This window comes from Salinisphaera shabanensis E1L3A (genome assembly GCF_000215955.2).
Classification (GTDB): Bacteria; Pseudomonadota; Gammaproteobacteria; order Nevskiales; family Salinisphaeraceae; genus Salinisphaera; species Salinisphaera shabanensis.
Window position 1 is genome coordinate 1 of sequence record NZ_AFNV02000026.1, and the last position, 55,895, is coordinate 55,895.

Consider the following 55,895-nt stretch of genomic DNA (forward strand, 5'->3'; position numbering starts at 1 on the left):
CCTGTGGATCGGCGGCCGCGTCCACGCGCAGCGCGCCCGGCAGATCCGCGTCCGATCCCCAGCACAGCGTGGCCCGCGGGTGCGGAAGCTGATCATGAACGCGCTGCAGCGCCTCGTAATCGGCCGTGCGGATACGCCCGACGACCAGCAGGATGCTCGCGTGGCGCGGGCTGGCCACCCAGTCGATATCCGCAGACAGCGCAAGATCCTCGATGCGCTCGCGCCCGCCCTCGCCTTCGGCGACGAACAGCGGCACGGGGGCCGCGGCCGCCAGCTTGCGCAGCGCGTTTACTGCCACCGGAATATGCCCTCGCGCCAGCCGTAAAGGATGCCGATCGACAGGATCGCCAGGAACATACCCATTTCAACGAGCGCCTTGACGCCCTCGGCCACATACACCACCGCCCACGGGTACATGAACATCATTTCCATCTCGAAGGCGATGAACAGCAGGGTCATGGAGTAGAAGCGCACGTGGTAGCGCTGCCAGGCGTGGGTGCCCGGTTGCTGACCTCCGAGCACCGGCGTCTTTTGCGGCTCGGAGACTGGCGGCAGGCCGGATGGCCGGGTGAGCCACTGCAGCCCCAGCGCAGTGCCGACCAACAGCACGAAGATCAACGTCAACGCCAGCAACTCCGCCATACAGCAGCACCCGGTCGCAAGAACAAAAACAGCGGCTCACGAAACCCCTTCGCGCCGCCTCAGCCGGATCAAGAATGTCCAGAACGACTTTGTGTCGTCAAATATCTGTATGCCGAAGAATATGATGACGGCCCCGCGCCGCATCGACCAAAGAGCCTTTCGTGCCGCCAATATCCATTTGTTTTCAATGGATTGCGTACAGAGACACTTCGTGCATCCGGGTTTTTCCCATTGAAAGCAGGAAGTTACCCTGGACTACGGTTCAAGGTTTCGACTTTGCGCTATTCTGGAAAGTGAAGCAGTCAGCCTCGCCGTCAAGGCGAAGACGACTGGGCGGAATCCGCAACCCTGACCGACAGCATCGAAGGCGGCAGACAAAGCCCGGAGTCATTGCATGCTTGTATGCGGGCCTGCGCTTTCAAGGGCCTATCGTTGTCCGGCGCGGCCAGATTCGTGATCAGCTCCAGCCGCCCGGAGTACACCTGGATCGGGTCACCGAGGCCGACATCGATCTGCTCGCCCGCCGGGTAATCGAAATTTGCGGGCACGCGAACGTCGTTGGCCGTGAACTCGACTTCCGTGGGAATAAGAAAATCGAGAGAAGCCGGGTTGGCATTGATATGCCACGGCTTTTCTATCGCCAGTTCGACTCGGACGTTGTTGCCTTGTCGTGACGCACTAAGCTCGACATGATCCGAACTCGACGTTTGCCTCGCCTGGGCCGAATCACCGATCCCGGCTTGCCGGTTCAGTTCTTCGGATTGCGAGTACAGGGCAACGATGTCGGCGTTCGAGTCGCTGCCGGTTGAAGCCGACCCGTTGCTCGCGGCCTGGACGTTGCGTGCATCGTCCGGCGCCGGCCACTGCCAGAACACAAAGACGCCGCCCACGACCGCGGCGGTTGCCACGGGCACAAGCCAGCGCACCAGGATGTCTTTATTCATTGCCACGAGTTGACTCCACGCTGGTTTCAATCGCTGTTGCCAGCGTACTGACGGTAAACAGATCGGGTAAGCGCTGGTGAATCGCCCCGTCGGGCTTTAACACCACGGCAAACGGCAGGCCGGCACCGCCGAACGAGCGCAGGTAGGCGTCAAGCGCGGCGTCGGGCCGGGTCAGATCGGCTCGCAGAACAACCATGCCTGTCGCGGCGACCGCGCGCGCAATCGCTTTATTGGCATAAACGGTCTGTTCCAGAACCTTGCAGTTGATGCACCAATCGGCGGTAAATTCGATCAGCACCGGACGATTGGCGGCACGTGCCGAGGCCAGCGCCTGTTCGGTCAGCGGCTGCCAGGGCAGCTCATGCGCCGCGGCGCCGCTACGGTTGAGGCCGATCGCGACCGTGCTCACCGCAACCAGCGCCAGCACCACCGCCGGAACCAGCCGCGCCCCGAACCCGGGGCCAACAGCAAATGCTCGCAGCAGCCAGAACGTCAGCGTGCCGAGCCAGGCGGCCCATAATAGCGTGCCGAAGCGTTCTCCCAGCACGGTGGTCGCAAAGAAGGTCGCGCCGGCCAGCAGAACCAGGCCCATGACCTGTTGCACGCGTTGCAGCCAGGGACCGCTGCGCGGTATGCGCGAGAGCAGCCCCGGCCGGGCCAGCAGAATCAGGTACGGCAAGGCTAGCCCCACGCCTACCGCAATGAACAACATGAAGATGGTGCTCGGCGTCTGGGTGAGGGCAAATGCCATGACGCCACCGAGAAAAGGCCCGGTACAGGGGGTCGACAGGACCGCCGCCAGCAGGCCCGCCAGATACGGCTCGGCGTAGCCGCTCGCCTGGATCCGATAGACCCATTGCGGCGGTTGAACACCGCGTCCGGCAAGACTGTAAACGCCCAGGCCGGCCAGCAAAAGCGCCAATGCAGCCCTAAACCAGGCTGCCTGGAACAAGCTGCCCCAGGTCCAGTTCAATGCGGCCGTGGCCAGCGCCAGCGCACCAAAAAAGGTGAGCGTGCCGGCGAGCAGCGCAATACCCGCGATCAGCCGTTGCCGCGGGCCATTGCCTACGGCCCGCCCGATGGTGCGCAACTTGATCGGCAGCGCGGGCAATACGCAGGGGGTGAGGTTGAGCAAAGCCCCGGCGGCCATCGCCAGCGCGAGGTTCGTCCAGATCGTCATGAGGTCGAGTCGCCTCCGCGGTTAACGCCACCGGCTGCGGCCAGCACCGCGTAGCGGGTCAATGTGCTGATTGTCATCGTGCGATATCCCAATGAGCAGGCTTGTTGTTGGGCCCAAGCGGGCGCATGGATACACCGAATGGTCATGAGCCCCCACCGCCAATTAATCTTGTAGGTGTCGATAGCCTCCACGCTAAAACCGGCCTGTTCGAGCAGCCGCCTGCATTCACGCGCTCGATAGATCCTGGCGTGCGCGCGACCGAGCAGGCGCTGATATTGCTCGAACAGCCGGCACGCCCAGTAATCGCCGCACCAGTCCGTGATGACGAGCCGCCCGCCGGGCTGCAAAACGCGCCGTATTTCGCCTAACGCATCGACGGGTCGGTCGATAAAATGAAACATGTTGCAGGACACCACGATATCGAACCGCGAATCGGCAAACGGCAACTGCTCGGCCCAGCCCTGGCGAAGCTCGACTGCCGGCGAGAGTTTGTGGCGCGCTGCCTCCAGCATTTTGGCCACGGGATCCATCCCGGCCAGGTGGCAGGCCGGATGCGCCGCCGCAAGACGATGCAGCAAGGCGCCGGTGCCGCAGCCGATATCGAGCAACCGATCCTCGGCCCGTAGGGGCAGCCGCGCGATAGTCTCGCGCGTGGTCGCTTCGATATAGAACGCCCACTTGCGGTCATACGCGTCTGCGAGTCGCTTGTATTCCTTGACGATCCGGTTGCGTGTCTTCATTGCGCATCCGCGATCGTGTTCTGTTTGCGTGCAAGACCACGCGCGGTCATGCCCGCACCCGGTAATAGCGCATCATGCCGTTGTCCTCGTGCTCCATGTTGTGACAGTGGTAGATATAAAGGCCTTCGAAATCCTTGAAAGTCAGCGCAATACGCACGCGTTCGCCGGGCAGCACCAGCACCGTGTCCAGCAGCCCGGCATCGACGAGTCCCGAGTCCAGGTCCGGCCAGCCGCGCCGATCAGTCATACGCCGGCGTTCGACCACCGCGAACTGCAGGCCGTGCACGTGCATCGGATGCGGCATCATGGTGTCATTGACGAACTCCCAGATTTCGGTGTCGCCCAACGCCACGATTTCGTCGTCGGCCACCTTCGCGCCTTCGAATTGGCGCTCGTTGATGGAAAAGCCGCGCATCATCCGCATACCGAACTCGAAACGGCGTATGGGCGTCGTGCGCGTTACCGACGGTGGCGAAAGCTCCGGGTCCAGGTTCTGCGGCAACGATCGCCCATCGCGCGCACGATCGGTCACGCGCAGGCCCAGCAGATCGAATCTTGCACCGGCGGGCAGCGCCGACCGGCCCATCATGGCGCCCATACCACCCATACCGCCCATCATCCCGGCACGGTATGAGTCGCTGACAAGGCTTAGTCGCTGGCCGATTTGCGCGTCGGACAGATCCACCCAGACATCGATGCGCTGGGCCGGCGCCAGGGTCACGTAGCGCAGCCGCTGCGGTTTGGCGAGCAGCCCGCCGTCCGTGCCGAGCACCGTGACGGGCCGGCCGTCGCTCCAGGCCAGCTTGTAAATACGGGCGTTGGAGCCGTTGAGAATCCGCAGGCGATAAGGACGCGTGGCGACGTCGCGGGTTTGCGGCGGGCGGCCGTTGACCAGCACGCGATCACCCAGAAACCCCTGCATGCGGGCCATCATCGCCCCCATGCCGTCCATATAGCGCAGCGCGTTATCGTCGGCGAAACTGCGATCCTGCAGGATCAGGATCAGTTGCTGGTCGCCGTCGGGCAGCTCGAGCCCGCGTTCGATATCGTCCTCGATCAGCAGCGGCCCCGCCAGCCCGGCATAGCTTTGAAAACCGACGCGACCGCCGTCCGGGCCGTGGGGATGCGGGTGATACCAGTACAGCCCCGCGCGATCGCGCACGTCGAAGGTAACGCTCATGTTCTCGCCCGGCTTGATCGGCAGGCGCGGCTGGCCGTCGACGTCGGGCGGCACGTGCAAGCCGTGCCAGTGGACCGTCGTGTCCTCGGGCAGCCGGTTTTCCAGTCTTGCACGCACGCGCTGGCCGCGGCACAGGCGAATCAGTGGCCCGGGGTAGCTCGCGTTTATCGGTGCCAGCGTATTCGCGGGCCCGTCGACCAAAGCGCCGTCATACCGCCAGACCTCGCTCGGCGCACCGGGCAGTAATGGCACGGTGTCGGGCCGGGCACGCAGTCGAAAGTCCACGTCGACCGCCCTGGTACCCGGGCCGCGGGCCGATGCTGCATCGCTGCCGCTGCCCGCGGTTACCTCGTTTTTGCAGGCGCTGAGCAGCATCGACGGCGACAACGCAGCTACGCCCGCCGCACCGCCGATCCCGCCCAGCAGCCTTCGGCGCGTTGGATCAACGCGCTTCACAGCGAACTCCCGGGCCAGCGATCCCACGCCGGTGAGCGGCGCTCATCGCGTCTCACCCCGCAGATACTTGAGCAATGACAGAACGCCGAGCACCAGCAGGACCAGGATCAGCAATGCAAACAGCATGCAGGCGATCATCATCGGGCCGCCCATCATGCCGCCCTGCATCATCCAGCCATCCATCATGCCGGCGTTACCCATATTGCCGGGCCCCTGCTGCGCATGGGCCGTGGCGGGCAATCCCGCAAGCAGCAGCCATGCGATGGTTTCGAGATATCTCATGATTCAGCTCGTCTTTAATCGAAAGAAACAAACAGGCGAAAGCGCAATAAAACGCGATGCACGCACGTCAGTACGTGGCATAGATTTCGCCGGCCAGCGTCCGGATAGCAAAGGGTTCTTTTTGCTGACCTGGCATACCGGGAGAGCCTGTCGGCATACCCGGCAGCGAGATACCGCGTATGTCCGGCCGTTCGCGCAGCAACTGGGCGATAACCGGCTCGGGTATATGTCCGACCACAACGTAGTCACCGATCAGGCTGGTATGACAGGACGACAACTGGCGTCGCACCGCGTGTTGTCGGTTCACGCTCGCCAAGGCTGCGTTTTCCACGATCTTGACGTCGTAGCCTTTTTCATTGAGATGCTCGGCATATTGCTCGCAGCACATGCAGCCGGGGTTGTGGTACAGCGTGGCTTGTAAAGGCGTGGCCGCGACCGGACCGGCCGACACAAAAAACAGGAACAAGGACACGAGCGACAGGCGCACTGCGTCCGTAAGGTGTAGATATTTCATCCGAGGAGACTCCACGTGATCTTTAAAGAGATTCCGGCAAGCCTTGGGGGCACACGACAAATGGGGTCGCGAGACAGCCCAGGTCACCAGCCTGTGGGCTGGCCTGAACATCGTCAGTCCGGATTCAAGACGCGCTCACGCGTCGATCAGATCAAACGCGGATTACACGTGGAGGGAAGGGATCGGGCCCCGTCAGGCGCCGACCTGGATGATCCGCCACGTAGAACACGGGCGTCATACCATGCACAGGCGCCAGATCGAGCGTACCGTCAGTAATATTGGCGGCCATGCCGCAAAAGACGACGGCGCAAGCCGAAGCCTGGGCGGGAGAATGCGGCTGTCCGGAATCCAGTTCGCACAACACGCAATCGCTGACGGCACTTTCGGCCGGCATGGTCGATGCCATGACGGCTGGACTGGCCAACAGGCCACCGAGCACCCAAACCGCGATCAGCATGTGGACGAGACACCGCTTCATAAATGCACTATAGGACGCCTATCTTCCACGGACAATACTGAAGTGGGGTCCAGGGTTGTAGTTTTTTTACAAGCCGAAAACGACAGAATCGAGCTCAAAACCGATCAGCCGCAGGGGTGCCTGATGCTCCACCCTGTCATCCTGCGTGCGATGGCAATCAGCACGTTCTCGCCGTTAACGCCGATGCGGATCGCTATCGATCGGTTTGCAAGCAAGTCGAGGGATCGTCGGTTACACGCGCCTTGAAGCGGTGCCGTCCCCCAGCATCCTCGAGCCACCGCAGAACGGTGTGCGCGGGTGAGAAAATTGTCGGGCATTCTCACCTTCGCCTGGTTGGCTGCATTGATGACAAGCGACATACACTGACCCTACTGGTTAGCGAGCCACGGCCGTATTCGGTGGCACGTAAAAGGCACATCACGGACTGACACACAGACGGCGAAGCCTTGAAGGCTTATCGTCGCCGGCCTATGTGACCCAACACAGCGCGGCCTCTGGCCATGAACACTGCGTCCGCATCGAGACGAGATCTATCCTGATCTATGAAAAGTCGATCGATACACCTGACACATGTGTACCGATTCATCGATGCGCCGGCAGGCCCGAAACCCACTGGCATCGATTGCCGATTGTCCATGGATTCCCGCTAGAATGCCGCAAGTGGCCGAATGCAACCGAGTCCGTGTGAAACCCCGGGCTGGTAACAGTCCGGTCAAAGATCGCGGCTCTGCACACAACGAACTCGCTGAAACCTCGACCTTCGGTGTTTAACACCGCCTGGGCCGATCGCCGTCATGCAAACCGATGCTTCGAAACGCGGCGTTGATCGACACAACTACGTGTTCCGCGTCGACGCGCCGATCACAGCAAGACCGGTAATCTCCTGTGGTGAAATATTCAGTCAAGGATTCGACGGGTCGACGGGTCGACGGTTTTCGAAGCTCCGGTCTACTGTGATGAATCCTTGGCCGCATCAGCCCGCCTCAAATGTTCGGGGTCAAAGCATGCGCGAATCGCCGACGAGACGAAGCTCGTTCACCGCAACGCCGCCCTGACTGTCGGAAATACGCACGCCGGGGGCAACCAGCTCGAAGGTTTCATCAAGGTCAGCGCGTTCGTAGAAACCAGACAGACCGTTCCACTCGACATAGGTCTGCACACCGTTGGCATCTTCGCTCGTGCCTTGCGCGACGGGCGAGCGCAGCTCGACCCGGAAGTTTTCGTCGTCTGTAACCCACGTTTCGATCCTCAGCGGGGGTTCGCTGAAAATGCTCGACAGGTCCGGGTCAGCATCACGCGACAGCGTGCTGACGATGTGCGTCTGCCCGAGGCCAGGCACCCACGGATGGGTGATTTCGTTGTTGAACGTCGCGCGCTCGTCACCCAGGCCACCGACCGAGACCTTGGCGTGTGAGCTCATCCAGCCCCGGTCATAGGATTCGATCGCGAAATCGAAGTCACCGCGCTTGTTCATGTTGTCGATGCCGGCCCGGAATTGGTTTTCGACTTCGGAGCCGGTCAAATACGGCACGAGCGCGGCGATGGCCACGACCAGTACCAAAACGATCGCAAGGACCTTTTTCATGTGAGTTTCCCCCTCGTAATGATGATGGCCAACGCCGGCACACGGCTATCCCGCAAAAAACGGCTACGCGCTTGGTCGACCGGGTAAAGCGTTGCCCGCCGATATGCGGACAACAGTTCGACGGGCCGCGCCCTGAGGCGACTCGTCTACGCCGCCGCTTAGTGCAGCGTGCGAATTTCGCGGGCGTGCTTGAGCTTTTCCATGACCGAATGCGGCGGATCACCGGCCTGTCGACGCTGGCGGTACCAGGCCATGAGGATGTAGCCGAACACGTCGTCGGTGATGGTGCCGCGCTCGAGGTCGTTGACGTCCTCGAGTGCTTCGATGGTGCCTTCGACGATATCGAGCTGGCCGGTCTGGCTGTCGAAGTGTCGAACCGGCAGTGGCCAGTCGCCCGGCACGTCGATGGATTGAACGGTAGCGGTATGGGTTGCGGTCATTGGAATATGCGTTGGCTGCTCGCCGGCGAGAACCGGCGGTCTGTTCTTATTCGACCCGTTCGGGGCCGGCGTGTATTGAGCTCTGCCGCATTGGCCGGTTTCAGCATGGCACGGCCGCCAGGGATCGCAAAGGCGGCTTCAGACAAGCGGTTGTCGCTGCCCTACCCCGCAGCTTGCGCCCCGATGATTTCGCCCTGCCGGGCGTTTGACGGCTAAGCGATCGAAAGGTAGCCCACCCGCGAAAGCGCGCAATCTTGTGCTGTATCCCATCTTGAATAGCGTGCCGGGCGAGGTTGTGCGTGCCGGCGACATACTCCGCGGCTGCGATGACTCATGCCATGTCCCGCGTCGGTCATTCGGCCAACGACACAGCCTCGTCCCAGTGTTTACCTCTGGCGGGACAACTGGCCTTCTTGGCGACCTGTTGAACAAGCGGGCCGGCCAGTTGGTAGGCGCGACCGCCGTCGTCGGGCTTGGTCGCGTCCAGCATCTGCCGGTTTTTTAAGGGTGTTGCACATGGGTGTCTGAATCCAGAGCGAGCTTTTCGCCGACGAAGGCGACGCAGCATGAACGTCCGCGATTTCTTTGGTCAGCCCGGCCTGGACACCGGGGCTGACATTGCCGTGTTCGTCGGTTTCAGTCGTTGTTGCCTGCTAGACAAGCTCGCCGAACTCCTCGGCGAATTTGACCAGGTCGTTGCTGGCCATGCTCATGACGCCACCACGCATTGGGAGGGCATCATCGAGGAGGCCGGCATGCGCAGCCGGTCTGCGACCGCCTTGATGACCATGCTGTCGATCCCAACTGCGTGTGCGGCCGGCGCGCCGATCTATCGCCGTTCATCGACATACCCGTTTGCTACAAGCCCTACCGCACCAGCTATTAACGTCGCCATTTCCCCAGCTGGCTACTATTGCTCGCAGCTCGAAGGTAGATTTGCCAACCTGCGGCGGTGGCTTAAGTCGGCAGCGAGTTATAGCTTCGTGCTCTACGATGTTCACGACAGAGCACTGATCGATACCACGCTCGAACGGCTGGACGCCTATTGATCTCTGCCGTCACGTTCGTGCTCGCGGTGTTCTGTGTCGCTGGATACACCGTACCGGTTCAATCTCCAGAGCATTAAGACAGCGACCATAATGAACGGGAAAAGTACAAGAATCGCCACAGGCGCCTCCGCTAGTCCTCGCGGTTCCTTACCCAGCGCTGAGTTTTAGCACCGCAAAGCATTTTCAGGAGAGCCACGCCACGCTTAATTTAGCGTAGTTCGGTTTCGAATTGGCGCTGTGCAGCAAATCCATTTTCCGTACCAGTTAAATGGCTCTGGCAACTGATTAACTCCACGCCAGGCCCGGCTATAGCGTACGTAACCGAGTCAGTCTGATCCGTAGGGATCGCTCCGGAGGATACGAGTGAATCATTCTCAACCCCTGCTTGCGACGAACGCCTCTACATCGGAAAGTCTCCAGCGCGTGCATCCAGGTCCGAGTCGGACCGGCTGCGGCAGCCGCCCCTCCCGGGCCCAACGCCATATCGTATTTCGCGATACTAGAAAGCGATCTGCAAGGTCCCGGTCTCGCTCGTACCGCAGTGTCATGTCGATTTTTCCCGCCATGCTTTTCAGTGCGCTGTTTGAATTCACAAGAACAAGCTACGGCATTACATGATCTATTTTGTCGAGTTAAATACACGCAATGAACACGAGTGCTATCGCTATCGTTGAGAAGATATCTAAAGCGACGAAAACGTTTAGACCTATTACGTAACGCTGCAAGCACAGACCGCCTCATGTTGGACAGTAAGCAAGCGAAGGAATCGGCGAGTCACCAAATGCTCGCTCTTTCAGACTGTAGACTGCAGCGGCTCGTAGTCTCCCACGAGAGCCGAGTGCGACCCTATAGTTGGCTATTGAGATCCCCCTGGCATGAGGCGACCAAGTAGCTATTCGCCAAGCGGGATCGGGTTGCAGCAAAACCTAGCCCACTGCTCCATCATTATGGAGCGTTGCTCCAACAGCTCATCACGAGCATAAGCTGCTCGCGTGGAATCGCTATTGACATGTGCAAGCGCTAGCTCGCTCACCTCATCTGAGGCGTCGGTGCAATTGCGGGCCCAGTCTTTAAAGCTAGATCGAAAACCGTGCGGCACGGCGTCGACATCCATTTTTCTGGTTAACGACGATAGACTCATATCTGATAAAGACCCGCCGCGCGAGGCCGTGAATACCGTGTCCTCGTTTTCAAATCTGGGTAAGGTACGCAACAACGCGACTACCTCTTTCGATAGTGGCACTCGGTGCGCCTTACCGTTTTTTGTTCGCTGTCCTGGCACTACCCACAATGCAGCGTCCAAGTCGATTTCATTCCAAGTGGCGAATCGCACTTCCCCAGATCGAGCGGCCGTCAATATCGCAAACTCAAGCGCCCTCGCCGACATCCCTGTACGTTTTCGGAGCCGTCTCATGAATCCAGGTATTTCTTGCCACGGTAGTGCGCGGTGATGCTTTACCGTCGAAATTTTTGTCGGCTTCGGCAACACCTCCGCTAGATTTCCTTTCCATGCTGCTGGATTCGCGGTCTCGCGATATTTGCGGGCAATCGCCCAATCAAAGACCGCCTCCATCCGTTGTCTAACGCGATTCGCGGTGTGCGTCTTGTCCCTCCATATCGGCTCGATAACCGATAAGACGTGCGACATCTCGACGTCCGCCACTTCCATGTCGCCAACGACTGGAACTGCATATAGCTCTAGGGAGGAAAGCCAATTTGCACGAGAACGCGCGTTGCGAAACTCTGGAGCAATCGCCTCGTGCTTGCGACGAGCAGCCTCGGCAAAGCTCAATCGTTTAGCCTGACTCGCGCGCAACGCCACCTTCGCCGCTTTCCGCTCCTCGATGGGGTCAAATCCCTGGTCAATCTTGCCGCGTGTAACGCGTGCTTTTTCGCGCGCCTGAGCCAGAGTGACGTCAGGGAAACCGCCGAGCCCGATATCTCGTCTTCGACTACCGACGGTGGCACGGAGAATCCATGATCTAGCACCGGATTTCGAAACCTGGAGTAGCAATCCGGCCACGCCGCCCACGGCATGCATGCCAGGCTTATCTAATCGCTTCACCTGAATCGCGCTTAGTTCGATTCCCTTTTTTGGCATCCCAACGACCTACCCAACAATAGCGATGGTATTGGAAGATACGTGGCGTTACTGGACGAATCAAGTAACTATTTATTTTAAAAGGAATATACAGCTCATTGGTAAGCCTTGATACTGGATAAAACATGTTCCCGACACTTCTCCCCGGCACCATCCAATCGCCCTCGCCTGTTTCGCACACTGCGGGTTCGCACGATCGAACGGCCACTTGCCGGCGGCGCGTGCCGGGCGACCGTTTATCGGACACGTCACAGCGCCGGTCGGCGCCGATAGGACGACACCAAAGGCACAGCCGATACTTGCGGGCATGGGCATCCCGTATTCCAGCACCAGACACTCGAACCGCGGTTTTACGCTGCTCGAACTCATCGTCGCGATGGCCGTCGCCGCGATCCTGCTCGCTATCGCCATTCCGTCGTACCGTTCGGTGATCCAGCGCAACTCGATGGCCGCCACGGTGAACGACCTCGTGGGCGATCTCAACTTCGCCCGCAGCCAGGCGGTGACCCGCGGCCGGCAAGTCTATGTGTGCCGCAGCAACGGCAACAACAGTTGCGATGGCGATGGCGACTGGAGCGACGGCTGGATCATCTACGCGCCAGACCCTGGTTCGGAGAGCCCCAATGACGACAATGTGCTACGCGTACACGGCGCGATGACCAATCAAATATCGATTGTCGGCAATAACAACATCACCTCGCGGGTGTTCTTCGACCCCAACGGCTTTGCAATGGGCAGCATTGGCACCTTTACGGCGACTGCCCACGATAGCGCCCAGCAGACCCTCGTGGTGATTGCCAGCACCGGGCGTATCCGCACCGAGACGGTACAAGGGAGCAGCGGCACATGAGACAGAGGAACAAATCACATCGCGCGGCAGATCAGACCGGGTTCACGCTACTCGAGGCGCTGGTGACACTTGTCATCGTTTCGATCGGGCTGCTCGGGATCCTGGGTCTGCAAACGGTCAGTATCGCCAACACCCAGTCGTCTTCAGCACGCAGTATCGCGACCGTGGCTGCCGACAACCTCGCGGATCGCATGCGCGTGAACTTCATCGGCGCGCGCGATGGTGAATACGACGACATCGACCACCCTGCGTCGGGTGGCGGCAGCGGACCGCAGCCGTGCACCGTGGCTTCAACCTGTAATCCGGCTCGGCTCGCCCAGCGCGACGCGTGGGAATGGGACGCCGCGCTCGATCCGGCGCTGCCCAACGGCGAAGGCCATGTCAGTTGCGAAGAACGCGTTGATGGGGACTGTATAACGTATCGCATCTCCATTCTCTGGTCGGAACGCGATCCAGATCGTGCTGCCGGCGTGTCCGATCCTGACATGAGTCAGTGCGATAACAACGACCCAATGGTCAGCGGCTGTTTTCAGACGGTGGTCAGACCATGAACCGCTTACGTTCCGGCATGCCGCGTCAAAGCCAAGGCTTCAGCCTCGTCGAACTGATGGTCGCACTCGTTGTCGGCCTGCTTCTGCTCGCTGGCGTATTGCAGATTCTTCTTGGCAACCGCGAAAGCTTCAACGCGCAGCGTGCGATCGCCGACGTTCAGGAGCAAGGACGCCTGGCCACGTTCTTCATCGAAAATGTCGTCGCCCATGCAGGGCATCGCGTAAACCTTGCCGCAGATGATGAATTTCTGTTCCCGGCACGCACGACGGGCGACGGCTTCAGCTTAGCTTCGGAAAGCGTCGTTGCCGGCACTAACGACCCAAACGGCAACGACGGTCTGCATATTCGATTTGAATCGGACGGCAACTTCACCGCTTGCGACGGCTCGCCTGTCGGCTCGCCCACCGCACCGGCGCTCGGCGAATTTTCATTCACCGTGTCTGCAAACGGTGCCCTGGAGTGCAACGGAACCGATTTGACCGATATCGATAGCGTTGCTCGCTTGCGCGTTCGTTACGGGCTCGATACGACAGGTGAAGACAACGTCGTCGATGCGTATACGGATTCGATCGCTAACGCGGATCTTCAACGGGATGTGAAGAGTCTTAGAATTCAACTGCTGCTACGTAGCCAGGATAACGTCCTACCGGTCGGCAGCGCACGCACGTTCCAGTTTGCAGACGGTAATAATTTCACCACCGAGGCCGATGATCGACGTGCCTACCAGCTCATCGATCAAACCGTGGCCCTGAGGAACCTTCTGCCATGAATAGCCGGTCGCCCATGCCGCCGCGCCGATCCCAGAACGGCTTCGTACTCGTGACCAGCCTGATCTTTCTCGTGGTGATTACGTTGCTTGCAGTATCCGCAATCAACTCATCAACGCTGCAGGAACGTATGGCCTCCAACCAACGCGAAAAATCTCGCGCTCGACAAGCTGCAGATGCAGCGTTGCGGCGAGGCGAACTGGTCCTCCAGGACGCCGTCTTCGATACGCTGCAAAAACCCGGCTCGACGGTGATCGTAGATACACCGGCAGATACCGATAACGCTGGGGGCACGCTATCCGTACGGATCTGGCGACGCGGTGAAATGATTGAAGAAACCGACCAGCAGGATAATCCGGAAGCTTTTCTCGATGACACCACCTGGGCTTCCGGAAAGCCCTTGAACTACACACTCGACGATTTGCTCGCCCCGGTCGACTATTTCGTCGAGGACTATGACTGCATCGCGCGGGACCTCAACCCCGATAGTGAAGCCGTTTGCGACGGTTCAATGCTTTATCGAGTCACCGCACGTGCGCGTGGCCAGAACCCGGCCGCTGTTGCCGTCACTCAAAGCATTTACGAAAAGAACTACTAAAACAAGCCAACGGATAACACCCATGAAAATTCTCGGTTATCCCCTCCATAGCGCGATGCTGATCGCCGCCATTTCGTCGTGGCCCGGTACTTCTGCGCAGGCTGCGTCTTATCTGGAACTGTCGCAGGAACCGTTGTTTGCAGGGACGAATGCACCGCCGAACGTGCTAGTTGCGGTTGACGACTCGGGTTCAATGGACCTAGAAACATTATTCCCGACCGACGACGGTTTTCTGTTCTGGAACGACAACGCAAACGGCACCGCCGATAGTAGTGGCACGTTTTACAACAGCGGCGAAACCTACGGGTATGTATTCCCGTTCGACCAGGTGCAATCCGGTCAAAGCCTGACAGTGCCCCCCATCCCAGGCATGGCCTATGTGCGTTCTCACGAATACAACAAATCGTATTTCAATCCCGCGACAACATATGAGCCATGGCTTGGATACGACGACTCAAAGAGCGCAGAAGCGCTTAATGATCCAGAGGAAAATGCGGGGATAACCAACCTCACTCAGACTCAAGCGGGAACGTTCGATTTCCGACGTGGAATGACCATCCCGGGTTCGGATGGCTCATCTAATATTACTTATACCTGCGTAAACGAATCTCTATCATTCTTGACGTATACACCGTCAGCGCAAGAAATCCGTAATGGCGCGTGTAGTCAGACGTTCTTCGGAATAAGGTATCGCCTAGTTGCGAGCCCTGGCCCCTCGAAGCCGGACGAAGTCGTAAATTCTCCAGCACGGCGACAGTTAACTTATTTTCCCGCAACGTTCTTTCTTAAGCCCGGGACAAGCCTTCCGCCCGAGTATGGGTACAAGACAACTAAAATCATTCAAGGGAAAGGCCCGCGGGCAGAAACGCTGAATGGTTATGAAATCAAGTCTGACAACTTCGACTCAACAGCGAAATACGAGAAGGCAATTCAGAATTTCGCCAATTGGTTCACCTACTACCGCAAACGTCATCTAGCCACGCGCGGTGGGATCGTTGCGGCATTCGAGGATATCGATGATGTCCGAGTTGGCGCTTGCACGATCAACAATCGTCGCGACCTGCGTACGGGTAGCTCGAACCTGACAATGTTAGAGTTAAATGATTCGCCGACACAGGCCAATCAGGCTTCGCCGCGCGAGCAGTTTTATAGCAGCGTCTTCAATATCGATTACACATCGAATCGCGGCACACCAAACCGTGAGGCGTTGAAGTATCTCGGAAGCCAACTCGAAGGTAATCGCTCGATTATCACGGCCCCTTGTCAACGCAACTTCGCCATTCTTTTCACTGACGGGTTTTCCAACCCGAGCACAGGACACAACGTCGGGAATGTGGACGGCAATTACGGCGCACCGTTCGCTGACAGCAGAGAGGACACCATCGCGGATATCGCGATGCGGTACTACAAAGAACTCGATGTTCCGGTCACGAGTCTCCTGAAAGTGCCGGAAGCTTGTAAAGAAGAGAACCCGCCCTTGGAACTCGATTGCGAGACCGATCTGCACATGACCACGTTCGGCGTCACGCTGAATCAGAGTGGCACCTTGTTCAACACAGAGAATCAGGGCAATCCCTACGCAAACCCAGGAAACTGGCCCCGATGGAAATGGCCGGACGTGAACTCCGGTGGTCGTAGCAAAAAGCAGATCGACGACCTATGGCATGCAACGATCAATACTCGCGGCGATTTGCTTAACGCAACGACGCCCAAGGACATTGCCAGCAAGTTCACCACAGCCCTGCAGCGCATTCTGGGTGAGCAAGGCTCTGCAACCAGTCTTTCACTGAATAGCCCGAACCTGACCGGCGACTCGGTCGGCTATCAGGCTGGGTTTACGTCCGGTGCCTGGACGGGTGAGCTGAAAGCGCTTCCGCAATTGAGCAACGGCGCCTTCGATGATCCTTTGTGGGAGGCATCCAGTGCGCTTTCCGACCCGGCCAGCGATAACTATCGGGCACCCAAGGATCGCGTCATTCTCACCAGTAAGCGTTCCAACTGCGGTAACGGCAATAATAATTTGACGCCCGCCCCTTTTCGTTTCGATTCGTTGAAAAACGGCTGCAAGCCGTTGAGCCAGGACGAAGTCGATTATCTGAGGGGCGACCGCACGAACGAACGGGCTAATAACGGCGACCTTCGCAATCGTTACAGCAATATACTTGGCGACATCGTGAATTCGAGCCCGCTGTACGTAGGCCCACCGAACCGCGTCCGCTACCCATACGACTGGAACGATCTGTTGCGCAACGGTAACGAGCGTACGATCGAGGATATCGCGGGACCTTATACCGATTTCCAGAATGGCGGCTTTGCCGAAGCCGCGAAAAACCGTATACCCATGGTTTACGTGGGCGCTAACGACGGCATGCTCCATGGCTTTGACGCCCGTACCGGCGAAGAGCGACTCGCCTACGTACCCGGTAGCCTGACGGACGAATTGGGCCAGCTCACCCGGCCTGACTACCTCCATCGCTATTTCGTGGACGGCACCCCAGCTTCAGGCGATGTGGTTATCAATACCGGCTCGGGTCGCCAATGGCGGACCGTACTCGTCGGCGCGCTCGGTGCGGGCGGTCGCAGCGTCTATGCGCTCGACGTCACGGATCCCGCTGCATTTTCGGAAAATAATCCAGGGCAGACTGTGCTATGGGAATTCCAAGACGACGAGCTTGGTAATGTTGTCGGGCAGCCCTCGATCGTTCGTCTGCACAACGGCCGCTGGGCTGCGGTCTTTGGTAATGGCTACAACAGCGAGCGCGGAAGCGCGCAACTTTTCATCGTAGACATCGAAACCGGCGATCTGCTTCGCAAAATCGACACCTTCGCTCGACCGGGCTCGGCACCAGATATCTGCGAGCTAGCGAGCACTGTCGACCCAAGCTGCAACAATGGCAGTGCAGCGAAGGTCACGGTGTGTCACCGCGGCAATACTAAAGAAATCTCGGTATCAGCATTGAACGGCCACCTTGGTCACGGCGACTTACGGGGTGAATGTGGTGCAACCGATGAAGAGAAAGTTAATGGTTTAAGCGAAGTCTTCCCCGTAGATCTCGACGGCGATTTCATTACAGACTACATCTACGCTGGCGACCTGTATGGAAACGTATGGAAGTTCGACTTAACGAGTAGTTCATCAGAGAGCTGGAAGGTTGGCTTGGACGGCAAAGCGCTTTTCAAGGCCGTCGATGACGATGGGAACCGTCAGCCGATCACGTCTCAACCGCAGGTTGGGGTTCATCCTTACGGCAGCCGCTATGGTGTCATGGTTTATTTTGGCACGGGCAAGTATCTGGAAAGCAACGATCGCGATGCCGATACGGATGCCAGGAACACTTTTTATGGTATCTGGGACTTGGATGTGTTCACGTTTAATGACGCGAATAACGGTCGGCCACTATTTTCGACCAGTCTAAAAAGCGAGATCCCGCGTTCACGCCTGCTTCGGCAAACGATCACTGAAACCATCGGTAGTAACGGCCAGACGTACCGGCTGGTCAGTGACAACCCGATCTTGTACCAAACCCAAAACGATAGTCGGAGCGATACAAGTCATCGTGGATGGTATATAAACCTGTCGCCCAATACGGGCGAAATGTCGGTCACCAATAGCCGCATAGAATCCAATACAATCGCTTTCAGTACGACAATTCCGAATACGGAAACATGTGCGGCGAGCGGCACAGGTTACTTCATGCTGCTCGATCGCCGGAACGGCGGTCGTACTGACTACCCGGCTTTTGACCTCAACGGCGACGGTCAACTGAACGTACCTAACGACACTGTTTCACGAACCGAAAATGGCAAAGACGTTAATGTGGGCGCCTCCGGCGTTCTCATCAAGCAAGGGATTCCTGGCGCCGCGTCGCATCAGCAGGACAAAGCAAACGGCAAGGCGTTCTACATCGTGCCGACATCCGATGGTTCGATCCGAACCGTAGCGACTCCACCCGATCCGGATCGTCGTCGCAGCTGGCGAGAGATCAGAAGATGACCATGAAAAAAATAGCCGGCTTCACGCTCATCGAATTGATGATCACGGTAGCGATCGTCGGCATTCTCGCCGCGATCGCCTACCCCTCTTATCTCAATCAAATGCGCCAGTCACGGCGTGCGGATGCGCAAAGTGCCCTGCTGCAAGCTGCCAATCGACAGGAGCGTTTTTATACGACGCAGTACACCTACGCGAACAATCTTGGCGACCTCGGCATGCCCGCCGAAACAGAAAACGAAGCCTATACGCTCGCTGTGGACAGCGGCGACGGAGACGGTTTTGCGATATCCGCGAATGCACAAGGTGACCAGACTAATGACGACTGCGCGACCTTGACGATCAACGAGCGTGGCGAAAAAACGGCAAATGGCACAGGGGCCGACACGGCGACCAGCCAACAGTGCTGGTAAGACTTTCCTGCCGCGCATTGACCCGAATCGAAGCTTGACCAAGAGGCTGGCCAGGGGCGTGTCGTTACGCCAGCATTGGGACTAATCGGGAATGATCTTGCCGGAGAGTGAGAAACTTGGCTCGCGAGAGGCCAACGGCGTGCTCCCTCAGGCAAAGCCCATCCCTGTCCATACCAAGCCGATTGGGCTCGCTAGGGCCCTGACAGCGGCATTCGGGTCCAACTCATAGGCATCCAGTAGACAAACACGGGTCAATAGCAGCGTCCTGTGCTCCGGTCGCGACGGCCGAGCCCTTCAGGCCGTAAGCCCTAAAGAAAACCCGGCGCGATATCCTGGCTAAAAGCGTCAGCGACAACAACGTTGACAATGCAGTTCGGACAGACGAGCCAAACGTCGACTCTCGCCACCACTCATCAGCGATCCGAGCGGCGCCTTCAGTAACGCCGCGGGCGCAACATATCGACGCCCATGAGAATCGCGCCCAGCACGATCGCGCTGTCGGCCACGTTGAATGCAGGGTAATGCCAGCCCTGGATATGGAAATCCACGAAATCGACAACGAATCCACGCGCAGCGCGATCGATCGCATTACCTAGTGCGCCGCCCAGGATAAGAGCCAGCGACGCGGCAACCAGCCGCTCCCCGTGCGGGTGCCGTCGCATCCAAACCAGAATACCAACCGCAACTGCCACAGCCAGCGCAACGAAGAACCAAGGCGTTGCCCCGGCGAAAATACTGAACGCCGCACCGGTGTTGTGCATTAGCGTCAAATTGAGCCAGCTGAACAGCGGGATGCGATCGAACAGATCGAGATTGTTCACGACCAGCTGCTTGGTGATCTGGTCGGCCGCGATCACGAGCGCCGATAGCCAAAGCCAGTGGACGTTCTGCAGCTGAAAGCCGCGCTCGTCCGGCGCACTGGTCTTGTCCGTGGATAGCGTCATGTGGATTCGGGCTCTTGCAGATGCGAGCGCACGCTAGCGACATCGCGATGCATCTGGGCGGTCAACGCGTCGAGCGAGTCGTAACGCTCTTCCGCACGAATGAACGCTTCGAAGGATACGTCAATCCGTTGGCCGTATAAATCGCCTTCGAAATCGAGCACGAACACCTCGAGCAATGGCTCTCGCCCATTAACAGTCGGCCGTACGCCAAAACTCGCAGCACCGGCGCGTCGTACGCCGTCAGCCATATAGACCCATACGGCATACACGCCATACCGCGGTGCCGGTTTCCGTGCCAGACGAATATTGGCCGTCGGAAAACCCAGTGTGCGGCCCAGACGCTTGCCGGCGACAACACGCCCACTCACCCAGTAAGCATGACCCAGCAAACGCTTGGCATGCGCGACCTCGCCGGCCGCAAGCGCATCGCGCACGCGGGTTGAACTCACGCGTGCGCCATCGACCTGGACATCGGGCAACGGCGCGATTTCGATATCCCGGTCGTGCGCAAACGCGCGCAGTGTCTCGATGTCGCCCGCGCGCTTCTGGCCGAAGCGAAAATCCTCGCCCACCAGTACGTAATACGCATTCAGGCGCGCGGCGATCAGCTCATCGAGAAACGCATGGGGCGACAAGCTTGCGAAGGCCGCATCGAAACGCGCCCAGGCGAATATATCGACGCCCAAAGACTGGGCCATACGCATCTTCTCGCGTGGCGACGACAGCCGTGCCGGCGCGTTTTCGGGCGAAAAGAACTCGCGCGGCATGGGTTCGAAGCTCATGAGCACGCTGGGGACACCCAACGCCCGTGCGCGCTCGCGCACCTGCTCGACGATCGCTTGGTGGCCCAGGTGCAAGCCATCGAAGTTGCCGATGGTAAGCGTGCAGCCGCTCTCAAGCGCGCGCATGCGGCGAACACAGCGAATGACACGCATGTTCAGGCCGACTCGCGGATGATGAACTGGCGCGGTCGTACGCCTAATAATGCGAGCACGAGGAAATACACGCCGATCCCTGCACCAATCCAGATTAACAGCCATTCCACACGCGCCAATACGCCTCGTGCAACCCATACCGGCAAATCTGCCGCACCGATCCACAGCACACCGCCCATGGCGATACAGCCGGCCGTGACTTGCAGCATCAGACGGCGCCAGGCCGCACTCGGGCGGTACACGTCGGCTTTGCGTAGATAGCGGTAAAGCAATCCGGCGTTGATGAATGCGCCCAACGAGGTCGCAAGCGCCAGGCCCGCATGCGGCGCCGGCCAGCCCATGAACGTGAACAGGCCGACAAAGGAAAGATTCATGATCATCGCGCCAATGAGCGATATCACACCGCAACGTACCGGCGTACGCGAATCTTCACGCGAGAAAAAGCCGGTAACCAACACCTTAACCAACGAAAACCCCATGAATCCCAACGCATAGGCCATCAACGCATACTGACTCATCAGCGCATCATGGCCGTCGAACGAGTGATAATTGAACAATGTCGTAACCAGCGGCCCGGCCAGCACGAACATACCCACCATCGCCGGCAAGCCGACGACCATCAGTAGGCGCAGCGCCCAGTCCAGCGTATCCGAAAATTCGCGAGATGACTGGCTCGCATGACGCGCGGATAGACTCGGCAAGATCACGGTCGCGATCGCAATGGAGAATACGCCCAACGGGAATTCCATCAGCCGATCCGCGTAATACAGCCAGCTTACGCTGCCCGCGGCCAGCAGTGAGGCTATCACCGTATCGAGCAACAGGTTGAGCTGGGCCACCGACGAACCGAACAGAATCGGCAGCATCAGCGACAAGATGCGCCGCACCTCCGGCTCCGACCAGCCCCAGCGCGGGCGCGGCAGCCGGTCGATCTGCAACAAAAACGGCACCTGGAACGCCAGCTGCACGATTCCCGCGATCAAAACACCGATTGCAAGCGCCATTTCCGGACGCGGGAAATACGGTGCGAGGCCGATGGCCGCGCCGATCAGGCAAACGTTAAGCAATACCGGCGTAAAAGCCGGAATGCTGAAACGCCCGTAGGTATTGAGAATACCGCCGGCCAGCGCGGTTAACGAAATGAACAGCAGGTACGGAAAAGTCAGCCGCAGCAGATCGACAGCGAGCTCGAACTGTTCCGGTTGATTCGCGAAACCGGGCGCGAACAGATAGATCAGCAACGGCGCGGCGAGGACGCCGACCACCGTAATCCCCACAAGAATCAAACCCAGCGTACCCGCGACCACATCGATCAGATGCTGCACGTCGCGGCCGGTATCTTTGCTCTTTGTCGCCGACAGCACGGGCACGAAAGACTGCGCGAACGCGCCTTCGGCAAACAGGCGCCGCATGAAATTCGGGATCTTGAACGCAACCAGAAACGCGTCCATACCGACGCCCGCGCCGAAGATGACCGCGAAGATCACATCGCGCAGAAACCCGAGCACGCGCGACAACAGCGTCATCACGCCGACCGTACTCGTGGATCGCGCCAGCGACGAAGCCATGGATATCCTGTAAAAGCGCCAAAGTGCGGCGCACTATAGCGGGATTGCAGAATTCTTTGAAAGCGAACCGAGTGCGCCGCGCCGCATACACACTGGTGCAGCCCTTTTGCGGGCTGACATCGCCCCACCTTTCGGGCGACGATGGCGGGTCTGCTGTGCGGTAGCGGTTGACAAACACCGCGCGAATAACAATAATCGCGCGCCTGACAACCTTACATTCAACGATTTCGAGGAGCCGCTCAGTGGCGAACTCTCCGCAAGCCCGCAAGCGCGCCGTACAGGCCGTTACCCGTCGTGAACGCAACATGGCGCAGCGCTCGCTCGTGCGCACCCATATCAAGAAGGTGCAGAAAGCCATCGCCGCCGGCAGCGAAGCCGATGCGCGTGCTGCTTTCCAGGCCGCGGTACCGGTGATCGATCGCATGGCCGGCAAGGGCCAGATCCATCGCAACAAGGCGGCACGCCACAAGTCGCGTCTGAACGCGCAGATCAAGGCGCTGGCCAGCGCCTGATGGCCGACACCAAGCCTTTAACGGTTTGATAAAAAAAGCCCGCTCCAAGCGGGCTTTTTTTATGGGGGAGGTAAACGATAGTGCGCTATCTCGAGGCACCCCCAACGAACCCCGAGTCGGGCCGATATAGTCGAGACTAACGCTGATCGCGCAGCGTATAAGCTGAGTTCACGGGCCGTGGCGCGGCGCGACATATCAATGGTGGCGAGCCGCATACGCGGCGTATAGCCGGCGGCATCGCCGAAGGTCTATCGTGAATTCGGGTGCTAAGCGTATCTCAGCAGCCCGCAGAATGCGCCGATGGCGGACCCGCATTTCAGCGGGATGTTCGCTGATCTAGCCTGGCCGGGACAGCACGAGATTATTGCGGTGAATGAATTCCGGCTCCCCGCCGTAGCCAAGTAACGCCTCGATATGATCGCTGGACTGGCCGGCGAGTTGCCGAACTTCACGCGCATCATAGTTAGCCAGTCCCTGCGCGATCTCCTCGCCGTCCGGACTGATACAGGCGACGAGATCACCGCGCCGGAAGGTGCCCTCGACAGCAGTGATACCGATCGGCAGCAGGCTACGCCCCGCGCTGCGCAGTACTTGTACCGCGCCGGCATCGAGTCGTACGGCGCCGCGTACCTGGCGTTGCCCAGCGATCCAGTTCTTGCGTGCGGCACGACGCGCGTTCTGTCCAGCCGTAAGAAGTGTGCCGATCGACTCCCCGCGAATGATGCGTGCAAGCACGTCGTCGGCAAGGCCATCGGCGATTACCGTTGCCGCCCCCGAATCGGCCGCCTGCCGGGCCGCCAGAACCTTCGTGCGCATACCACCGCGACCTAGCGCCCCGCCCGTACCCGCGGCGGCGCCAAGAACTGCCGGGTCGTGCGCGTCGCATTCATCGATACGCTGTGCATCGGGCCGCTGGCGCGGGTCCGCGTCGTAGACGCCGGACTGATCGGTCAGAATGATCAAACCATCGGCATCGAGCAGGTTGACCGCCAGCGCAGCCATGGTGTCGTTGTCGCCGACGCGAATTTCGTCGGTCGCGATAGCGTCGTTTTCGTTAACAATGGGCACCACGCCAAGCCCGAGCAATGTCATCAACGTGCTGCGCGCATTGAGATAACGGCGGCGATCCGCCACATCCTCATGCGTCAGCAATACCTGCGCGGTGCGCAGGCCGTGCTTCTCGAAGCACCGCGAGTAGGCTTCGACCAAACCGGCCTGGCCCACCGAGGCCGCTGCCTGAACGGCGCTCAGACTCGATGGACGCTCGCGCCAGCCCAGACGCACCAGCCCTTCGGCCACTGCCCCGGAAGACACCAGCACGACCTGACAACCGGACTTCTGCAGCGCCGCGATCTGTGCCGCCCAGCCGGCCAGACGCTCGCGGTCGAGACCGCGCCCGTCTGCAGTCAGCAGCGCACTGCCGATCTTGACCACCCAGCGCCGCGCGCCGGCCAGATCCTCACGTGTCGAAATCATCGCCTTCGCCGTCCGGCTCGCTCTGCGCCTGCTCGTCGGCCGGTTCGGACTCTCGGCGCGCCTGCTCGGCGTCGAGATGATCCATCGCGTCGCCGAGCAACGTGCGCAACGTATCCGGCTTGACCGCCGATACGGTATATACCGGCCCCTGCCAGTCCAAAGTCTCGACAATCCGATCGCGCAGGGACGCGACTTCTGCTGCATCCAGCACTTCGGTCTTGTTGAGTACGAGCCAGCGCGGGCGCTCGGCCAGTTGAGGACTGAAACGCGCGAGCTCGTCCGCGATCATGCGCACGTTCTCGGCCACGTCGCCCTGCTCGAAATCCAGCAGATCGACGACATGAAACAGCAGGCGTGTACGCTGGATATGGCGCAAGAACCGGTGCCCCAGCCCGACGCCTTCCGCGGCGCCTTCAATCAGCCCCGGCAGGTCGACAAGCGTAAAGCTGCGCAGCGCACCCACGCTGACCACCCCAACCTGCGGATTCAATGTCGTGAACGGATAATCGGCGATACGCGGGCGCGCGCCCGACACCGCCGCAAGCAACGTGGATTTACCCGCGTTCGGCATGCCCACTAGCCCTACATCGGCAAGCAGTTTCAGTTCGAGGCGCAACTCACGGATTTCGCCCGGCGTGCCATCGGTAGTCTTGCGCGGCGCCTGGTTCCGGCTGGATTTGAACCGCGCGTTGCCGAGGCCGTGGAAACCGCCCTGCGCTACGAGTAGCGTATCGCCGTCGTGGGTCAGATCGCCGATGAGCTCGCTCGTCTCCCGCGCATAGCACAGCGTACCGACAGGCACCGGGAGGTAGCGATCTTCGCCCTTCGATCCGGTACGGTTCTTCCCGGCGCCGTTACCGCCGCGCTCGGCCTTGAAAACCCGGCTCACGCGGTAGTCATAAAGCGTATTCAGATTGTGGTCGGCAACCATATAAACACTGCCACCGTCGCCACCATCACCGCCATCCGGCCCGCCGTGCGGCACGTATTTCTCGCGACGGAAACTCAGGCAGCCATGGCCGCCATCGCCTGCCTCGACGCGCAGATTGGCTTCATCGACGAATTTCATGCCGCTCTCTCTTGGCCCTGGGCCCGTAAAGGAATCGGGCGGTAGCAACCGCCACTACCCTATTCTCGGACAAAAAAAAGCCCCGCGCTCGGCGAGGCCTTTTTTGCGACGTACGCGCGGTTCGTTACTCTACGGCTTCGATCGAGACGAACTTGCGGTTACGCGGGCCCTTGACAGCAAAATTGACGATGCCGTCGGTGCTGGCATACAGCGTGTAATCACGGCCCGTGCCCACATTATCGCCGGCATGGAACGAATTGCCACGCTGGCGAACGATAATGTTGCCTGCCTTGACTTTCTGGCCACCGAATTTTTTAACGCCTAAGCGTTTCGATTCGGAATCGCGACCGTTGCGGGTACTGCCGCCTGCCTTTTTATGTGCCATGAGTGCTTTCCTCTAACCTGATCTGCTGAGCCTAGCGCGGATAAGCGCTACAAGTCATCCGGCGCTCAAGCGCCCGGGATCGACTTGATCTTGAGCTGGGTGTAGTGCTGACGGTGTCCATGAGTACGGCGATATTTCTTGCGCCGTTTGAACTTGATCACTTGGATTTTATCGGCGCGGGCATGCGTCATGACCTCGGCCGATACCGCCTTACCTTCGAGCAAAGGCGTGCCAATCTGAACGTCGTCGCCGTCCGAGATCAAGAGCACGTCGCTCAGATCGATGGTGCTGCCGGCTTCCACATCCAGCTTTTCGACGCGCAGAATATCGCCTTCTGCTACTCTGTACTGCTTACCGCCGGTGCGTATAACCGCGTGCATGACCACTCCACATCGCGTAAAAACAAGGGCTCGTGCCCGTTTGAAGAGCGCGAATGATACGTTCTAGAACCCCACCGGTCAACGACTGGATACTACAGACAGCGTTCTTGACAGCAAACGGACACGCGCCTAAGTTTGCCCCTGTTTTCTCAGCCCCTGCCCCATGAGTATCCAGCCGCTTCTCAAGCCGGTCGATGATGATATGCGCGCGGTCGATGCGCTGATTCGCGCACGTCTGAATTCCGATGTCATTCTCATCAACACGCTGGGCGAATACATCATTTCCAGCGGCGGCAAGCGGCTGCGCCCGGCGCTCGTGCTCTTGGCCGCACGTGCAAGCGGCTATACCGGGCAGCAGCATCACCTGCTCGCGGCCATTATCGAATTTATACACACGGCAACGCTGCTCCATGACGATGTGGTGGACGAATCGACCATGCGCCGTGGCCAGCAGACGGCCAATACCGTATGGGGCAACGATGCTAGCGTATTGACCGGCGATTTCCTTTACTCGCGCGCTTTTCAAATGATGATCGAGCTCGAAAGCTTCGACGTCATGCGCGTGCTGGCCGACGCGACGAACCGCATCGCCGAGGGCGAGGTTATGCAGTTGATGTACGCCCATAACCCCGATCTTGCCGAATCCGACTATCTGGAAGTCGTGGATCGAAAGACCGCAAGCCTGTTTTCAGCAGGCTGCCGTCTCGCGGCGCAACTGGGCGGCTGCAGCGTCGAGCAGCAACAGGCGATGGCCGACTATGGGCGTCATTTGGGCGTGGCGTTTCAGGTCATCGACGACGCACTCGACTACGGTCGCGGCGATGGTAACTACGGCAAGAACGTCGGCGACGATCTCGCCGAAGGCAAGGCCACCCTGCCCGTGATCCATGCTTTGGCCTGTCTCGACGCGGATACGGCCGCCCCCATTCGAGCGGCGGTTCGCGATGGAAACCTCGATGCGATGGATTCGATCATGAAAGCGATTGAATCCACTCAAGCGATGGAATACACTTGCCGCCGCGCTGAGGAGGAGGCCGCCAAGGCCATCGCCGCACTCAGCGCTTTCGAGGAGTCCGAAGCGAAGCGAGGACTTGTCGAGCTAGCCGAGTTCTCGGCCCAGCGACGACATTAAATCGGAGTATAGCTCAGCTTGGTAGAGCGCCACCTTCGGGAGGTGGAGGTCGTAGGTTCAAATCCTGCTACTCCGACCATACAAAACAAGGGCTTAGGCGAATCGCCTAAGCCCTTTTATTTTGCCTAAGTGTCGGGTAAGTGCCGTTAGAGTGGCACATCTGCTTTCACTTGCCGGGCGAACTGGTCTATTTGCGTAATCGCCCGACCGGCTTTTTCTCTCACTTCGGCCTTACTAATAGCCCGCTCGTCTGGGTTGTCGCTGCTTTGTGCGACTCGTATGGCCTCTATATACGCGTCCACGTGTCGTTCTGCTGCCTCACGCGTAGCTTTGAAGGTTTCGCTAAGCGACTCCCTGAAATAAAGTTCTACAAGCATCTCCAGTTCAAACAGCGGAGGCACTTCCCGACCTGAGCGAGGCTTCGGGGCGACGTTGCGCGTCAACATGAATATTGCATTCGCCAATTGGGTGTTCACATCTCGGCGAAGTTTTAATGCTGCAAGATACAGCCTCTCGAGTCTGTCCCGCGTGCGTTCTTCTAAGGCGCTCTGAGCTTGGTGGTTTAATTCGGAATCGGATCGTTGATTCGCAGCCCGAAGGGTAAGCCACGAAGTTGCCAGCATCCCGACTACAGTGAAAAGCGAACTAAGCACCGCCTCCATGCACCCTCCCTTTCGCAAAATACCTAACAGACCTGCGAGTCTAGTATTACGTCTACTTCAGTGAAACTGTTCAAGTTGCGCGAGTCACCGAACGCCGCATATCCGACACCTAAGCACGAGCGCACCCTCGCCCCGAAACAACGCCGGGTGCTGATAGCCGCAACGCGGGCAGCCGTCATCGATCGCATTAACTGACGGGTGTTTATAGCGGGCTTCGATCAGCGCGGCCGTATCGCGATAGGCGCGCACCAGCGCCCCCAGTAGCTCGACCTCGCTTGCCCCGCGCACGTACGGTCCGGCGTTGCGCCAACGCCCGTCTACGCGCTTCTGCAGCCGCGCGCACCACGCCCGACATACGCGATCGAAGTCGCGCCATAGGTAGACACGCAGCTCGTCGTTAAGCGGTAGGTAGAGCTCGCGGGTCGGTCCGCCAGGGTTGGGCATAACCGATACTGTACATGCGCACAGTTCTAAATCGCTAGCCGCACCAGCCCCGCCGGTGCCCGCCTTCGTATGGCCGGGCCAGCCCCGCGCCGATCAGCATGTCGGACAGGTCGCGGCGCCGTAGTCGGCGGCGTGTACGAGTACGCTAGCGAGGAAAAGGAAAGCGATTAGCGTTAGTCTGAACATGAATTATTCGTAAGTTCGGGGGCAGCTTGGTCGACCGTTGGAAAGATGAGCGAGAACTATTCGCGGACACACAAGCACGTCTCGATGAACTTGCCGCGCTGGGCGAGCTAACTGCCCGCCGCTATATCCACCATCCGCAATTCGCAGCTAGGCCCATGCCCCGCTTTCTATACCGATTTCTAGGTGCGAACAAGCCAAATCGACTCCGACAGATCATTGTTGATAATGCGCTGTATTTGAGCAGCGCCGATTACTTCAACGACCCATTCGACTGCCGCTATGTTCTGACGTCTGCCGCCAGCGTGAGAGAGCAGCTCCGATTGCACGAAGCTATCGTAAAACGCCAAATGCCCGGCTTGCGCGGCCTTAAACGTAAAGAGCTTGTCAGGCGAAGTTTTCGAAACTCAGGCTATGACCAATCGGATATAACGCGAACCGCACATGATGAAACGATCAGAACAGCAGGGATCTGCTGTTTGAGTACTGACGCGAAGTCGATACTTCTATGGTCTCACTATGGCGAGAGCCATCGAGGCGTGGCATTTCAATTCAAAGTTTCCGCGCCTACAGCGTTATTTCTACTCACAAACCCCGTGAGTTATCGAGGCCCGCAGGACGATTTACCGTCCATCGATGCGAGCTACGACCCACATACCGACCACGGTAAGCATTTGATCGAGGTTCTTTTTCTGAACAAATTTAAAGATTGGTGCTATGAACAAGAGTACCGGTTGATATTAACTGACCGCGCAAAAACAGCGATACGTTTCCACCCGGACCATTTAACGGGAGTGATTTTGGGTTGTAACGCGTCAGACGATACGCGCTCGTACGTGCGCGAGTTGATTCAAGAAAGCCGCTCCACGCCTCGCCTTTACCAAGCTCAAACCGTCGACAATCGCTATCGCCTTCGTGTAGTTGAGACGAACTAGTTAGCTACGATGCGTTCGACGATCTTCGCATCATCTTCGCTCGGCTTCCCAACACGCTTGTCGATCGGCCACGATTCGTAGCTCGAGTATCGACCGTCGAAAAGGATCTCCGACAAATGCGCCGGGCCGGTGTCCGGATCGATCCACGCCCGCGACGCCTCGGCCGTCAGTGCCTGCGGCTGGCGATTGTGAATGTGCGCGATATCGTCGTTAGGCTCGCCGGTCAGAATCGCGAATGTAACCTCGCCGCTCGCTGGGTGATCGTCTGGCAGCTTCGCGGCCTTGCTCCAGATACCCGCGAAGAAAAACGGTTCGGCCTCGCTGGGCCGGATCGCGAAAGGCTGTTTGCCGCGCTCGCCGCGCTGCCATTCAATCCAGTAATCGGCCGCGACCAGACAGCGCTGGCGTTCGAAGGCCTTCGCGAAGAGCTTCTTATCGGCGGCCGTTTCCGACCGGGCGTTGATCGGCGATAGCTTGGTATCGATCGCCCAGTTCGGGATGAAGCCCCACCATGCCGGCCCGAGCGCTGCCTCACCATTGTCCGGGTTCAACAACCCCACGAGCTGGAACGTACCGGGCGGCCGGTTATAACTGGGCGTGTCGTCCAAGCGCTTCGAAACCATCGCATCAATGATGCCTGCATAGGCTTCGGCCGCGCTGTATCTGCCATAGCGTCCGCACATTTCCCGGAGTATGCCCGAGAGGACGGGCGAAGTGCGGGAGCCGCACAAAAGCGCTAAATTGACGCGCTTCAAAAACTGTTCGCCAGCCCACTCTAACCAGTGAATCGCGGTTTCGCGGTTGTCGCTTGCGTGTGCGACCGTCCCGCAACGTCGCTGTCACACATCGTCTGCGGCCTTTGCCGACCTATTCATCAAAAACGAGCATTCAAACTCTACAAAATAGGCGAGAGGCAAAGTCGACGATCATTCACTTTTCGCTTCTATATCAGCACCCCGGTTGACGGCTACTTATTCGGCGGTAAGTAGCTTGGCGGCGAACAAAGCTATACGACTTGTGCAGACGTGTAACGGGAAACCGGGCGCGGTCGCACCCGGCATAAGGCCAATTACAGGCGGGCTCTACGCCCCCGCCTGTTCCTCCATCATGTCGTCATAGGTCTTGGCCAGTTCGGTCTTGTCGCGCTCGCTCAATACCTTGCCGGCCACCTGAAAGACTTCCTGTTCTTCTTCATCAAGGTGATGGGTCACCAGCTCCTGCAGCTGCTTGGCGTAGGTTAGCCAGCCCGGCGAGCTGTAATCGGTCTGCTCAAGCGTTTCCACCAGCTCGTCGATCTCATGATGCTCGGCCACGCTGTGGCGCGCTTTTTCCTGCGTCTGATCGTATTCCATCAGCGGCACATAGAAATGTCGCTCTTCGGCGGCCGCATGATGATGAAGCTCCGCCTTGAGCGCCGCAAACAGCCCCTCGCGCTTGTCGGTATCGCCGTGCGTGTCGGTGAGCGCGTCGAGTAGGCGGCGTTGCTTGTCGTGGCTTTCACGCAACGCTTCGAAGATATTTTTCACGTATTGTCCTTATGTCGTCTCGGTGGTCTTTAGCGCATTGATGGTACCGTGCGCGAAGACCGCATAAAATCCGGTCGGACACCGACGCGCAAGCCGCCCGCCATCGCACCGTCTCGCGGGTGCGGCTCGGGCGAAACCGGTGCCGAAATCATTTCGAGAACACCCTATGGCCACGAAGAAGAATACGCTCGCAACCCCGGCACTGGGCGGGCTGGCGCGGCAACTTGTCGAGGATCGGCTCATCGATGCCGACAAGGCGCGCGAGATCCAGAACGAAGCCCAACAGGAAGGCGAGTCCTTCGTGGCACGCGTGGTCAGTCGTGGCGTGCTGTCTGCGGCAGTACTGGCCAAGGCCGCCTGCGAAGAATTTTCCATGCCGCTGCTGGATTTGCGCGCGGTCGATGTCGAGCAGATGCCGATCAAGAAGGTGCCGGAAAACCTGATTCGCAGACATGAGGTGCTACCGCTCTATCAACGCGGGCGAAACCTGATGGTCGCGGTCTCGGACCCCACGAATCTCCAGGCCCTCGACGAATTCAAGTTCAGTACGGGCCTGAATATCGAGCCGATCCTGGTCGAACAGGACAAACTCGCCAAGGCGATAGAGAACGCGTTCAGCGCGATCGACAGCGCCATGGCCGGTCTCGACGATGTCTCTCTCGACGGCCTCAATTTCGACGACGCAAGCGACACCTCAGACGCGCAATCTGATGCGAGCCGCGTCGATTCCGACGATGCACCCGTGGTGCGCTTCGTGAACAAGGTGATGCTCGACGCGATCCACAAGGGTGCCTCGGATATCCATTTCGAGCCTTACGAAAAAACCTATCGCGTACGCCTTCGCCAGGATGGCGTACTGCGCGAAGTCGCGGCCCCGCCGGCCGGGCTGGGCATGCGCCTGTCGGCGCGTTTAAAAGTCATGGCGCGCCTGGACCTCGCAGAACGGCGTGTTCCCCAGGACGGTCGGATTAAGCTGAATCTGTCGAAGAATCGCTCAATCGATTTTCGTGTCTCGACCTGCCCCACGCTGCACGGCGAAAAGATCGTGCTGCGTATTCTCGACCCCACCAGTGCCCAGCTCGGTATCGAAGCGTTGGGCTACGAAGCCGATCAGCGGGCGCTGTTCGAAGAGACGATACATCGTCCTTACGGCATGGTACTGGTGACCGGCCCGACCGGTAGCGGCAAGACCGTGTCTTTGTATACGGCGTTGAACATGCTCAATACGGCCGATCGCAATATCTCGACGGCCGAAGATCCGGCTGAAATCAACCTGCCTGGCATTAATCAGGTCAACGTGCATCCCAAAGTCGGGCTGACGTTTGCGAGCTGTCTGCGCGCGTTCCTGCGCCAGGATCCGGATGTGATCATGGTGGGTGAGATCCGCGATCTGGAAACCGCTGAGATCGCGATCAAGGCCGCTCAGACCGGGCATATGGTGCTTTCGACCCTGCATACCAACGACGCACCGCAGACGCTTACACGTCTGGTCAACATGGGCGTACCGGCATACAACATTGCTGCGTCGGTATCGTTGATCATCGCCCAGCGGCTCGCGCGCCGTCTGTGCCAGCACTGCAAGGTCGAAGCCCAGATCCCACGCGAAGAACTCGTCGCCGAAGGCTTTCGCGAAGACGAAGTCGACAGCCTGCGCCTGTTCGAGGCCAACGCCGACGGCTGTGACAACTGCACGAACGGTTACAAGGGCCGAGTCGGCATTTATCAGGTCATGCCGGTGACTGATGAAATCGGCCAGATCATCATGGAAGGCGGCAATGCGGATGATATCGAACGCCAGGCCGAAAGTGAGGGCGTCATCAACCTGCGTGAAGCCGGCTTGCAGAAAATGCGTACGGGCGTGCTGAGCCTTGCCGAAGTCAACCGCGTTACCGTGGACTAGGCGCTCCTTGGTCAGTAGTTCGGCCAGATCCGCGGCGTCACCAGTTCCAGCAGGTGGCCATCCGGATCGCGAAAATACAGGCTGACCGCCCCTTTCGGCCAACGCGTCTGCCCTTCGATGGCGATATCGTTGGCTTGCAAATGCTTCGCCCAGTCCTCCAGCGCATCCGCCGCAATCGCGAACGCGATATGCTGACGGCCGCTGCCGTCGTGCGGCGGAATGGTGCCCATGTCGCCCGGCAATTCGACGGTCTCGGATGTTTCGCCATCCGCAAAGAGCAGCAACATATTCCACTCGAGCGCATACGCGGTAAAGCGATGATCCGCCGTATGCGGCGTTAGCCCCATGACGGATTCGAAAAAATACCGCGCCAAACGCATATTCCGCGTATAGAGAACGGTCTCGACGACGCCTTTTATTGTCGGCATGGCATTACTCGTTAAACCGGCACGCGTATCACACCAGGGCGAGGCGCCTAGTCGTCGTAGCCGCGATGCAGTGTATCGGTCTCGACGACGACCGCGTTTTCCAGCGTCACTTCGCGCAGCAGACGACTGCCACCGAAATTGAATATCCAGCGCTCACGATAGACGGGCGCCACACCGCGCCGGCGTCGATAATCGTAGACCCCGTCGGCATTACGGGTGCTAAAGACATAGCCGCCGCTTTTCTGAACAGGCTGGCCGCAGGCCACGAGCAGCCGGTATTTGCTCATGCCGCGCGTGATCTCGGATGGTCGACAGTTCGAAGCGCCCGCGGGCACATTGAAACCATAACCATCCTCACGGATACGTTTGAGCTCGCCGTCACGAAAAACGAGGATCTGGAGCAGCCGTCGCGGTCCTCGGTTGTAGGTCCATTCCTCCATGTCCGGCACCGCACCATAGGCAATACCCGCACCGCCGATCCAGGGGTCGACAAAGTCCGGTACGCCACAACTCGCCCGCACGGCGGCAGCCGGGTCTCCGGTTTGTACAAGCGAGCCGCCGCAACGCAGATTATCGGCCTGTGCCGGCATCGCGAACAGGCTCGCCAAAAGCACAAGTGCGCCCAGCGGCACCCGGTACTTGCGTTGCTTTGAATCGTTCATCAGCCCGGTCCTCGTACGTGGTAGCGCTCGCCGTGGTAATTGAGCGTCGCGCCGCTGGCGTCGATACTTTCCACGGCCGGTCCAGCCGCAAGGCGCTCGCCTTCGTGGTAGCGCTGGCCACGAACCAGTATGAAACTGCGCCCGGGCACCGAGCTATACAGATGGCCATTGATTTCGACATCGGGCGCGCTGCCCGGCGGGCTTGCGCTGACCGCCGCGCTACGCGATTCCTCGACAACATATGGCGCATCGTCGTCGAGCGGTGTCGCTGAATAGGTGACTTGCCCACGTTTGCGCGGGCTCTCGTTACGACCTGTATCGAACGTCGACACATCGATGTCCTGCTCTACAGCCGTACGCGGCGGCGGCAACGTCATGCTCGAAGATGTCTCTGTGGTGGTGTCGCGCGGCGCGTTATCCGCCGATGTCGACGGCCCAGCCTCCTGGGCAGGCCGGGCCTTGGCGGCCGGCCGGTTGACGGTGGCCGGACGCTCGGGCGGGATCGGGCTACGCTGCTCGTCCAGCGAATCGTCGGCGTGCGCTTCAACCGCGGCGCCATCGCTGTTTGCGGTCTCGACAGCTGCGACAGGCGCAGCCGTACTCCCGGTCGTGGGCGCGGGTTCGACCAGCGCCGCAGACACCGCAGCCGGTAAAAAAAGATAGACGAGCAACGCCGCATTGCAGGCAACCAGCACGCCTACCAACCAGCGTAGCGCCCTGCCTGTATGACTTGTAGACGGTTCGCCGCCGGCCAGAGAGCGCAAATCGGCACGCTGGTTCTCGTGGCGTTCCCGCTCCGCTTTTTTCAGCGCGTCGACCAGATAGGACACGGTCTACTCCTGTTCCACTGGCTTTAATGCCGGCGAACCTGGCGAGGGCACCGCGCCGTTGAGCATCATCTGCGTTCGCGGGCCTGCCATGCCGTCTGATTTGAGCCCGTTCGCAGCCTGAAATGCACGCAGACGGCGCTCGAGCGCGTCGTCATAGACCGGCGAAGCCGGCCCGAGTCGGGTTTCAGGGTTCTCACCGTCGATACGATCCAGACGCTTGCGCAACCAGACCACTGCAGAACCGACCGCACCCGGCTGGATCAGCCCCACACCGGAATCCGCGCGCCATACCACTTGGAATTCGCCGTTCCAGATACGCATCAGTGCCGCCCGCGAAATACGCCGTGTCCCGTCGGCACCGACCAATGTGGCATCGGGGCCATCGAGCGAGCTCAGCAACACCTGGTGCGTGCGTCCCTGATGTCGAATACGCAGTAGTGCCGGGCGGTTGTAGCGTTTGATGGTTGCGAAATCACCCTTGTCAGCCAGACAGCGCAGGTCGCCGATACGCAGGTTCGCGCAGCCACTACGCACCTGGGCGCCGAACACGCCCCAGAGTCTGAGAAGCTGGGTGATCGTGGCATCGCCCGCCGGCACGCCTTCGAGCGCGACGGTTTGATCTGCACTTATTTCACCGCCGCTATCGCTGCTGACGCTGGTTTCGTGGTCGCCGACCTCCGGTTCCACGCTATGGGCAGACACGCCGTCACTATCGTCATTCTGGTTAACGGCCACTACGGTCTCACCGGCCTGACCCGCGCCCCCCGCTTCACCGGCAGGATTTTTCAGTGACGGCCTATAACTATCGCCGCCATGCCCGAGCCGCTCTGCCTGTTCGTCGGGCGGGAGGTCCACGCCCGCTTCATCCGGCGCGTTTTCGGTGCTGTTGCTGGCAAGTGCCGGCGCCGATGCGCCCGACGACTGCACCCAATCCGCCGCGCGGCTCAATTCAATGCCGGGATACCACGCCAACGCACCGACCAGCGCTATCGCGGTGAGGCTCACTGCCGGAACCGCCACGCGCAGCCAGCGCGAACCACGCTCGCGCGGCAAGGTCTCGGCCGCGGCCCGTAACACCATCAGCGCGCCGATACGTGAGCGCGAATGCGCGTAGCCGCCCATCAAAGCGCGTTCGCACACCATGTTGATCAAGCGCGGGATGCCACCGGTGACACGCCGCAGCACAAACAGCGCGCTGGGCGTAAACAGATGCTGAGGACCACCCGCCAGGCGCAATCGATGCTGAACATAGGCCCGAGTTTCTGCATGCCCCAGCGGCTTGAGCTTGAACCGTGCGGTGATGCGCTGTGACAGCTGCCGGAGGTCGTGGCGCGCGAGCAGCTGCTCGAGTTCGGGCTGTCCGACCAGAATGATACGCAGCAGCTTGTGCTTGTGCGTTTCCAGATTGGTAAGCAGCCGCAACTGTTCGAGAACGCCGCGACTCAGATTCTGCGCCTCGTCGATCACAAGCACGGTACGCCGGTTGTTGGCATGCGTCGCCAACAGATGCTTGTTGAGTCGATCGACCAGATCCTTGAGGGATGTATCGCGGCGTGCGTCGTAGGATGCCCCCAACTCATCGCAGATCGTGGCAACAAACTCGCGCACTTCCAGGTGCGGGTTCCAGCACAGCGCGATATCCAGGTCGGGCATGTCGTTGTCGACCAGCGCACGTATGAGCGTTGTTTTGCCCGTGCCCACCTCACCGATCAGGGCCACGAAGCCACTGTGTTCGCCCGCGCCGTACAGCAGATGTCCAAGCGCCTCGCGATGGCTGGCGCTTAGATACAGGAATGCCGGATCCGGGGTAACCGAAAACGGATAATCGTCAAAGCCGTAATAGCGCAGATACATGCGAACAAACGAGGAAGGCGGCAACCCACCAAGTCTAACCCGCACCCGCAGCCGCGCAAACTTGCGTGGTAATTGGTTAAATTCGATTCATACCAGTCGCAGATTGATTGCGCTGGGTTAGAATTGCTCGCATGGCCGTTGAACTCTCACGCGACGCGCAACGCTGGCTCGGCCGGTTGCCGGAAGTCGTTAATATCGTACTGGTGATCCTGATCGCGTTGTCGCTGGCGCGTTTGTTCTGGCTGGCGTGGCCGGCTGGCGAGAACGATCTGATGCCGGCTACCACCACCCGAGCCGACGCCGCCGAACAAGACAGCGCGGTGGATGTCGATACCATCGCCAGCGCCCATCTGTTTGGCGAACAGGCGATCAAGGACCGTGACGCCGAGCAGCGCGAAATCATCAACGCCCCTGAAACAAGACTCAATCTTGTGCTGACCGGCATCGTCTCGGAAGCCAACGGCAACCGTTCCCGAGCATTGATCAAAAGCGGTCGCAACGATCAGGACAGCTATGCCGTAGGCGGCGATATCGGCAACGGCGTGAAGCTGCATGCGATCTATGCCAACCGCGTGATTCTCGATCGCAGTGGCCGCTACGAAACACTCACGCTGGAAAGTGTGAAACAGGCTCGTAATCTGACCGGTGTACAACGCACCCAGGCAGTTTCCAGCGACCTCGCCGATGACTTGGGCGAGGTACGTGAAAAGATTCTGGCCAATCCAGCAAATGCCTCACGATACATTCGCTTGCAGCCCGAGCGACAAAACGGCAACCTCGTGGGCTACCGGATCTATCCGGGGGCCGACCGGGGGCTTTTTGAGAAGGCCGGCCTTAAACCGGGAGAACTGGTCACCGCCGTCAACGGGCAGCCGCTCGACAACCCGGCCGCGTCGCTCAAACTGTTGAGCAACCTGGCCTCGGCAAGCAGTGCATCCGTGACGCTCGAACGCGATGGCCAGCAACGTACCGTTACGGTGAATTTCTAGATGACAGCCACAGTTCTGCGCCGGTTCTGCCTGCTTACCCTGCTGGTGCTTGCTGCCAGCACGAGCGCGGTGGCGCAATCGGCTCGGGAAGCGACACCCGCGGGCGATGCGTTCACCCTCAACCTCAAGAACGCAGACATCACCACGCTGATTGCGACCGTAAGCGAGGTCACCGGCCGCAATTTCGTGGTCGACCCACGGGTCAAGGGCGACGTTACGGTGCTTTCGACCGAACCGATGACGCCCGCCGAACTCTACGAAACGTTTCTTTCGGTGCTTGAAGTACACGGCTTTGCTGCCGTGCCCTCGGGCGAAGTCACCAAGATCATTCCCCAGATCAACGCCAAGCAGGACGGCGGTTTCGGCCGTGCCGGGTCGACGCGTGAAGATATCGTGACCCGGGTGATCGCGGTATCCAATGTCCCGGCCGATCAGTTGGTGCCGATCCTGCGCCCGCTCGTACCGCAATACGGCCATTTGGCGGCCTATTCTGCTTCTAACACTCTTATAATTTCCGATCGCGAAGCCAACGCGCAGCGAATCGCCGAAATCGTCAACAAGATCGATCGCAACGGCCTGCAGGATGTCGAAACCATCCGTTTGCAGTACGCGAGTGCCTCGGAAGTCGCACGCGTGATCGAGCAGCTCAAGTCGGGCGCCGCAGGCAATGCGGCAGCGGTCAACTTCAGCGTTATACCGGATGAACGCACCAATAGCGTGATTATCAGCGGCGCACGCAAGGAGCGCCTACGGCTGCGCGCGATCATTGCCGATCTCGATACGGCCACCGAACAAACCGGCGGCACCCAGGTGGTCTATCTCGACTACGCGGATGCAGAGACGCTCGCGCCCGTACTTCAGAATTTTGCCAGCGGCAACGGCGCCAGCCCGAGCAGCACGTCTGCGGCATCAAGCGCCGGCAGCGCCCAAACGCGTCCGAGCGGCGGCGGTTTGGGCGGCAATGGCGTGACCGTTATCGCCGAACCGGCTGCGAACGCGCTCGTGGTGACCGCGCCAGCCGATACGATGCGCCAGATCAAACAGGTCATCAATCAGCTCGACATCCGGCGCGGCCAGGTCCTGGTCGAAGCCATCATCGCCGAAGTCACCCTGTCGCGTTCGCGGCAGCTGGGCGTGAACGTCGCGGTGTTCGAAGACGGCGGGCCAGCCGCCGCGAGTATTCTCGATTCACGCACGCTCGACGTCGTACCGTCGCTCGCGCTTGATGGCACGCCGCTGGAGCTCGTCCAGCAAGGCATCAATCTGGGCATAGGCAACATCAGCGATAGCGGCACCAGCTTTGCGGTGCTCGTAAACGCGCTGTCCGGGAATACCAACACCAATGTGCTTTCCACGCCGTCGCTGATCACGCGCGACAACGAGGAAGCCGAGATCAAGGTCGGTCAGGAAGTGCCGTTCGTGACCGGCAACTACACCAGCGGCACCACCGGCGGTGGCGGCACGAACGGGCTGACCAACCCGTTCCAGACCATCGAACGCAAGGATGTGGGCCTGACGCTTGGCTTCACGCCGCAGATCAGCGCCGGCGATACCATTCAGCTGACTATCGACCAGGAAGTCTCGAGCATCGCCCAGGGCTCGAGCCAGACCGGCGCGGTGGACCTGATTACCAACAACCGTACACTCACCACGTCGGTGGAAGTCGAAAACGGCCAGATTCTCGTACTCGGCGGTCTGATCGATGATCAAGTCGTCGAAACCGAACAAAAAGTGCCGGTGCTCGGCGATATCCCGATCCTGGGTGCGCTGTTCACGAATCGATCCGTAACAAAGAACAAGCGCAACCTGCTGAATTTCATTCGCCCGACCATTCTGCGTGGCGGCGGCGAGGCCGACTACTTTACGCGCAAGAAGTACGATTACATTCGTTCCTTGCAGGAACAGCAGGCCGAAACAAGTATCCCGCTGATGGGCGAGGAGCAGCGTCCACAGCTGCCGCCCATCGAAGATTACGACGATCGTGACTCGTTCTCGCGGGACTCCGGTGTGAGCGGCAATGAAAGCACACCACGTGACACGGACCGCGACGCGGGCAACTATAAACGCCGCGGCGACGATTTCTAGCCGACAACGGCAGGAGCGAACATGAGCGACAGCCTCGAAACGCTCAGCCTTGAACCAATAGTCGAACACGACCCGGCCCCTGTGGCGGGCCCAGGCGGGATTGATCGTCTGCCGTTCGCGTTCGCCAAGCGCCACGGCATCATGCTCGGCGAACAGCGCGACGGCACGGTGCACGTGACCGTGCGTAACCCGGTCAATCAGGCCGCGTTATCGGAAGTCCGCCGCTACTGCCGAAGACCGCTCAGCATCGAGCGCGTCGATGCCGACTCTTTCGATGCTCTGCTGCAGAACGACTACGAAGGCAAGGCCAACGAGTCGATGCAGATCGTTGAAGGCATGGATGAGGACATGGACCTCACCGATGCAGCGCGTGCGCTCTCCGAGCCGGCCGATCTGCTCGAATCCTCGGACGACGCGCCGATCATTCGTCTGATCAATGCCCTGCTCACCGAAGCGATCAAGGAAAACGCGTCCGATATTCATATCGAACCATTCGAAGCGCGTTTGACCGTGCGGTTTCGTGTCGACGGCGTGTTGCGAGAGGTGCTCAACCCGCCGCGCCAACTCGCGCCCCGCCTGATTTCGCGTGTGAAGGTCATGGCCAAGCTCGATATCGCGGAAAAACGCGTGCCGCAGGACGGCCGTATTTCCGTACGTATCGCCGGGCGCCCGGTCGACGTACGTGTATCGACGATCCCATCCGGTAACGGCGAACGCGTGGTAATGCGTCTGCTCGACAAACAGGCTGGCCGGCTGGATCTTCCGCAGCTGGGCATGCCTGCAGATACGCTCAGCACGATCGACGAGCTGATCCACAAACCACACGGCATCATGCTCGTGACCGGGCCCACGGGCTCGGGTAAAACCACCACATTGTATGCGGGCCTGACGCGCATCAACGATCACACCCGCAATATAATGACCGTGGAAGATCCGATCGAGTATTACCTCGATGGCATCGGCCAGACCCAGGTCAATTCCAAGGTCGACATGAGCTTCGCACGCGGACTGCGTGCGATCCTGCGTCAGGATCCCGACGTGGTCATGATTGGCGAAATCCGCGATCTGGAAACCGCAGAGATTGCAGTACAAGCCTCGCTGACAGGCCACCTGGTGCTGTCCACGCTACATACCAATACCGCGGTCGGCGCGATCGCACGTCTGCGCGATATGGGCGTGGAGCCATTTCTGTTGTCGTCGAGCCTGATCGGCATCATGGCGCAGCGGCTCGTGCGTACGCTATGCAAAAGCTGTCGTGCGCCCTATGAGGCCAACCGCCGCGAGTGCGAGCTGCTCGGCATCGACCCGGACAGCCCGCCCACGCTCTACAAACCGGCTGGCTGCGAAGCCTGCAACCAGTCCGGTTTTCGTGGCCGCACCGGCGTCTATGAGCTGGTGGTCGTGGATGACGAGATGCGCAACCTCATCCACGAACAGGCCTCGGAACAGAAGCTGGAAAAACATGCGCGTCTGTCCACGCCCAGCATTCGTGCCGACGGCGTCGCCAACGTGCTTGCCGGCAACACCACGCTCGAAGAAGTATTGCGCGTCACGCGTGAAGGCTGATGGGCGCCTACGAATACACCGCGCTCGACGCGCGCGGGCGTGAAAAGAAAGGCATTCTCGAAGGCGATGCCGCGCGTGCCATTCGCGCCCAGCTGCGCGAACAGGGCCTCACACCGCTCGAAGTGAGTGAAGTGTCGGACCGCAAGAGCGGCGGTTCGCGCAGTATTTCGTTTCGGCGCGGGATCAGCGTTACCGAACTGTCGCTGTTCACGCGCCAGCTGGCCACCCTCACCCATGCCGGCCTGCCGATGGAGGAAGCGCTTAAGGCGGTCGCCGAGCAGACCGACAGCGACAAGGTGCGCAAGATCATCGTCGGGGTACGCTCGCAGGTGGTCGAAGGGCATACGCTTGCCGATGCACTGGGCGAGTTTCCAAACAGCTTCGATGAGCTGTATCGCGCCACGACCGCGGCGGGCGAACAGTCCGGGCGCATCGATGAGGTTCTTAACGGGCTGGCCGATTACGTCGAGGACCAGCAGTCGATGCGCCAGAAAGTCATGGCTGCCCTGATCTATCCGGCCTTTCTGTCGATTGTGGCCATCGCCATCGTGATTGCGCTACTCACCACCGTGGTGCCCGATCTTGTTCAGGTTTTCGATAGCGTGGGCGCCGATCTGCCGGCACTCACCACGGGTCTGATTTCGGTGAGTGATTTTCTGCGCGTCTGGGGCTGGCTGCTCACGCTGGGGCTGGGCGCAGCAGTCACGGCATTTATCTACGGCATGCGCCGGCCAGCGTTCAAGCGCGCGGTGCAGGCGAGAATTCTGCAGGTGCCGCTGATCGGACGGTTCGTGCGCGGCGTGAACACTGCCCGGTTCACGCGCACGCTATCGATTCTTACCCGCAGTGGCGTGCCGGCGCTCGATGCCATGACCATCGGCGCCGATGTGGTCACCAACCTGCCCATGCGCGATGCCATCAAGCGCGCTTCCACGAGGGTCCGCGAAGGCGAGGCGATTCACCGCGCACTCGGGCGCGAACGGCTGTTCCCGCCGATTACGCTGCACATGATCGCCAACGGCGAAATTTCCGGTGAACTCGACATGATGCTCGGGCGAGCAGCCGAACATCAGGAACGCGAGGTCGAAACATTACGGCAAGGTGTCATGGGCATACTGGGCCCGGCCGTGATCCTGCTCATGGGCGGGCTGGTGCTGATTATCGTACTCGCCATCCTGCAGCCGGTGTTCAACCTCAACCAGCTGGTCAAATAACGCCAGCCCCGCGTTGCACCGTCTCGCGCGGTGCGCGCGTACACTCAGTTACAACCTCAACCGATTGCTATCGAGGAGTAGATAAGAAATGACACGACAAGGGCTTCGCGCCGCAACGCCGCGCGCACAGAGCGGTTTCACGCTCATCGAGATCATGGTCGTGGTGGTCATCCTCGGCATCCTCGCCGCTCTGGTTGTGCCGCAGATTATCTCGCGTCCGGACGAAGCGCGTGTCGCCAAGGCACGCCAGGACATTCGTGCCGTCGAGTCCGCGCTCAAGTTATACCGGCTGGATAACTTCCAGTACCCGACCACGGAACAAGGCCTCGCGGCGCTGGTCGACAAACCGACCACGCAGCCGGAGCCGCGCAACTGGAAGTCCGGCGGTTATCTGGATCGTATTCCGACTGACCCCTGGGGCAATGTCTATCACTACCGCAACCCTGGCGAACACGGCGAGATCGACGTTTATACGCTCGGCCGCGATGGCCGGCCCGGCGGTGAGGAATCGGACGCCGATATCGGCAACTGGGCGCTCGACAGCTAGCGCGCGGCCGAACCGGACGTGCCCGTAAGAGGTCAACAGCGTGGCTTCACGCTTATCGAGGTACTCGTCGTTGCCCTCATCATCGGCGTGGTACTGGCGTTCGTGTCGCTTTCGATCAACCCGACGGGCCCGGCCGACCGTCTCGATACCGAAGCCGAGCGCCTAAACGCCTTACTCCAGACCGCGGCCGACGATGCCATTCTCTACGGGCGGGAAATCGGGCTCGACATCACTCAAGGCGGCTATCGATTCCTGCGCCTGGGTGATGACGGCTGGCAGCCGCTTAACGTACCGGACATCCCGCTGCGCGCTCGTGAACTCGGCGACGGACTCGTTATCGTGCTCATCGACCGCGGCGACGACACACCACGACTGGTTCAGGCCGATGAAGACGAAGAAGACGTCGTACGGCCAGAGGCAGTATTGCTGTCCAGCGGTGAATTCGTACCCTTCGAACTCGAGCTCTATGCGAACGACGTGGATTACCGTTACCGCCTGACCGGCGAGGCCGGCGGCACGCTCGAGATGACGCGCATCGAAGGCCCGCGATGACAAACGAACGCGGCTTTACGCTCGTCGAGGTGCTTGTTGCGACCGCAATTCTTGCACTCGCGCTCGGCGCCTTTATTTCCGGCGGCGCACGCTATGCGGACTACGCCCGCTATATCCACGATCGTACGCTCGCGCAATGGGTCGCCCGCAATCAGCTCGTTCAATATCAGATCGCCGAACAATGGCCCAGCACCGGGACCGAAGACGGCGAGACCGAAATGGGCGACGCGGATTGGCATTGGGAAGCCGAAATCCAGGAATCGCCCGACCCCGATGTGCGCCGTATCGATATCCGGGTGTTTCGTATCGCCCCCGACAGCGGCGATCCGGAAGCCGATGCAGTGGCACTGCTCAGCGGTTTCGTCACCCAGCATATCGCCCTTCAAAACGTGCCCGCCGGCGGCAACGGCGCTCAGGCCGATGAAGATACGGCTCGCGATTACGGCTCGAACTTCTGATGCGCGGGCCCGACCGCCAGACCGGTTTTACCCTAATCGAAATACTGATCGCGATCGCCGTGTTCGTGGTCATGGCCGCCATGGCCTATGGCGGGCTGTCGTCGGTGATCTCGACCCGCGAAACCGTCACGGCCGCGCTCGATCGCAGCAAAACGCTACAGATGTCGGTCTGGCGCATGCGCAACGATATCGAACAGATCGTCAATCGTCCGATCCGTGACAGCTTCGGCGACAATCAGCCCGCAATCTTCGGCAGCCCGGATATCGGTCTGCAGTTCACCCGCAACGGCTGGCGTAATCCGTTGGGCGACATTCGCAGCAATCTGCAACGCGTGGCCTATCGCATCGACGAGGACAACAACCTCGTGCGCGCCCACTGGCGCGTGCTAGATCAGGCACAGGACAGCGTACCGGTCGAATCGGTGTTGCTTGAAGATGTATCGAACGTGGAATGGCGGTTTCTCGATAGCGACCGCGAGTGGCAGGACCGCTGGCCCGAGAATTCGACCATCGGCGCATCCGCGACAAGCGTGCAGACCCCGGCTGGCACCATCGCTTCGAGCTATGCGCCGCCGCTTGCGATCGAACTCCGTGTCACCACCTCGGCCTGGGGCGATCTGCGCCTGCTGTTCATGCTCGCAGGGGCCGAGCGTTGAAGATGAAGCCCGACCGGTACCAGCGCGGGGTTGCGCTTCTAACCGCGATGCTCATCGTAGCTCTGGTCGCGATCATCGGCGCCAGCATGCTTTCGCAGATGAATCTCGCCTTGCACCGAAGCGGCAATATCTGGCAGTCAGAGCAAGCTTGGTGGTATGCGGTGGGCATCGAAAACTGGCTCGGCAAACTGCTGCGTCAGGACGCCGAAAACAGCGATATCGACAGCCTCGATGAAGCATGGGCACAGCCCGTGGACTACCTGCCACTCGACGGCGGCGCGCTCCAGGGCCGACTCATCGATCTTCAGGGGCGGTTCAACTTGAACAATCTCAGCGGCTCCGACGTCGACGCGGCCCAGGAACAGTTCCAGCGCCTGATCGAGCTGGTGGCCGATACCGATCAGATCACGGCGCGCACTATCGCAGCTTCCACCCGCGACTGGCTGGACGCCGATATCAACCCCACCCTGCCCGACGGCGCCGAGGACGATTATTATCTGGGCCTGAACCCGGCCTATCGGACAGCGAACACGCTCATGGCCAGTGCGAGCGAGTTGCGGCTGGTCAAGGGCGTTACCCCGGCAATCTATGCCGCCCTGCAGCCGTATATCTGTGCGCTGCCGCAGCTGACCGCCATTAACGTCAACACAGCCCCGGCCCCGATACTGGCAACGCTCGCGCCCGAGTTGCCAGCCAGCACCGGCGAAGCGCTGGTCGAATCCCGTGCAGACGAGCCCTGGGAATCGATCGACGCTTTTCTGCAGGACCCGGCGCTCGCCGGTCGCGATATCGATGCCAACCGCCTCGATGTGGTCACGCACTATTTCCTGGCCACCGGCCAGATCACCGTCGATCGTGCCCAGATACAGTTTTTCAGCGTGCTCGAGCGCGGCGACAACGGCGCGGTACGTACCTTGCGTCACAGCACCAATGTCGAGTGATCCACGGCGCTTGCCAGCGGTTGTCGACGGCCGGTCGTGCGCCCGTTTGAAAGCATGCCGTCGGGCGTTACCCATGGTGGCCGACCTCGAAAGCGTGCAGACGTTAAAACCCGTTTTGATTCAGGTAGACTGGCGCTGGATCGTATCGGGTAGCGCCCGTAGCCGCGCCGCTTCAGGGCCTGCGTTGCGATCTGAAACTCCGGGGGTATGCATTCGTGGCTGAACGATTCATCGTGCATTTCGACGGCGAACAGGCCGCCTGGCTGAATGCAGCCGATGAACTCGTGCGCGGCCCTGTCGACGATGCGGCGTTGGCCGCCGATGGGCGCGAGTGCACGCTGCTGATCCCCGGCGAAGATGTACTGCTGACCCGGGTTACGTTACCGCCGATTCGCCAGGCCAAACGCCGACTACAGGCGGCGGCCTTTGCGCTCGAAGACCGATTGGTCACGCGCGTGGACGATCTGCATTTCGCCCTCGCTGCCAAAGCCGATGCCGACGGCGATACGCCGGTACTGGTGGTCGACCGCGCGCTGATGAAGCACCTGCTCGACGCCTGTGAAACCGCCGGCCTGGATATCGTGCAGGCGGTACCGGACGTGCTCGCCCTCGCAGCGGCGGAAAGTGACAGCTGGCATGTCGCTGTGGTCGATGACCGCGTGCTCACCCGCACGGGCCACGGCCACGGTTTTGCCTGCGAACAAGCACTTTGGCCGGTATTGGCCAGTGGCTGCACACCGCCCGCGCGCATCGTGTTGGAGCGCGCCAGAACGAATTCCGCAGCTCAAAGCCTGGCCCCCGAGCGCGCGCTCGACCCCTCGCCCGATATCGAATCGGTCGACTACGCCGATGACGAGATCCTGCTCGCGCATCTGCTCGCCCACGCCGATACACGCGAAGCTATCAACCTGCGCCAGGGCGCACTCGCACGGGCCTCGGCGATGCAAGCATGGTGGCAGCCGTTTCGGCTCACAGCCGGGCTTGCTGCGGCGTGGCTGCTCATCGCGCTGGCCGCACGCGGCATCGAAAGCTACCAGTTGCATCAGCGTATCGACACGCTCGAAGCGCGCAGCGAGAGCGTGTTCCGAGAAACATTTCCCCGGGTCGGTACGATCAACGATCTAAGGGTACAAGCCGAACAGAACATCCGCGCACTCCGGGGCAGCGGTGGCAGCGGTGGCGTTTTCCCCCTGCTACAGGCGACAGCCGAGGTAGCCGGCCAGGCCGGGAGCCTGACGATCCAGTCGCTGCAATATCGTGACGGCGCGCTTTATCTAAGCCTGCGCGGTGATAGCGTGCAGTCCCTCGAAGCGTTGCGGGCCGGGTTCGCGCGTCAGCGTGGCACCACGCTGAACGTGGAAAGCGCCGATGCGGCGGCCAACGGCGTCCAGATACGTGCCAGCGTGACCGCGGAGCCCACATGAACGCACTACGCCAATGGTACGAAGGCCTGGCGCCGCGCGAGCGCGTCGCCGTCATTGTCTGTGCGATCGTGGTGACGATTGCCGTGTTCTACTACGGGCTCTGGCGACCGCTGAATACGAGCGTTGAAGAAGGCCGTCTGCGCCTGACAGCGCAGGCCGACGAAACACGCTGGATGCTCGGCATCCGGGACGAAGCCCGGCTGCTCCAGGCCGATAACACGCAACGCCGGATCCAGGGCCGCAACGATTCGCTGCTGTCTATCGTGGACAGCACCAGCCGCGAGAATGGCCTCGGCGAAGCCGTACGGCGTATCCAGCCGGATGACGACGATCAGGCCACCGTCACGCTCGAGAAGGCGAACTTCAACCAGATGCTGTTCTGGCTGCGCAGCCTTCAGCGCGACTACGGTGTGGCAGCCCAGCAGATGACGATTACCCGCGACGAGGAAGCCGGCACTGTGCAGGCACGACTGACACTGGCGCGAGGTAGCGCATGATGCGCGCCCTGCGCTACGGGCTGATCGGCCTGATTACCTTCATTATCGGCCTCGTCGCCTTCCTGCCGGCACGTGTTGCGGCGGGCTGGGCGGAACAGATGGGCCCGATTGCGATGGGCGGCGTCACCGGCACGCTTTTCGATGGCCGGGCCAGCTATATTTCCGGGCCCGACGGTGCCATCGAGAATGTCGCCTGGACCCTGAAGCCGGCGTCGCTACTACTTGGCCGTATCAGCGCGCGGCTCAATATCGACTCGGATCTGGGCGGTTTCGATGCCGATGTGTCGCGTTCGCTGTTCGGCCAGACAACCATCGAAAACGTCACCGGCAGCGCCTCCGCCAGCTGGCTGGCGAAACTCGGCGGTTATACCTTCTTGCCGCTATCCGGCGACGTGCGGGTGAACATCGCCGAGGCCGTGTTCGACGACGAACTGCACTTCGACGCGCTCGCCGGCCAGATCAGCCTGGTGAACACGCGCTGGCAACTGTTCAACCCGCCGGTGCCGCTGGGCCGTTTTACCGCCGCGCTCGGCCGGTCTGATGACGGCCTGCGCGTGACACTGGTCGAAAGCGAGGGCCCGCTCGCCATCGACGGCGGGCTGAGCCTCGACGAAACGAAACGCTACCTGCTCGACGTACGCCTGCGGGCTCGCGCCGGCGCTGACGAACGTCTGCCGCAAATGCTCGAGCAGCTGGGCCGTGCCAACGCCGACGGCTGGCACCCGATTCGCGAGCAGGGCCGACTCTGAACCCAATGCTGCCCGGCGCGGTCGCGTTGATGCCGTGGCTCGTCTTCGCGGCCTACGCGCTGATCGTGCTCAAGGCCACGCCCCGAGCCGCCGGGCCGATGGCGTTCTTCGGCGGCCATTCCCTGTCCGGGCGTACGCCTGGCATCTGGCTGCTGGGGGCGTCGGCGGCTATTTCCTGGGTCATGGCCAAGAGCGTGGACAACGCCATGAACCTGACCGCTGCCTTCGGCTACTGGGGCGGCATCGGCTATGCCACCTACTGGCTCGCGTTCGTCATCGTGGCCATCGCCGTCTATTTCATACGCACCCGCGGCCACGACAACTCGCTGGCCGCCTTTCTCGAACGCAAGTACGGCGTCGTGGCCACGCGCCTGTTTCTGATCGTGATCGGCATTCGTCTGTTCAACGAAATCTGGTCGAACACCAAGGTCGCCGCGCTTTACTTCGGCACCGAAGGCAGCACGCCCTACTGGCTCGCCGTCATCGCCTTCACCGCTTTGACGCTCTACTACGCACGGCGCGGCGGCCTGCGTTCCTCGATCGTGACCGACGCGGCACAAATGGTACTGATTGCCGTATTGCTGGTCGTGACGCTCGCGGTGCTCACACCGAATGTCATAGCCACCGGTCTATCGAGCGACGACACTGCGCTGATCAGCGCCGACATGCGTGCCCATGGCATCACTTTTGCCGTGCTCGCGCTCGTGCAAACGCTGTCCTATGGCTTTCACGACCCCGTGCTGACCGACCGCGCCTTCGTTAGCCCGCCGCACAAGATGGTCGCCAGTTTCATGCTTGCCGCACTGCTTGGCGGCGCGCTGATCGCCGGTTTCAGTGTGGCCGGACTGTACGCGCTGGCCGAGCACATCACACCGACACCTTCGGTTGCCATTGCCGTACCCATGGCGCTGGGTCTTGGCATGATGCTGTTGTTCAACGCGGTCATGCTCGCCAGCGCCGGTTCGACGCTCGACTCCACCTTCGCGTCAACCGCCAAGTTCAGCGCTCGAGACTGGCGCGTTGCCCGCGCGGTACCGACTCGTCAGGACCAGCGTCGCGGCCGGCGGGCGGTATGGGTCATCGCCGTAATCGGCAACCTGCCGCTGCTATCGCTCTATATCGACGGCGTCGGCCCTGCCGTGATTGCGGCGACCACGATCAGCGGTACCGCGATCATGGGCCTGGCGCCGATATTTCTGCTCGCATGGCTACCGGGCGCAGGTCGGCTGTCCTTTCACCTGGCGCTCTGGCCCGGCGTGATCATCGGCATAGCCCTCGCGCTCGAGCGGTTGGCCGGCTTCGAACTCATCCCGGCAGCCGTGTCGATAGGTAGCGGCCAATACGCAAAAACGCTCGGCATCAACGTCTGGGGCCTGGCGCTATGCACCACCCTGTTCGCCGGCGCTGCCGTGGTGTCGGTCATGTGCCGACGCGGCGCTCAGCCGGTCCAGTCGAACTCGTTGTCCTGAATGCGGCGCGGTGCCTCGACGCGTTCCTTGTACAGATAATCGCGCGTGACCGGCACGATATCGTTGCGCTGTGCAAGCTGGATATGAAATACCACCAGTTCGCCCCAGCGGAAGATCGCCTGGCAACCGAGTAAATAGAACTCCCACATCCGGCAGAAGCGCTCGCCGAAACGTTCGCGAAAAACGTCGCGATGCTGCTGGAAGCGTTCGTTCCAGCTGGCCAACGTACGCGCATAGTGCAGCCGCCAGATTTCCAGGTCCGACAGGCTCATACCGGTCTTTTCCACGCAGGGCGCGACCTCGGACAGCGATGGCACATAGCCGCCCGGGAAAATATATTTCTCGATCCAGCCGTGGGTGTCCTCGACCGGTGGGCCGCTGCGCCCGATGGTATGAATCAGGCTCCGACCGTGCGGCTTGAGTAGGCGCTGAACCTGGTCGAAGAAGATCTGGAACTGCGGCCGGCCGACATGCTCGAACATGCCCACGCTCACGATCGCATCGTAGCCGCTGCCGCCATCGAGCTGGTGCTCGCGATAATCCTGTTTGAGAAAACGCACACGCTCGCGCAAGCCTTCACGGTCGGCGCGGGCTTGCGCATACGCGTACTGATCGTCAGATAGCGTCAAACCGGTCACGTTCACGTCGTGATGGCGAGCGAGATAGAGCGCCAGCCCCCCCCACCCCCAGCCGATGTCGAGCACACGATCGCCCGGCTCGAGACAGAGCTTGCGCGCAATATGCCGACACTTGGCTTGCTGGGCCGCTTCGAGATCCATGTCGGCGGATTCGAAGTAGGCACAAGAGTAGTGCATATCGCTATCGAGAAACCGGGCGAACAGCTCGTGGTCGATATCGTAGTGGTGCTTGACGTTGCGCCGTGAGCGCAGCCGCGAGTTCGCCTCGCGTAGCCCGCGCAAGGCATGGCGCGCGATATCCAGAATACGGCTGGAATCAAAGTTGTTCGCATTCGCGAAATACAACTTGAACAACGCCAGCAGCCCGCCCTCGCCCGGCCACCAGTCGCCGTCCATATAGGCCTCGCCGAACGCCATTTCGGGGTCGGAAAGCAAACGCGCCAGCACCCTGCGCTCGCGCAAGTGAATATGCGCGGTGGGCTTACCCTGGCCGATGATCTGCGTGTTCGAATCCGGGTAATGGATAACGAGCGTGCCTTGATCGATCAGCCGGTCGAAAAAGCGTGCCTTCATGTCGTCCCAGTCCCCACGGACGACGCATGGTCAGCGCCATCCGCTTTTCATGCCTATCGAAAATACTACACGGCACGACATTAGATGTACATTACACGTATGAAAGTATTCGCTAGTTAAATTGTGCATACGCTTTTCATCCGTACTCTCGTGTGTAGGCTGAACGTACGACGGCTTTAGAAGGGAGAACGAAGATGTTCGAAACAATCGTGATCGCGGTCGACGGGTCCGAGCACTCGAAGCGGGCTATCGAGATCGCTGCCGATATGGGCAAACGCTATACCGCCGCGTTGCATATCGTGCATGTACCCCAGCACACGGGCCACGAAAAAACGCTTGCGCTCGGGGGCGCGGCGATCACGTTGCAGCCCTCGCCGGAAGAGCTGAAAGCTGCGGGGCAGTCCGCGATCAGTGCGGCGCGTGACATGCTCGAAGGCGCGGGCTGTCAAAACATCGAGACGGAGATTGTTGGCGGCGACCCGGTCCAGCAGATCGTTGCGGCCGCCGAGCGCGCCGACGCCGATCTGATTATCATGGGTCGACGCGGCTTGAGCGATTTCACGGGCTTGGTGATCGGCAGTACATCACACAAGGTCGCGCATCTGGCCCCGTGTGCCTGCTTGACCACGCGCTAGCTAGCCGATTACGCGCATGGTTTCGCCCGCCTGGCGGACGAGCCATGCGATATCGCGCCCGAATGACAGCATCAGTAGTGCCAACGCGATAACGAGCGCGGAGCTGGCTACCGTTGCGCTGACCGCCGGCAACAGGCAGACCATGAGCGTCGCGCCTTGCCAGACACAGGCAATCTTGCGCAATCGCGATGGCGGCAGCGGCCGCCTAAGCATGGGAAGGCATGCCTGGGCGATCACGAACAGATAGCGCGCCAGACCGATTGCGAGCACCCAGAGCCCCGCCTTGTCGAGCGCGACGAGCACGACCGACAACACAAGCAGGAAAAAGGCATCGAGCTCCATATCGAAACGGGCGCCGAATGCGCCACTGCAGCCGGTACGCCGTGCGACCCAACCGTCCACCCCATCCAGTAGCAGACAAACCACCGCCAGCGCGGCGAACGCATACACATTGGCAGCCAGAAAAGCCGGGAACATACCGGCGCCAGCCAGCAGCATCACCGCCGCCGCGCGTATCAGCGTGATGCGGTTGGCCCAGCCGAACGGCTGCGGACACCCGCCCCGACAGCCATACAGAACGACGGCCAGGGCCAGGTACAGACCGCCCGCACAGGCGCGTAGCGCAACCGGCCCGCCCAGCGCATACAACAGTATTTCAGTGCCGACGCCGAGCGCCACCAACCCCGCCAGCAGTTCGAAAATAAACGAACGCGCGCCCGGTTGCACTCTCGCGCGCGCCGACTGGCTGGTTGGCGCCGATACGCCAACGACCAGTCGCCGCGAAGGTATGATGCGGGTTACATTTCGCACAGAAGATCGTACTCGCTAAGCCTACGCATCGGCGCCGGCTTCCTTGTCGCCCACGTCGCAACGCATGCGACGGCGTAATTTGATGAGTTTACGCGAGCGCGCTTCATCCTGTTTCAATTGCGTGACATGCCATGACTGATCGCTTCGCTCGGGCCTTGTGGCTGGAACCGCCCTACGCCTGTCGTCTGCGCGACGAGCCACTGCCCGAACGCGAGGGCGAACAACTTCTGATACGCAGCCTCTATTCCGCGATCAGCCGCGGCACGGAAACGCTGGTTTTCGCCGGTGCAGTGCCCGAGAGCGAATACTCGCGTATGCGCGCCCCGTTTCAGGATGGCAGTCTGCCTGGGCCGGTCAAACACGGCTATGCCAACGTCGGCGTGGTCGAAGACGGCCCGCCGAACTGGATCGGCCGCAACGTGTTCTGTCTGTATCCACATCAAACGCGCTATGTCGTGAACGCCGATGCCGTGGTTGAACTGCCGGCCGATGTACCCGCGGCGCGGGCGGTGCTTGCCGCCAATATGGAAACCGCGGTCAATGCGCTCTGGGACGCCGGTATCGGTGTGGGCGATCGGGTCACCATCGTGGGCGCAGGTGTGATCGGCGCACTGATCGCCGGTCTGACCGCAGCCATCCCGGGCACCGATGTCGAACTCGTGGATATCGATCCAGGAAAGAGCGTGCTGGCTGAAGCCCTGGGCGCGCGCTTTCGCGCCCCGGATACCGCAACAACAGATCGCGATATCGTTGTTCATGCCAGTGCTACCGGCGCCGGCCTGGATAGCGCTATCGCCCTGGCCGGATTCGAAGCGACGGTCCTGGAAATGAGCTGGTACGGTGCCACGCCAGTAACAATCGCCCTGGGCGGCGCTTTTCATTCCCAGCGGCTGACGCTGCGCTCAAGCCAGGTCGGCGCCGTTTCGCCGAGCCGCCGCGCGCGGCGCGATCACGGCGCTCGACTGGCGCTCGCGGTGTCGCTGCTTGCCGACGCGCGCTTCGATGCACTGTTCGAGCTCGAAGATGCCGCGTTCGACGATTTGCCGGCGGTCATGCATCGTCTGGCCTCGCCAGACGACAATAGCCTGTGTCAGCGCATCCGTTACCCCTGACGGCGCGTTTTCTGTTTCGAATTCAATAAAGGACCCGACATGTTCAGCCTGACCGTTCGCGATCACTTCATGATCGCCCATAGCTTCAACGGCGAAATCTTCGGCCCGGCCCAGCATACGCACGGCGCAACCTATGTCGTGGACGTATCGTTCATGCGCGCCGAACTCGACGACGACGATCTCGTCATTGACATCGGCCTGGCCAGCGATGCGCTCAAGCGAACGCTCGGCGAACTGAATATGCGCAACCTCGACGACGTCGACGAATTCAAAGGGCGCAACACCACCACCGAATTTCTCGCCAAGGCCGTGTTCGACCGGCTGCGCGCCGCCATTCAAGCCGGCGATCTCGGCGATAGCGCGCGATCGCTTGCCGCAATGCGCGTAACGCTGGCGGAGTCGCATATCGCCTGGGCAAGCTACGAGGGCGACGTGTGACCGCGGCCGCATTCGTCGTCGCGGGCGCGCTCGACCAGCCCACCGGCGGGTACGTTTACGACCGCGCCATTATCGACGGTCTGCAGGCGGATGGCGTTGATATAGAGGTCGTCGAACTGGCGGGCACGTTCCCCGTCGCCGACGATACCGCCCGTGCCGCGCTCGATCGTACGTTGGCGCGCGCCTCGCCACGTATGCCCGTCATCGTTGACGGGCTCGCTGCCGGCGGGCTACCCGAGGTCGTCGAACGCCATGCGGGCCAAGGAGCGCTCATCGTCCTGCTTCATCATCCGCTTTGTGATGAAACCGGTCTCGATGACGCAACTCAGGCGCATTTACTCGAATCGGAGCGGCGTGTGCTTGCCTGTGCCACGCGAATCATCGTGACGAGTCGTTTCACTGCACGCCGTCTCGTATCGCTCGCCCTGGCCCGCGAAGACGCTATTACGGTCATCGAACCGGGCGTACGCCCGGCCACACTCGCGCACGTTGCACACCAGGGCGCGCCTCGTCTGCTTTGTGTCGCCAGCATCATTCCCCGCAAAGGTCATCGCCTGCTCGTCGATGCCCTCGCTCAACTCCGTGATCTCGACTGGGTCTGTGATTTCGTCGGCGACGATAAACGCGATGCCGACGAAACGAAGGCGTTGCACCAGGCGGTCGATCGCCACGGTCTTTCATCGCGTATCCGTCTGCACGGCAGCCAGAACACGCAGGCGCTGGAGCGCTACTACGAACGCGCGGCCATCTTCGTGCTGGCCTCGTACTACGAAGGCTACGGCATGGTCATCGACGAAGCCGTGGCGCACGGACTGCCGATCGTCACCACAACAGGCGGCGCGCTCGCGGATACCGTGCCGGCCGGCGCCGGCATCGTAGTCGCGCCCGGCGATACGAACGCGCTTGCACAAGCCCTGCATACGCTTATCGATGATGCCGAACAACGCGGATGTGCCGCCGCCGCGGCACGCATTGCGCGTTCACGGCAACGCGACTGGGCAGCGGCGGCACGCGAATTCGCGGCCGTGCTCGCGCGATGAGCGAATCCAATCCACATGCCTTTTTCGAAGCAGACTGGCTTAGCCTGCGCGAACCGGCCGATCACCAGGCCCGCGCTATGCCCCTGACCGATGCCGCGGCCGAATGGCTGGCTCGTCAGGCCGCCAGTCGTCGGCGCATCGTGGACCTCGGCGCCGGCCGCGGTTCGAATATGCGCTATCTTGCCCCGCGCCTGCCCGGCCCTCAGCACTGGCGTCTTATCGATCACGACTGCGCGCTGCTCGAGACAGTCCAGGCGAGCGCGCATTCGCTCACCGATGCCCATGGCGCGCCCGTCGCGATCGAAACGCAAGCGCTGGATCTCACCGGCGACGGCCTCGAAACCGCACTGGCGGGCGCACACCTGGTCACCGCAGCGGCATTATTCGACCTGGTCACCCGCGCATGGATCGTGCGCCTCGCTCAGGCCTGTGCCGCGCACGGGGCGGCCGTGCTGTTCGTTCTCAGTATCGACGGCCATATCGACTTCGCCCCGGCCTCGACCGACGACGCATTCATAACCGGCCTGCTGGGGGCACATCAGCACCGTGACAAAAGCTTTGGCGAAGCCCTCGGCGCGCACGCACCTGCGGTGCTGCAACAGGCGTTCGAGCACGAAGGCTATCGTGCAACGCTTGCCAAGAGCGCCTGGAATATCGATGCAACACGCGCCGATCTCGGCGCAGCGCTAATCGACGGCTGGCGCCGCGCCGCATGCGAACAGGCCCCCGAGGCCAGTGCGCGTATCGATGCCTGGGCTGCCGCCCGTATGCAGTCACTCCAGGCCGGCGAGCTATCGATCACCGTCGGCCATCAGGATCTGTTCGCAACACCCAGTCCATGAGTCGAGGCGGCTGGCGTTTCACGCTGCGCGCGCTGTTCAGCGCGGCGCTGGTCGGCACAGTCGTCTGGCGCAT

Annotated in this window: 60 protein-coding genes, 1 tRNA gene and 2 pseudogenes (1 of these 63 running past the window's edge); 32 read left to right on the top strand and 31 right to left on the bottom strand. The window is 60.7% G+C overall.

Features of this window, described 5'->3' with window-relative positions; translation table 11 throughout:
- The 12 genes and pseudogenes from SSPSH_RS14985 to SSPSH_RS18875 form a co-directional block, all read right to left on the bottom strand.
- A pseudogene (locus SSPSH_RS14985) lies at positions 1-298 on the bottom strand (hypothetical protein); the annotation flags it as partial.
- Positions 289-642, bottom strand: coding sequence for an NADH-quinone oxidoreductase subunit A (locus SSPSH_RS14990; protein ID WP_006911987.1), 354 nt, complete (start codon positions 640-642; stop codon positions 289-291). The gene SSPSH_RS14990 and the pseudogene SSPSH_RS14985, both read right to left, overlap by 10 nt.
- A gap of 314 nt (positions 643-956) precedes the next feature.
- Positions 957-1,586, bottom strand: coding sequence for a protein-disulfide reductase DsbD domain-containing protein (locus SSPSH_RS14995; RefSeq protein ID WP_006911989.1), 630 nt, complete (start codon positions 1,584-1,586; stop codon positions 957-959).
- Positions 1,579-2,766 carry a protein-disulfide reductase DsbD family protein gene (locus SSPSH_RS15000; RefSeq protein WP_006911990.1) on the bottom strand — a complete coding sequence of 396 codons (1,188 nt, stop codon included), beginning with the start codon at positions 2,764-2,766 and terminating at the stop codon, positions 1,579-1,581. Before SSPSH_RS15000 ends, SSPSH_RS14995 begins: the two co-directional genes overlap by 8 nt.
- Complete coding sequence (locus SSPSH_RS15005; protein ID WP_006911991.1) at positions 2,763-3,506, bottom strand: class I SAM-dependent methyltransferase; 744 nt, start codon at positions 3,504-3,506, stop codon at positions 2,763-2,765. The genes SSPSH_RS15000 and SSPSH_RS15005 overlap by 4 nt, the downstream gene beginning before the upstream one ends.
- Positions 3,507-3,552: 46 nt before the next feature.
- Positions 3,553-5,142 carry a multicopper oxidase family protein gene (locus tag SSPSH_RS15010; RefSeq protein WP_006911992.1) on the bottom strand — a complete coding sequence of 530 codons (1,590 nt, stop codon included), beginning with the start codon at positions 5,140-5,142 and terminating at the stop codon, positions 3,553-3,555.
- 42 nt (positions 5,143-5,184) lie between these two features.
- On the bottom strand, positions 5,185-5,424 hold the full coding sequence (locus tag SSPSH_RS19090) for a hypothetical protein (RefSeq protein ID WP_006911993.1): 240 nt from the start codon (positions 5,422-5,424) through the stop codon (positions 5,185-5,187).
- A 67-nt stretch (positions 5,425-5,491) separates the two neighbouring features.
- On the bottom strand, positions 5,492-5,938 hold the full coding sequence (locus SSPSH_RS15020) for a DUF411 domain-containing protein (protein WP_006911994.1): 447 nt from the start codon (positions 5,936-5,938) through the stop codon (positions 5,492-5,494).
- A 151-nt stretch (positions 5,939-6,089) separates the two neighbouring features.
- Entirely contained in the window at positions 6,090-6,416 is a 327-nt protein-coding gene (locus tag SSPSH_RS15025; RefSeq protein ID WP_161627846.1) for a hypothetical protein, read from the bottom strand.
- Positions 6,417-7,413: 997 nt separating this feature from the next.
- Positions 7,414-8,001: a DUF945 family protein gene (locus tag SSPSH_RS15030; protein WP_006911996.1), complete on the bottom strand. Its 588-nt coding sequence runs from the start codon at positions 7,999-8,001 to the stop codon at positions 7,414-7,416.
- A gap of 158 nt (positions 8,002-8,159) precedes the next feature.
- Positions 8,160-8,441, bottom strand: coding sequence for a hypothetical protein (locus SSPSH_RS15035; protein ID WP_006911997.1), 282 nt, complete (start codon positions 8,439-8,441; stop codon positions 8,160-8,162).
- Between the two features lie 352 nt (positions 8,442-8,793).
- Positions 8,794-8,931: a hypothetical protein gene (locus tag SSPSH_RS18875; RefSeq protein WP_006911998.1), complete on the bottom strand. Its 138-nt coding sequence runs from the start codon at positions 8,929-8,931 to the stop codon at positions 8,794-8,796.
- 76 nt (positions 8,932-9,007) lie between these two features.
- Between SSPSH_RS18875 and SSPSH_RS15040 the strand changes: the two genes are divergently transcribed.
- Complete coding sequence (locus SSPSH_RS15040; protein ID WP_006911999.1) at positions 9,008-9,490, top strand: hypothetical protein; 483 nt, start codon at positions 9,008-9,010, stop codon at positions 9,488-9,490.
- Between the two features lie 374 nt (positions 9,491-9,864).
- Here the strand turns inward: SSPSH_RS15040 and SSPSH_RS19945 are convergent, their stop codons facing one another.
- Positions 9,865-10,056 (bottom strand): helix-turn-helix transcriptional regulator, encoded by a 192-nt coding sequence (locus SSPSH_RS19945; protein WP_202962190.1) that lies wholly within the window; start codon positions 10,054-10,056, stop codon positions 9,865-9,867.
- Positions 10,057-10,382: 326 nt separating this feature from the next.
- The gene (locus tag SSPSH_RS15045; RefSeq protein WP_006912000.1) at positions 10,383-11,591 is read right to left on the bottom strand and encodes a tyrosine-type recombinase/integrase; all 1,209 of its coding nucleotides are present in this window, start codon (positions 11,589-11,591) and stop codon (positions 10,383-10,385) included.
- A 307-nt stretch (positions 11,592-11,898) separates the two neighbouring features.
- Here SSPSH_RS15045 and SSPSH_RS15050 point away from each other — a divergent pair, with 307 nt between their 5' ends.
- The 7 genes and pseudogenes from SSPSH_RS15050 (at position 11,899) to SSPSH_RS19575 (ending at position 18,762) form a co-directional block, all read left to right on the top strand.
- Positions 11,899-12,441, top strand: a complete 543-nt coding sequence (locus SSPSH_RS15050; RefSeq protein ID WP_006912001.1) for a GspH/FimT family pseudopilin — start codon at positions 11,899-11,901, stop codon at positions 12,439-12,441.
- Positions 12,438-12,992: a type IV pilus modification protein PilV gene (gene pilV / locus SSPSH_RS18095; RefSeq protein WP_006912002.1), complete on the top strand. Its 555-nt coding sequence runs from the start codon at positions 12,438-12,440 to the stop codon at positions 12,990-12,992. The genes SSPSH_RS15050 and pilV overlap by 4 nt, the downstream gene beginning before the upstream one ends.
- A 17-nt stretch (positions 12,993-13,009) precedes the next feature.
- Positions 13,010-13,087, top strand: a pseudogene (locus SSPSH_RS19950) (prepilin-type N-terminal cleavage/methylation domain-containing protein); the annotation flags it as partial.
- A gap of 3 nt (positions 13,088-13,090) precedes the next feature.
- Positions 13,091-13,762 (top strand): PilW family protein, encoded by a 672-nt coding sequence (locus SSPSH_RS15060; RefSeq protein WP_244263530.1) that lies wholly within the window; start codon positions 13,091-13,093, stop codon positions 13,760-13,762.
- A gap of 50 nt (positions 13,763-13,812) precedes the next feature.
- A complete protein-coding gene (locus tag SSPSH_RS18100) occupies positions 13,813-14,358 on the top strand; it encodes a pilus assembly PilX family protein (RefSeq protein ID WP_161627847.1) in 546 nt (181 codons plus the stop codon).
- A gap of 22 nt (positions 14,359-14,380) precedes the next feature.
- The gene (locus SSPSH_RS15070) at positions 14,381-18,352 is read left to right on the top strand and encodes a PilC/PilY family type IV pilus protein (RefSeq protein WP_021031854.1); all 3,972 of its coding nucleotides are present in this window, start codon (positions 14,381-14,383) and stop codon (positions 18,350-18,352) included.
- Positions 18,349-18,762: a type IV pilin protein gene (locus SSPSH_RS19575; protein ID WP_006912006.1), complete on the top strand. Its 414-nt coding sequence runs from the start codon at positions 18,349-18,351 to the stop codon at positions 18,760-18,762. Before SSPSH_RS15070 ends, SSPSH_RS19575 begins: the two co-directional genes overlap by 4 nt.
- A 434-nt stretch (positions 18,763-19,196) precedes the next feature.
- On the opposite strand, the gene lspA is transcribed toward SSPSH_RS19575, so the two are convergent.
- Genes lspA through murJ form a run of 3 tightly spaced genes read right to left on the bottom strand, consistent with a single transcriptional unit; the run spans position 19,197 to position 22,209 of the window.
- The gene (gene lspA, locus SSPSH_RS15080; protein ID WP_006912007.1) at positions 19,197-19,706 is read right to left on the bottom strand and encodes a signal peptidase II; all 510 of its coding nucleotides are present in this window, start codon (positions 19,704-19,706) and stop codon (positions 19,197-19,199) included.
- The gene (locus SSPSH_RS15085; RefSeq protein ID WP_006912008.1) at positions 19,703-20,641 is read right to left on the bottom strand and encodes a bifunctional riboflavin kinase/FAD synthetase; all 939 of its coding nucleotides are present in this window, start codon (positions 20,639-20,641) and stop codon (positions 19,703-19,705) included. Before SSPSH_RS15085 ends, lspA begins: the two co-directional genes overlap by 4 nt.
- A gap of 2 nt (positions 20,642-20,643) precedes the next feature.
- Positions 20,644-22,209 (bottom strand): murein biosynthesis integral membrane protein MurJ, encoded by a 1,566-nt coding sequence (gene murJ, locus SSPSH_RS15090; protein WP_006912009.1) that lies wholly within the window; start codon positions 22,207-22,209, stop codon positions 20,644-20,646.
- A gap of 242 nt (positions 22,210-22,451) precedes the next feature.
- Between murJ and rpsT the strand changes: the two genes are divergently transcribed.
- Positions 22,452-22,721: a 30S ribosomal protein S20 gene (gene rpsT / locus SSPSH_RS15095; protein ID WP_006912010.1), complete on the top strand. Its 270-nt coding sequence runs from the start codon at positions 22,452-22,454 to the stop codon at positions 22,719-22,721.
- A gap of 336 nt (positions 22,722-23,057) precedes the next feature.
- On the opposite strand, the gene proB is transcribed toward rpsT, so the two are convergent.
- The 4 genes from proB to rplU form a co-directional block, all read right to left on the bottom strand.
- Positions 23,058-24,197, bottom strand: coding sequence for a glutamate 5-kinase (proB, locus tag SSPSH_RS15100; protein ID WP_006912011.1), 1,140 nt, complete (start codon positions 24,195-24,197; stop codon positions 23,058-23,060).
- Positions 24,181-25,266, bottom strand: coding sequence for an Obg family GTPase CgtA (gene cgtA, locus SSPSH_RS15105; protein ID WP_006912012.1), 1,086 nt, complete (start codon positions 25,264-25,266; stop codon positions 24,181-24,183). Before cgtA ends, proB begins: the two co-directional genes overlap by 17 nt.
- 124 nt (positions 25,267-25,390) lie before the next feature.
- Positions 25,391-25,651, bottom strand: coding sequence for a 50S ribosomal protein L27 (gene rpmA / locus SSPSH_RS15110; RefSeq protein WP_006912014.1), 261 nt, complete (start codon positions 25,649-25,651; stop codon positions 25,391-25,393).
- A 65-nt stretch (positions 25,652-25,716) separates the two neighbouring features.
- The gene (gene rplU / locus SSPSH_RS15115; protein ID WP_006912015.1) at positions 25,717-26,031 is read right to left on the bottom strand and encodes a 50S ribosomal protein L21; all 315 of its coding nucleotides are present in this window, start codon (positions 26,029-26,031) and stop codon (positions 25,717-25,719) included.
- Between the two features lie 163 nt (positions 26,032-26,194).
- Between rplU and SSPSH_RS15120 the strand changes: the two genes are divergently transcribed.
- Both SSPSH_RS15120 and SSPSH_RS15125 read left to right on the top strand, forming a co-directional pair.
- Positions 26,195-27,163 carry a polyprenyl synthetase family protein gene (locus SSPSH_RS15120; protein WP_006912016.1) on the top strand — a complete coding sequence of 323 codons (969 nt, stop codon included), beginning with the start codon at positions 26,195-26,197 and terminating at the stop codon, positions 27,161-27,163.
- A gap of 2 nt (positions 27,164-27,165) precedes the next feature.
- Positions 27,166-27,242 (top strand) — tRNA-Pro (locus SSPSH_RS15125).
- 67 nt (positions 27,243-27,309) lie between these two features.
- Here the strand turns inward: SSPSH_RS15125 and SSPSH_RS15130 are convergent.
- Positions 27,310-27,825 carry a hypothetical protein gene (locus SSPSH_RS15130; protein WP_006912017.1) on the bottom strand — a complete coding sequence of 172 codons (516 nt, stop codon included), beginning with the start codon at positions 27,823-27,825 and terminating at the stop codon, positions 27,310-27,312.
- An 84-nt stretch (positions 27,826-27,909) separates the two neighbouring features.
- Positions 27,910-28,269, bottom strand: coding sequence for a hypothetical protein (locus SSPSH_RS15135; protein ID WP_006912018.1), 360 nt, complete (start codon positions 28,267-28,269; stop codon positions 27,910-27,912).
- Positions 28,270-28,481: 212 nt separating this feature from the next.
- Here SSPSH_RS15135 and SSPSH_RS18560 point away from each other — a divergent pair, with 212 nt between their 5' ends.
- Positions 28,482-29,387 carry a DUF2971 domain-containing protein gene (locus SSPSH_RS18560; RefSeq protein WP_084623668.1) on the top strand — a complete coding sequence of 302 codons (906 nt, stop codon included), beginning with the start codon at positions 28,482-28,484 and terminating at the stop codon, positions 29,385-29,387.
- On the opposite strand, the gene SSPSH_RS18105 is transcribed toward SSPSH_RS18560, so the two are convergent.
- The gene (locus tag SSPSH_RS18105) at positions 29,384-30,070 is read right to left on the bottom strand and encodes an SOS response-associated peptidase (RefSeq protein ID WP_006912019.1); all 687 of its coding nucleotides are present in this window, start codon (positions 30,068-30,070) and stop codon (positions 29,384-29,386) included. The two genes, SSPSH_RS18560 and SSPSH_RS18105, sit on opposite strands and share 4 nt — an antisense overlap.
- Before the next feature lie 399 nt (positions 30,071-30,469).
- Entirely contained in the window at positions 30,470-30,913 is a 444-nt protein-coding gene (locus SSPSH_RS15145; protein ID WP_006912020.1) for a hemerythrin domain-containing protein, read from the bottom strand.
- Between the two features lie 166 nt (positions 30,914-31,079).
- On the opposite strand from SSPSH_RS15145, the gene pilB reads away from it, so the two are divergent.
- Positions 31,080-32,813, top strand: a complete 1,734-nt coding sequence (gene pilB / locus SSPSH_RS15150; RefSeq protein WP_006912021.1) for a type IV-A pilus assembly ATPase PilB — start codon at positions 31,080-31,082, stop codon at positions 32,811-32,813.
- 11 nt (positions 32,814-32,824) lie between these two features.
- Here pilB and SSPSH_RS15155 read toward each other — a convergent pair whose 3' ends face one another.
- From SSPSH_RS15155 to SSPSH_RS15170, 4 genes are read right to left on the bottom strand one after another with little or no spacing between them, the layout of a single operon-like run.
- Positions 32,825-33,241, bottom strand: coding sequence for a VOC family protein (locus SSPSH_RS15155; RefSeq protein WP_006912022.1), 417 nt, complete (start codon positions 33,239-33,241; stop codon positions 32,825-32,827).
- A 47-nt stretch (positions 33,242-33,288) separates the two neighbouring features.
- The gene (locus SSPSH_RS18110) at positions 33,289-33,903 is read right to left on the bottom strand and encodes a DUF2845 domain-containing protein (protein WP_006912023.1); all 615 of its coding nucleotides are present in this window, start codon (positions 33,901-33,903) and stop codon (positions 33,289-33,291) included.
- Positions 33,903-34,733, bottom strand: a complete 831-nt coding sequence (locus SSPSH_RS15165; RefSeq protein ID WP_006912024.1) for a general secretion pathway protein GspB — start codon at positions 34,731-34,733, stop codon at positions 33,903-33,905. Before SSPSH_RS15165 ends, SSPSH_RS18110 begins: the two co-directional genes overlap by 1 nt.
- A gap of 3 nt (positions 34,734-34,736) precedes the next feature.
- A complete protein-coding gene (locus SSPSH_RS15170; protein ID WP_006912025.1) occupies positions 34,737-36,587 on the bottom strand; it encodes an ExeA family protein in 1,851 nt (616 codons plus the stop codon).
- A gap of 131 nt (positions 36,588-36,718) precedes the next feature.
- On the opposite strand from SSPSH_RS15170, the gene gspC reads away from it, so the two are divergent.
- From gspC to SSPSH_RS15235, 13 genes are all read left to right on the top strand, one after another.
- Positions 36,719-37,576, top strand: a complete 858-nt coding sequence (gene gspC / locus SSPSH_RS15175) for a type II secretion system protein GspC (RefSeq protein ID WP_006912026.1) — start codon at positions 36,719-36,721, stop codon at positions 37,574-37,576.
- Positions 37,577-39,661: a type II secretion system secretin GspD gene (gene gspD, locus SSPSH_RS15180; protein WP_006912027.1), complete on the top strand. Its 2,085-nt coding sequence runs from the start codon at positions 37,577-37,579 to the stop codon at positions 39,659-39,661.
- Between the two features lie 21 nt (positions 39,662-39,682).
- Entirely contained in the window at positions 39,683-41,227 is a 1,545-nt protein-coding gene (gene gspE / locus SSPSH_RS15185; protein ID WP_006912028.1) for a type II secretion system ATPase GspE, read from the top strand.
- On the top strand, positions 41,227-42,441 hold the full coding sequence (gspF, locus tag SSPSH_RS15190) for a type II secretion system inner membrane protein GspF (RefSeq protein WP_006912029.1): 1,215 nt from the start codon (positions 41,227-41,229) through the stop codon (positions 42,439-42,441). The genes gspE and gspF overlap by 1 nt, the downstream gene beginning before the upstream one ends.
- 88 nt (positions 42,442-42,529) lie before the next feature.
- Positions 42,530-42,988, top strand: a complete 459-nt coding sequence (gspG, locus tag SSPSH_RS15195) for a type II secretion system major pseudopilin GspG (RefSeq protein ID WP_006912030.1) — start codon at positions 42,530-42,532, stop codon at positions 42,986-42,988.
- A gap of 18 nt (positions 42,989-43,006) precedes the next feature.
- Positions 43,007-43,540, top strand: a complete 534-nt coding sequence (gene gspH, locus SSPSH_RS15200; RefSeq protein ID WP_006912031.1) for a type II secretion system minor pseudopilin GspH — start codon at positions 43,007-43,009, stop codon at positions 43,538-43,540.
- The gene (gspI, locus tag SSPSH_RS15205) at positions 43,537-43,998 is read left to right on the top strand and encodes a type II secretion system minor pseudopilin GspI (protein WP_006912032.1); all 462 of its coding nucleotides are present in this window, start codon (positions 43,537-43,539) and stop codon (positions 43,996-43,998) included. Before gspH ends, gspI begins: the two co-directional genes overlap by 4 nt.
- Complete coding sequence (gene gspJ / locus SSPSH_RS15210) at positions 43,998-44,654, top strand: type II secretion system minor pseudopilin GspJ (RefSeq protein WP_006912033.1); 657 nt, start codon at positions 43,998-44,000, stop codon at positions 44,652-44,654. Before gspI ends, gspJ begins: the two co-directional genes overlap by 1 nt.
- A gap of 2 nt (positions 44,655-44,656) precedes the next feature.
- Positions 44,657-45,595, top strand: coding sequence for a type II secretion system minor pseudopilin GspK (gspK, locus tag SSPSH_RS15215; RefSeq protein WP_006915242.1), 939 nt, complete (start codon positions 44,657-44,659; stop codon positions 45,593-45,595).
- Positions 45,596-45,810: 215 nt separating this feature from the next.
- Entirely contained in the window at positions 45,811-47,019 is a 1,209-nt protein-coding gene (gspL, locus tag SSPSH_RS15220; protein ID WP_021031857.1) for a type II secretion system protein GspL, read from the top strand.
- A complete protein-coding gene (gene gspM, locus SSPSH_RS18115) occupies positions 47,016-47,516 on the top strand; it encodes a type II secretion system protein GspM (protein ID WP_006912036.1) in 501 nt (166 codons plus the stop codon). The genes gspL and gspM overlap by 4 nt, the downstream gene beginning before the upstream one ends.
- Entirely contained in the window at positions 47,513-48,265 is a 753-nt protein-coding gene (locus tag SSPSH_RS15230; protein WP_006912037.1) for a type II secretion system protein N, read from the top strand. The genes gspM and SSPSH_RS15230 overlap by 4 nt, the downstream gene beginning before the upstream one ends.
- A 29-nt stretch (positions 48,266-48,294) precedes the next feature.
- Positions 48,295-49,734, top strand: a complete 1,440-nt coding sequence (locus SSPSH_RS15235) for an SLC5/6 family protein (protein ID WP_040608382.1) — start codon at positions 48,295-48,297, stop codon at positions 49,732-49,734.
- On the opposite strand, the gene SSPSH_RS15240 is transcribed toward SSPSH_RS15235, so the two are convergent.
- A complete protein-coding gene (locus SSPSH_RS15240; RefSeq protein ID WP_021031858.1) occupies positions 49,704-50,945 on the bottom strand; it encodes an SAM-dependent methyltransferase in 1,242 nt (413 codons plus the stop codon). The two genes, SSPSH_RS15235 and SSPSH_RS15240, sit on opposite strands and share 31 nt — an antisense overlap.
- A 194-nt stretch (positions 50,946-51,139) precedes the next feature.
- Here SSPSH_RS15240 and SSPSH_RS15245 point away from each other — a divergent pair, with 194 nt between their 5' ends.
- A complete protein-coding gene (locus SSPSH_RS15245; RefSeq protein WP_006912041.1) occupies positions 51,140-51,580 on the top strand; it encodes a universal stress protein in 441 nt (146 codons plus the stop codon).
- Here the strand turns inward: SSPSH_RS15245 and SSPSH_RS15250 are convergent, their stop codons facing one another.
- Positions 51,581-52,306: a CDP-alcohol phosphatidyltransferase family protein gene (locus SSPSH_RS15250; protein WP_006912043.1), complete on the bottom strand. Its 726-nt coding sequence runs from the start codon at positions 52,304-52,306 to the stop codon at positions 51,581-51,583. It abuts the gene before it with no gap.
- A 215-nt stretch (positions 52,307-52,521) separates the two neighbouring features.
- On the opposite strand from SSPSH_RS15250, the gene SSPSH_RS15255 reads away from it, so the two are divergent.
- The 5 genes in view from SSPSH_RS15255 to SSPSH_RS15275 are tightly spaced (at most 39 nt apart) and all read left to right on the top strand, a layout consistent with a single transcriptional unit that may run on beyond the window.
- Positions 52,522-53,502, top strand: a complete 981-nt coding sequence (locus SSPSH_RS15255) for a zinc-dependent alcohol dehydrogenase (RefSeq protein ID WP_006912045.1) — start codon at positions 52,522-52,524, stop codon at positions 53,500-53,502.
- Positions 53,503-53,541: 39 nt separating this feature from the next.
- Positions 53,542-53,940 carry a 6-pyruvoyl trahydropterin synthase family protein gene (locus tag SSPSH_RS15260; RefSeq protein WP_006912046.1) on the top strand — a complete coding sequence of 133 codons (399 nt, stop codon included), beginning with the start codon at positions 53,542-53,544 and terminating at the stop codon, positions 53,938-53,940.
- Positions 53,937-54,980 carry a glycosyltransferase family 4 protein gene (locus tag SSPSH_RS15265; RefSeq protein WP_006912047.1) on the top strand — a complete coding sequence of 348 codons (1,044 nt, stop codon included), beginning with the start codon at positions 53,937-53,939 and terminating at the stop codon, positions 54,978-54,980. Before SSPSH_RS15260 ends, SSPSH_RS15265 begins: the two co-directional genes overlap by 4 nt.
- Positions 54,977-55,822 (top strand): hypothetical protein, encoded by an 846-nt coding sequence (locus SSPSH_RS15270; protein ID WP_006912048.1) that lies wholly within the window; start codon positions 54,977-54,979, stop codon positions 55,820-55,822. The genes SSPSH_RS15265 and SSPSH_RS15270 overlap by 4 nt, the downstream gene beginning before the upstream one ends.
- On the top strand, positions 55,819-55,895 hold the 5' end (the start) of the coding sequence (locus SSPSH_RS15275; RefSeq protein ID WP_006912049.1) for a lysylphosphatidylglycerol synthase transmembrane domain-containing protein. The gene runs 865 nt beyond the window's last position; the window shows 77 of its 942 coding nt (coding positions 1-77); the start codon lies at positions 55,819-55,821; its stop codon lies beyond the right edge, outside the window. The genes SSPSH_RS15270 and SSPSH_RS15275 overlap by 4 nt, the downstream gene beginning before the upstream one ends.

Excerpts from the sequence above, each read along its gene's own strand:
- gspF (WP_006912029.1), top strand. The coding sequence starts at position 41,227 with ATGGGCGCCTACGAATACACCGCGCTCGACGCGCGCGGGCGTGAAAAG.
- SSPSH_RS15235 (WP_040608382.1), top strand. The coding sequence starts at position 48,295 with ATGCCGTGGCTCGTCTTCGCGGCCTACGCGCTGATCGTGCTCAAGGCC.
- SSPSH_RS15005 (WP_006911991.1), bottom strand. The coding sequence starts at position 3,506 with ATGAAGACACGCAACCGGATCGTCAAGGAATACAAGCGACTCGCAGAC.
- gspE (WP_006912028.1), top strand. The coding sequence starts at position 39,683 with ATGAGCGACAGCCTCGAAACGCTCAGCCTTGAACCAATAGTCGAACAC.
- SSPSH_RS19090 (WP_006911993.1), bottom strand. The coding sequence starts at position 5,424 with ATGAGATATCTCGAAACCATCGCATGGCTGCTGCTTGCGGGATTGCCC.
- SSPSH_RS19945 (WP_202962190.1), bottom strand. The coding sequence starts at position 10,056 with ATGGCGGGAAAAATCGACATGACACTGCGGTACGAGCGAGACCGGGAC.
- proB (WP_006912011.1), bottom strand. The coding sequence starts at position 24,197 with ATGATTTCGACACGTGAGGATCTGGCCGGCGCGCGGCGCTGGGTGGTC.
- gspJ (WP_006912033.1), top strand. The coding sequence starts at position 43,998 with ATGCGCGGGCCCGACCGCCAGACCGGTTTTACCCTAATCGAAATACTG.
- gspD (WP_006912027.1), top strand. The coding sequence starts at position 37,577 with ATGACAGCCACAGTTCTGCGCCGGTTCTGCCTGCTTACCCTGCTGGTG.
- SSPSH_RS15020 (WP_006911994.1), bottom strand. The coding sequence starts at position 5,938 with ATGAAATATCTACACCTTACGGACGCAGTGCGCCTGTCGCTCGTGTCC.
- SSPSH_RS19575 (WP_006912006.1), top strand. The coding sequence starts at position 18,349 with ATGACCATGAAAAAAATAGCCGGCTTCACGCTCATCGAATTGATGATC.
- SSPSH_RS15030 (WP_006911996.1), bottom strand. The coding sequence starts at position 8,001 with ATGAAAAAGGTCCTTGCGATCGTTTTGGTACTGGTCGTGGCCATCGCC.
- SSPSH_RS18105 (WP_006912019.1), bottom strand. The coding sequence starts at position 30,070 with ATGTGCGGACGCTATGGCAGATACAGCGCGGCCGAAGCCTATGCAGGC.
- SSPSH_RS15170 (WP_006912025.1), bottom strand. The coding sequence starts at position 36,587 with ATGTATCTGCGCTATTACGGCTTTGACGATTATCCGTTTTCGGTTACC.
- SSPSH_RS15130 (WP_006912017.1), bottom strand. The coding sequence starts at position 27,825 with ATGGAGGCGGTGCTTAGTTCGCTTTTCACTGTAGTCGGGATGCTGGCA.
- SSPSH_RS15025 (WP_161627846.1), bottom strand. The coding sequence starts at position 6,416 with ATGAAGCGGTGTCTCGTCCACATGCTGATCGCGGTTTGGGTGCTCGGT.
- pilB (WP_006912021.1), top strand. The coding sequence starts at position 31,080 with ATGGCCACGAAGAAGAATACGCTCGCAACCCCGGCACTGGGCGGGCTG.
- gspG (WP_006912030.1), top strand. The coding sequence starts at position 42,530 with ATGACACGACAAGGGCTTCGCGCCGCAACGCCGCGCGCACAGAGCGGT.
- lspA (WP_006912007.1), bottom strand. The coding sequence starts at position 19,706 with ATGACGCTATCCACGGACAAGACCAGTGCGCCGGACGAGCGCGGCTTT.
- rpmA (WP_006912014.1), bottom strand. The coding sequence starts at position 25,651 with ATGGCACATAAAAAGGCAGGCGGCAGTACCCGCAACGGTCGCGATTCC.
- SSPSH_RS18875 (WP_006911998.1), bottom strand. The coding sequence starts at position 8,931 with ATGCTGGACGCGACCAAGCCCGACGACGGCGGTCGCGCCTACCAACTG.
- SSPSH_RS14990 (WP_006911987.1), bottom strand. The coding sequence starts at position 642 with ATGGCGGAGTTGCTGGCGTTGACGTTGATCTTCGTGCTGTTGGTCGGC.
- SSPSH_RS15260 (WP_006912046.1), top strand. The coding sequence starts at position 53,542 with ATGTTCAGCCTGACCGTTCGCGATCACTTCATGATCGCCCATAGCTTC.
- SSPSH_RS15245 (WP_006912041.1), top strand. The coding sequence starts at position 51,140 with ATGTTCGAAACAATCGTGATCGCGGTCGACGGGTCCGAGCACTCGAAG.
- SSPSH_RS15085 (WP_006912008.1), bottom strand. The coding sequence starts at position 20,641 with ATGCGTGTCATTCGCTGTGTTCGCCGCATGCGCGCGCTTGAGAGCGGC.
- SSPSH_RS15135 (WP_006912018.1), bottom strand. The coding sequence starts at position 28,269 with ATGCCCAACCCTGGCGGACCGACCCGCGAGCTCTACCTACCGCTTAAC.
- SSPSH_RS15230 (WP_006912037.1), top strand. The coding sequence starts at position 47,513 with ATGATGCGCGCCCTGCGCTACGGGCTGATCGGCCTGATTACCTTCATT.
- gspM (WP_006912036.1), top strand. The coding sequence starts at position 47,016 with ATGAACGCACTACGCCAATGGTACGAAGGCCTGGCGCCGCGCGAGCGC.
- SSPSH_RS14995 (WP_006911989.1), bottom strand. The coding sequence starts at position 1,586 with ATGAATAAAGACATCCTGGTGCGCTGGCTTGTGCCCGTGGCAACCGCC.
- pilV (WP_006912002.1), top strand. The coding sequence starts at position 12,438 with ATGAGACAGAGGAACAAATCACATCGCGCGGCAGATCAGACCGGGTTC.
- gspI (WP_006912032.1), top strand. The coding sequence starts at position 43,537 with ATGACAAACGAACGCGGCTTTACGCTCGTCGAGGTGCTTGTTGCGACC.
- SSPSH_RS15255 (WP_006912045.1), top strand. The coding sequence starts at position 52,522 with ATGACTGATCGCTTCGCTCGGGCCTTGTGGCTGGAACCGCCCTACGCC.
- SSPSH_RS15240 (WP_021031858.1), bottom strand. The coding sequence starts at position 50,945 with ATGAAGGCACGCTTTTTCGACCGGCTGATCGATCAAGGCACGCTCGTT.
- murJ (WP_006912009.1), bottom strand. The coding sequence starts at position 22,209 with ATGGCTTCGTCGCTGGCGCGATCCACGAGTACGGTCGGCGTGATGACG.
- gspC (WP_006912026.1), top strand. The coding sequence starts at position 36,719 with ATGGCCGTTGAACTCTCACGCGACGCGCAACGCTGGCTCGGCCGGTTG.
- SSPSH_RS15120 (WP_006912016.1), top strand. The coding sequence starts at position 26,195 with ATGAGTATCCAGCCGCTTCTCAAGCCGGTCGATGATGATATGCGCGCG.
- SSPSH_RS15000 (WP_006911990.1), bottom strand. The coding sequence starts at position 2,766 with ATGACGATCTGGACGAACCTCGCGCTGGCGATGGCCGCCGGGGCTTTG.
- SSPSH_RS15045 (WP_006912000.1), bottom strand. The coding sequence starts at position 11,591 with ATGCCAAAAAAGGGAATCGAACTAAGCGCGATTCAGGTGAAGCGATTA.
- SSPSH_RS15155 (WP_006912022.1), bottom strand. The coding sequence starts at position 33,241 with ATGCCGACAATAAAAGGCGTCGTCGAGACCGTTCTCTATACGCGGAAT.
- gspK (WP_006915242.1), top strand. The coding sequence starts at position 44,657 with ATGAAGCCCGACCGGTACCAGCGCGGGGTTGCGCTTCTAACCGCGATG.
- rplU (WP_006912015.1), bottom strand. The coding sequence starts at position 26,031 with ATGCACGCGGTTATACGCACCGGCGGTAAGCAGTACAGAGTAGCAGAA.
- SSPSH_RS18110 (WP_006912023.1), bottom strand. The coding sequence starts at position 33,903 with ATGAACGATTCAAAGCAACGCAAGTACCGGGTGCCGCTGGGCGCACTT.
- SSPSH_RS15035 (WP_006911997.1), bottom strand. The coding sequence starts at position 8,441 with ATGACCGCAACCCATACCGCTACCGTTCAATCCATCGACGTGCCGGGC.
- SSPSH_RS15270 (WP_006912048.1), top strand. The coding sequence starts at position 54,977 with ATGAGCGAATCCAATCCACATGCCTTTTTCGAAGCAGACTGGCTTAGC.
- cgtA (WP_006912012.1), bottom strand. The coding sequence starts at position 25,266 with ATGAAATTCGTCGATGAAGCCAATCTGCGCGTCGAGGCAGGCGATGGC.
- SSPSH_RS15040 (WP_006911999.1), top strand. The coding sequence starts at position 9,008 with ATGAACGTCCGCGATTTCTTTGGTCAGCCCGGCCTGGACACCGGGGCT.
- SSPSH_RS15050 (WP_006912001.1), top strand. The coding sequence starts at position 11,899 with ATGGGCATCCCGTATTCCAGCACCAGACACTCGAACCGCGGTTTTACG.
- SSPSH_RS15070 (WP_021031854.1), top strand. The coding sequence starts at position 14,381 with ATGAAAATTCTCGGTTATCCCCTCCATAGCGCGATGCTGATCGCCGCC.